This window comes from Stenotrophomonas sp. UBA7606, from assembly GCF_002477705.1.
Lineage (GTDB): Bacteria > Pseudomonadota > Gammaproteobacteria > Xanthomonadales > Xanthomonadaceae > Stenotrophomonas.
Genome location: NZ_DLJW01000048.1, coordinates 54,378 through 105,951, shown reverse-complemented (window position 1 = coordinate 105,951; position 51,574 = coordinate 54,378). Strand labels below are relative to the sequence as shown.

Annotated in this window: 54 protein-coding genes; 28 read left to right on the top strand and 26 right to left on the bottom strand. The window is 64.6% G+C overall.

All coding sequences use genetic code 11. The annotated features are described in order from the left end of the window. The 9 genes from B2527_RS07440 to B2527_RS07400 form a co-directional block, all read right to left on the bottom strand. A partial coding sequence (locus tag B2527_RS07440) for a relaxase/mobilization nuclease domain-containing protein (protein ID WP_293707489.1) occupies nt 1–1,586 on the bottom strand: 1,586 nt, incomplete at its 3' end. 449 nt (nt 1,587–2,035) lie between these two features. After that, nucleotides 2,036–2,635, bottom strand: a complete 600-nt coding sequence (locus B2527_RS07435) for a S26 family signal peptidase (protein ID WP_293707488.1) — start codon at nt 2,633–2,635, stop codon at nt 2,036–2,038. After that, on the bottom strand, nt 2,632–3,177 hold the full coding sequence (locus B2527_RS07430) for a DUF2840 domain-containing protein (RefSeq protein WP_293707486.1): 546 nt from the start codon (nt 3,175–3,177) through the stop codon (nt 2,632–2,634). The genes B2527_RS07435 and B2527_RS07430 overlap by 4 nt, the downstream gene beginning before the upstream one ends. Then, a complete protein-coding gene (locus B2527_RS07425; protein WP_293707485.1) occupies nt 3,174–3,437 on the bottom strand; it encodes a chromosome partitioning protein ParB in 264 nt (87 codons plus the stop codon). The genes B2527_RS07430 and B2527_RS07425 overlap by 4 nt, the downstream gene beginning before the upstream one ends. Then, nucleotides 3,434–4,072: a ParA family partition ATPase gene (parA, locus tag B2527_RS07420; protein ID WP_293707484.1), complete on the bottom strand. Its 639-nt coding sequence runs from the start codon at nt 4,070–4,072 to the stop codon at nt 3,434–3,436. The genes B2527_RS07425 and parA overlap by 4 nt, the downstream gene beginning before the upstream one ends. A gap of 241 nt (nt 4,073–4,313) precedes the next feature. Continuing rightward, a complete protein-coding gene (locus tag B2527_RS07415) occupies nt 4,314–5,171 on the bottom strand; it encodes a replication initiator protein A (RefSeq protein ID WP_293707481.1) in 858 nt (285 codons plus the stop codon). A gap of 26 nt (nt 5,172–5,197) precedes the next feature. Further along, entirely contained in the window at nt 5,198–5,482 is a 285-nt protein-coding gene (locus tag B2527_RS07410; protein ID WP_026069907.1) for a helix-turn-helix transcriptional regulator, read from the bottom strand. Nucleotides 5,483–5,557: 75 nt separating this feature from the next. Continuing rightward, the gene (locus tag B2527_RS07405; RefSeq protein ID WP_293707410.1) at nt 5,558–6,355 is read right to left on the bottom strand and encodes a DUF2285 domain-containing protein; all 798 of its coding nucleotides are present in this window, start codon (nt 6,353–6,355) and stop codon (nt 5,558–5,560) included. Nucleotides 6,356–6,692: 337 nt separating this feature from the next. Beyond that, nucleotides 6,693–7,043 (bottom strand): DUF2958 domain-containing protein, encoded by a 351-nt coding sequence (locus B2527_RS07400; protein ID WP_021018484.1) that lies wholly within the window; start codon nt 7,041–7,043, stop codon nt 6,693–6,695. Nucleotides 7,044–7,361: 318 nt separating this feature from the next. Here B2527_RS07400 and B2527_RS07395 point away from each other — a divergent pair, with 318 nt between their 5' ends. Beyond that, nucleotides 7,362–7,655, top strand: a complete 294-nt coding sequence (locus tag B2527_RS07395; protein WP_012467524.1) for a helix-turn-helix domain-containing protein — start codon at nt 7,362–7,364, stop codon at nt 7,653–7,655. 70 nt (nt 7,656–7,725) lie between these two features. Here the strand turns inward: B2527_RS07395 and B2527_RS07390 are convergent, their stop codons facing one another. From B2527_RS07390 to B2527_RS07355, 8 genes are all read right to left on the bottom strand, one after another. Next, a complete protein-coding gene (locus tag B2527_RS07390; protein ID WP_293707381.1) occupies nt 7,726–8,040 on the bottom strand; it encodes a DUF736 domain-containing protein in 315 nt (104 codons plus the stop codon). A gap of 759 nt (nt 8,041–8,799) precedes the next feature. Continuing rightward, on the bottom strand, nt 8,800–9,009 hold the full coding sequence (locus tag B2527_RS07385) for a hypothetical protein (RefSeq protein WP_293707379.1): 210 nt from the start codon (nt 9,007–9,009) through the stop codon (nt 8,800–8,802). A 62-nt stretch (nt 9,010–9,071) separates the two neighbouring features. Further along, nucleotides 9,072–11,120: a ParB/RepB/Spo0J family partition protein gene (locus B2527_RS07380; protein WP_293707378.1), complete on the bottom strand. Its 2,049-nt coding sequence runs from the start codon at nt 11,118–11,120 to the stop codon at nt 9,072–9,074. A 79-nt stretch (nt 11,121–11,199) separates the two neighbouring features. Then, nucleotides 11,200–12,027: a DUF932 domain-containing protein gene (locus tag B2527_RS07375; RefSeq protein ID WP_071228758.1), complete on the bottom strand. Its 828-nt coding sequence runs from the start codon at nt 12,025–12,027 to the stop codon at nt 11,200–11,202. 764 nt (nt 12,028–12,791) lie between these two features. Next, nucleotides 12,792–13,178 (bottom strand): hypothetical protein, encoded by a 387-nt coding sequence (locus B2527_RS07370; protein WP_053245393.1) that lies wholly within the window; start codon nt 13,176–13,178, stop codon nt 12,792–12,794. A 366-nt stretch (nt 13,179–13,544) separates the two neighbouring features. Beyond that, complete coding sequence (locus B2527_RS07365) at nt 13,545–14,615, bottom strand: competence protein ComEC (RefSeq protein WP_053245392.1); 1,071 nt, start codon at nt 14,613–14,615, stop codon at nt 13,545–13,547. 43 nt (nt 14,616–14,658) lie between these two features. After that, a complete protein-coding gene (locus B2527_RS07360; protein ID WP_293707369.1) occupies nt 14,659–16,914 on the bottom strand; it encodes a ThiF family adenylyltransferase in 2,256 nt (751 codons plus the stop codon). Beyond that, the gene (locus B2527_RS07355) at nt 16,911–18,104 is read right to left on the bottom strand and encodes a metallohydrolase (protein ID WP_293707368.1); all 1,194 of its coding nucleotides are present in this window, start codon (nt 18,102–18,104) and stop codon (nt 16,911–16,913) included. The genes B2527_RS07360 and B2527_RS07355 overlap by 4 nt, the downstream gene beginning before the upstream one ends. 90 nt (nt 18,105–18,194) lie before the next feature. On the opposite strand from B2527_RS07355, the gene B2527_RS07350 reads away from it, so the two are divergent. Beyond that, entirely contained in the window at nt 18,195–19,097 is a 903-nt protein-coding gene (locus B2527_RS07350; protein WP_053245390.1) for a helix-turn-helix transcriptional regulator, read from the top strand. A 6-nt stretch (nt 19,098–19,103) separates the two neighbouring features. Then, a complete protein-coding gene (locus B2527_RS07345) occupies nt 19,104–19,892 on the top strand; it encodes a hypothetical protein (RefSeq protein ID WP_082308384.1) in 789 nt (262 codons plus the stop codon). An 18-nt stretch (nt 19,893–19,910) separates the two neighbouring features. Here B2527_RS07345 and B2527_RS07340 read toward each other — a convergent pair whose 3' ends face one another. From B2527_RS07340 to parE, 6 genes are all read right to left on the bottom strand, one after another. Then, nucleotides 19,911–21,194 carry a hypothetical protein gene (locus tag B2527_RS07340; protein WP_293707361.1) on the bottom strand — a complete coding sequence of 428 codons (1,284 nt, stop codon included), beginning with the start codon at nt 21,192–21,194 and terminating at the stop codon, nt 19,911–19,913. A gap of 13 nt (nt 21,195–21,207) precedes the next feature. Next, nucleotides 21,208–22,026, bottom strand: a complete 819-nt coding sequence (locus B2527_RS07335) for a TIGR02391 family protein (protein WP_293707360.1) — start codon at nt 22,024–22,026, stop codon at nt 21,208–21,210. A gap of 22 nt (nt 22,027–22,048) precedes the next feature. After that, the gene (locus B2527_RS07330; protein ID WP_005304626.1) at nt 22,049–22,351 is read right to left on the bottom strand and encodes a helix-turn-helix domain-containing protein; all 303 of its coding nucleotides are present in this window, start codon (nt 22,349–22,351) and stop codon (nt 22,049–22,051) included. Continuing rightward, a complete protein-coding gene (locus B2527_RS07325) occupies nt 22,335–22,718 on the bottom strand; it encodes a type II toxin-antitoxin system RelE/ParE family toxin (protein WP_053245405.1) in 384 nt (127 codons plus the stop codon). The genes B2527_RS07330 and B2527_RS07325 overlap by 17 nt, the downstream gene beginning before the upstream one ends. A 310-nt stretch (nt 22,719–23,028) precedes the next feature. After that, a complete protein-coding gene (locus B2527_RS07320; RefSeq protein WP_053245400.1) occupies nt 23,029–24,228 on the bottom strand; it encodes a tyrosine-type recombinase/integrase in 1,200 nt (399 codons plus the stop codon). A gap of 226 nt (nt 24,229–24,454) precedes the next feature. Beyond that, nucleotides 24,455–26,344 carry a DNA topoisomerase IV subunit B gene (gene parE / locus B2527_RS07315; protein ID WP_293707303.1) on the bottom strand — a complete coding sequence of 630 codons (1,890 nt, stop codon included), beginning with the start codon at nt 26,342–26,344 and terminating at the stop codon, nt 24,455–24,457. 180 nt (nt 26,345–26,524) lie between these two features. Here parE and B2527_RS07310 point away from each other — a divergent pair, with 180 nt between their 5' ends. The 7 genes from B2527_RS07310 (at nt 26,525) to truD (ending at nt 32,920) form a co-directional block, all read left to right on the top strand. Further along, on the top strand, nt 26,525–26,779 hold the full coding sequence (locus B2527_RS07310) for a hypothetical protein (RefSeq protein WP_293707301.1): 255 nt from the start codon (nt 26,525–26,527) through the stop codon (nt 26,777–26,779). Nucleotides 26,780–26,908: 129 nt separating this feature from the next. Beyond that, nucleotides 26,909–28,573 (top strand): CTP synthase, encoded by a 1,665-nt coding sequence (locus tag B2527_RS07305; RefSeq protein ID WP_293707300.1) that lies wholly within the window; start codon nt 26,909–26,911, stop codon nt 28,571–28,573. 342 nt (nt 28,574–28,915) lie between these two features. Next, a complete protein-coding gene (eno, locus tag B2527_RS07300; RefSeq protein WP_293707299.1) occupies nt 28,916–30,208 on the top strand; it encodes a phosphopyruvate hydratase in 1,293 nt (430 codons plus the stop codon). A gap of 5 nt (nt 30,209–30,213) precedes the next feature. Further along, nucleotides 30,214–30,591 (top strand): cell division protein FtsB, encoded by a 378-nt coding sequence (gene ftsB, locus B2527_RS07295; protein WP_293707297.1) that lies wholly within the window; start codon nt 30,214–30,216, stop codon nt 30,589–30,591. Continuing rightward, nucleotides 30,588–31,286 carry a 2-C-methyl-D-erythritol 4-phosphate cytidylyltransferase gene (gene ispD, locus B2527_RS07290; RefSeq protein ID WP_293707294.1) on the top strand — a complete coding sequence of 233 codons (699 nt, stop codon included), beginning with the start codon at nt 30,588–30,590 and terminating at the stop codon, nt 31,284–31,286. The genes ftsB and ispD overlap by 4 nt, the downstream gene beginning before the upstream one ends. A gap of 45 nt (nt 31,287–31,331) precedes the next feature. Further along, entirely contained in the window at nt 31,332–31,832 is a 501-nt protein-coding gene (ispF, locus tag B2527_RS07285; protein ID WP_293707292.1) for a 2-C-methyl-D-erythritol 2,4-cyclodiphosphate synthase, read from the top strand. Continuing rightward, on the top strand, nt 31,829–32,920 hold the full coding sequence (gene truD / locus B2527_RS07280) for a tRNA pseudouridine(13) synthase TruD (protein WP_293707290.1): 1,092 nt from the start codon (nt 31,829–31,831) through the stop codon (nt 32,918–32,920). The genes ispF and truD overlap by 4 nt, the downstream gene beginning before the upstream one ends. 143 nt (nt 32,921–33,063) lie before the next feature. Here truD and B2527_RS07275 read toward each other — a convergent pair whose 3' ends face one another. Beyond that, the gene (locus tag B2527_RS07275; protein WP_293707287.1) at nt 33,064–33,603 is read right to left on the bottom strand and encodes a Smr/MutS family protein; all 540 of its coding nucleotides are present in this window, start codon (nt 33,601–33,603) and stop codon (nt 33,064–33,066) included. A gap of 177 nt (nt 33,604–33,780) precedes the next feature. Here B2527_RS07275 and surE point away from each other — a divergent pair, with 177 nt between their 5' ends. From surE to B2527_RS07250, 5 genes are all read left to right on the top strand, one after another. Then, nucleotides 33,781–34,560, top strand: coding sequence for a 5'/3'-nucleotidase SurE (gene surE / locus B2527_RS07270; RefSeq protein WP_293707284.1), 780 nt, complete (start codon nt 33,781–33,783; stop codon nt 34,558–34,560). Beyond that, on the top strand, nt 34,557–35,234 hold the full coding sequence (locus B2527_RS07265; RefSeq protein ID WP_293707281.1) for a protein-L-isoaspartate(D-aspartate) O-methyltransferase: 678 nt from the start codon (nt 34,557–34,559) through the stop codon (nt 35,232–35,234). The genes surE and B2527_RS07265 overlap by 4 nt, the downstream gene beginning before the upstream one ends. 18 nt (nt 35,235–35,252) lie before the next feature. Continuing rightward, the gene (locus tag B2527_RS07260; protein ID WP_293707278.1) at nt 35,253–35,867 is read left to right on the top strand and encodes a YqaA family protein; all 615 of its coding nucleotides are present in this window, start codon (nt 35,253–35,255) and stop codon (nt 35,865–35,867) included. Further along, nucleotides 35,864–36,646 (top strand): peptidoglycan DD-metalloendopeptidase family protein, encoded by a 783-nt coding sequence (locus tag B2527_RS07255; protein WP_293707275.1) that lies wholly within the window; start codon nt 35,864–35,866, stop codon nt 36,644–36,646. Before B2527_RS07260 ends, B2527_RS07255 begins: the two co-directional genes overlap by 4 nt. 150 nt (nt 36,647–36,796) lie before the next feature. Continuing rightward, nucleotides 36,797–37,030: a hypothetical protein gene (locus B2527_RS07250; RefSeq protein ID WP_293707272.1), complete on the top strand. Its 234-nt coding sequence runs from the start codon at nt 36,797–36,799 to the stop codon at nt 37,028–37,030. 60 nt (nt 37,031–37,090) lie between these two features. Here the strand turns inward: B2527_RS07250 and B2527_RS07245 are convergent, their stop codons facing one another. After that, nucleotides 37,091–37,471, bottom strand: coding sequence for an Mth938-like domain-containing protein (locus tag B2527_RS07245; RefSeq protein WP_293707269.1), 381 nt, complete (start codon nt 37,469–37,471; stop codon nt 37,091–37,093). A 17-nt stretch (nt 37,472–37,488) separates the two neighbouring features. Next, nucleotides 37,489–37,794 (bottom strand): ribosome assembly RNA-binding protein YhbY, encoded by a 306-nt coding sequence (gene yhbY, locus B2527_RS07240; protein ID WP_293707266.1) that lies wholly within the window; start codon nt 37,792–37,794, stop codon nt 37,489–37,491. A gap of 64 nt (nt 37,795–37,858) precedes the next feature. Here yhbY and rlmE point away from each other — a divergent pair, with 64 nt between their 5' ends. The 13 genes from rlmE to alaS all read left to right on the top strand — a co-directional run. After that, the gene (gene rlmE / locus B2527_RS07235) at nt 37,859–38,491 is read left to right on the top strand and encodes a 23S rRNA (uridine(2552)-2'-O)-methyltransferase RlmE (RefSeq protein ID WP_293707263.1); all 633 of its coding nucleotides are present in this window, start codon (nt 37,859–37,861) and stop codon (nt 38,489–38,491) included. A 53-nt stretch (nt 38,492–38,544) separates the two neighbouring features. Beyond that, nucleotides 38,545–40,473, top strand: coding sequence for an ATP-dependent zinc metalloprotease FtsH (ftsH, locus tag B2527_RS07230; protein ID WP_293707260.1), 1,929 nt, complete (start codon nt 38,545–38,547; stop codon nt 40,471–40,473). Nucleotides 40,474–40,588: 115 nt separating this feature from the next. Beyond that, nucleotides 40,589–40,765, top strand: coding sequence for a hypothetical protein (locus B2527_RS07225; protein WP_293707258.1), 177 nt, complete (start codon nt 40,589–40,591; stop codon nt 40,763–40,765). Between the two features lie 88 nt (nt 40,766–40,853). Continuing rightward, nucleotides 40,854–41,753, top strand: a complete 900-nt coding sequence (folP, locus tag B2527_RS07220; protein ID WP_293707255.1) for a dihydropteroate synthase — start codon at nt 40,854–40,856, stop codon at nt 41,751–41,753. Beyond that, nucleotides 41,753–42,706, top strand: a complete 954-nt coding sequence (gene miaA, locus B2527_RS07215; RefSeq protein WP_293707253.1) for a tRNA (adenosine(37)-N6)-dimethylallyltransferase MiaA — start codon at nt 41,753–41,755, stop codon at nt 42,704–42,706. The genes folP and miaA overlap by 1 nt, the downstream gene beginning before the upstream one ends. Nucleotides 42,707–42,794: 88 nt before the next feature. Next, nucleotides 42,795–43,076, top strand: coding sequence for an RNA chaperone Hfq (gene hfq / locus B2527_RS07210; protein WP_293707251.1), 282 nt, complete (start codon nt 42,795–42,797; stop codon nt 43,074–43,076). A 14-nt stretch (nt 43,077–43,090) separates the two neighbouring features. Then, nucleotides 43,091–44,401, top strand: coding sequence for a ribosome rescue GTPase HflX (hflX, locus tag B2527_RS07205; protein WP_293707249.1), 1,311 nt, complete (start codon nt 43,091–43,093; stop codon nt 44,399–44,401). A 283-nt stretch (nt 44,402–44,684) separates the two neighbouring features. Continuing rightward, the gene (locus B2527_RS07200) at nt 44,685–45,179 is read left to right on the top strand and encodes a CinA family protein (protein ID WP_293707247.1); all 495 of its coding nucleotides are present in this window, start codon (nt 44,685–44,687) and stop codon (nt 45,177–45,179) included. A gap of 36 nt (nt 45,180–45,215) precedes the next feature. Then, nucleotides 45,216–46,895 carry a 2-polyprenylphenol 6-hydroxylase gene (gene ubiB / locus B2527_RS07195; protein WP_293707245.1) on the top strand — a complete coding sequence of 560 codons (1,680 nt, stop codon included), beginning with the start codon at nt 45,216–45,218 and terminating at the stop codon, nt 46,893–46,895. A gap of 120 nt (nt 46,896–47,015) precedes the next feature. Further along, complete coding sequence (gene lexA / locus B2527_RS07190) at nt 47,016–47,666, top strand: transcriptional repressor LexA (RefSeq protein ID WP_293707243.1); 651 nt, start codon at nt 47,016–47,018, stop codon at nt 47,664–47,666. 194 nt (nt 47,667–47,860) lie between these two features. Further along, nucleotides 47,861–48,898 carry a recombinase RecA gene (gene recA / locus B2527_RS07185; protein ID WP_293707242.1) on the top strand — a complete coding sequence of 346 codons (1,038 nt, stop codon included), beginning with the start codon at nt 47,861–47,863 and terminating at the stop codon, nt 48,896–48,898. A gap of 112 nt (nt 48,899–49,010) precedes the next feature. Continuing rightward, entirely contained in the window at nt 49,011–49,502 is a 492-nt protein-coding gene (recX, locus tag B2527_RS07180) for a recombination regulator RecX (protein WP_293707240.1), read from the top strand. Between the two features lie 98 nt (nt 49,503–49,600). Continuing rightward, on the top strand, nt 49,601–51,574 hold a 1,974-nt coding region (gene alaS / locus B2527_RS07175; RefSeq protein WP_293707238.1), incomplete at its 3' end, for an alanine--tRNA ligase.

The following is a 51,574-nucleotide window of genomic DNA, read 5'->3' as shown; positions in this document are numbered from 1 at the left end:
AGGTCGCCCAAGCCCGAGCCGCCGTCGATCAACTGCTGGTCGAGCCAGGTGGCCCCGATCACGCGCGCCTGCCGCTCGATGGGCAGGTGCGATTTCAGCTCCACGGCCACGCCGCCCAGCCGTTGCGCGTCGTAGCGGCGGCCTTGCTCTGGCAGGTCGCCCGGCACCTTCCATAGCCCTTCGGCCACGCGCTCCACGATGCCAGCCCGGCGCAGGGCTTCCAGCCTGCGCACATGGGTGGCCACGACCTCCTGCGGGTCACGGCCCGGTGCGGCCTGCCCCTGCGCCACGGCCAGGTGATGATCGGTGCGGTACAGGCCATCGCTCGCCAGCGCGGCGATGTTCCTGTCGGCCGCGCGCACGTCGGTCGATCCCTTCACCTCCACCACGGCCCCGGTCGGGTAGTTCGCCAGCTCGTCGCGGGCGTTCAGGGCGACGTAGTGGGCCTTGCCGTCCACGCCGTCGATGACCAGATAGCCCCGGTCGCGCAGTTCGTCGGCCAGCCCCTTCGCGGCCACGCGCCCGAGGATGGTTCTGCCATTGTCTCCAGGCTCGAATACCGCCAGTTCGCGCGGCTTCCCACTCATTGCCCGCTGCATGGTGCGGATGATGTCGCCACGCTCGCCCAGGGCGCGCAGGGTCTTCTCCGCATCGGCATGGACGGCCCAGGCGCCCGGCTGCGTCTCGTCGGCCAAGCCCAGGCGCTGCAAGCGTTGCAGGCGGCCAATCAGCAGCAGGCGCTGGCGTTGCAAGTTCGGCTCGTTGAAGCGTTCGATCTGCACGCGGCCATCCTCGCCGGCCTCGCGCTTCAAGGTGCGATCCAGGCTCGTCCACCGCTCTTGCGCCACCTCGCGCTGCAAGGTCTGCTGGATCTCCAGCTCGGTGCGCGGCCCCAGCCACTCGGTCGCCAGTTCGGCGGCCCGGTGGCGGAAGCCGTCGGCGATGTAATCGCCCGCGATGATGAGGTCTTTGCCGGTGTCATCGCGCCCGCGCACGATCAGGTGGGTATGGGGGTTGTCGGTGTTCCAATGGTTTACGGCCACCCAGTCGAGGCCCGTGCCCAGGTCGGCCTCCATGCGGCCCATGAGGTGCCGCGTGTAGGTGCGCAGGTCTTCCAGTTCCGCGCCATCTTCGGGCGAGAGGATGAAGCGGAAATGGTGCCTGTCGTCGGCGCAGCGTTCCTTGAAGGCGTCGAGGTCGGCGGTATCGGTCTGCGGCCCGTAGGCTTGGCCCGGCTCGCCGTCGCGGCCCACGCCATCGCGCTCGATGTAGCGCAGGTGCTTGGCGAGCGACTGCGGGCTGGCCCGCTGGTGATTCACCAGCAAGGTCTTGATGGTCACGCGCCGGGACATGGGCGTCAGCCTCGCCCCGGCGAATCGAGCTGCCGTGTGGCCGCGCCCCAGGCGCGAGCCGGGACGCTGGCCGGTGCCATGAGCCGACGCCGGACGGCGCACCGTGGACTTGCCGCTGCTGGCCTTGCCCGCCTGCTTGAGCACCTTGGAGACGAAGCTCTGCCCCTGGCCCTTGCCCCGGTTCTTCGGGGCGCTGGGGCGCACGCGGAAATCGTCATCGCGGCGGTCGCTCATGGCTGTGCTCCCTGAAAGCTGGGGCGTGTCCTGTCGTGCGAAAGCACGCGGACATGCCTGCATTGGCGCGGGCCTCGCGCCCCACGCGGCACGGCGGCAAAGCCGCTCCGTGCCGCGCCACCCCCACGTGCAGACTGGTTTTCGACGCGGGCCAGTGCCGCGTCCTTTTGTCTTGCCTTCCGCCTTTGCCCTTCGCTGTCGCTCCGGGCGTCGGCGGCCCGGCGGCGCTGCGCTGCTTGCAGCCAGCCCGCCGGCGAACGCGCCAATGGCCGCAGGCCGGGCGCATTCGAGGCAAGACGCCTGCACGTGGGACGGCTGCGCCGGATGTTGCGCGAAGCGCGGTGCGAATGCGCCCGCGCTGAATGCGCGACGACACGGCGGCAGCAGCCGGAACGGCATGCCCGATGGCACGATGAGATGCACGGCAACGTGCAGCGAATCGGCGGCCATCATGGGCGCGTCTCCAGCCAGACCGGATGCGCAACGCCGATCACGGCGGATGCGCTGACCGGGCCGAAATAGCGGCTGTCGAACGATGCCGGATTGGTCACGCTCAAGAGGAACAGCTCGCCCTCGGCCAGCGGGCGGCAATCCTGCCAGGATGGCAGCGGCCGGCCAAGCCGATCGACAGGGAGCGCGGCGGCCGCAGGCACGCCGTCGATGCGAACCTGACGGGCGACGATGCAGACGTGTTGCGGCGCGACCGCGCCCACACGTTTGAGTAGTGGAACGTGTGCCGGCAGATAGCCGCGCTGCGCAGCGAGCGCGGCAGCGTCGGCGGGCAATCGCGTCAGGACGATGCTGCCCACTTCCAGCCGACGTGGCAGCGAGGCGGCCTGATGGTGAAGCGGCCGCACGCGATACCAGCCGACCGGAACGCTGTCGGACGGGTTGTAGATCAGGCGCGGCAGCGGCTGCACGAAAGCCGCCCAGGCCAGCGCAGCGAGGCCGACGGCGGCGAAGCCCGCCAGCACGATGCGAGCGCGCAGGCGCGAGCGAGGACGCGGCGCGATTTCGGGTGTGCGTGCGGTGGTGGAATCAGCGGTCATGGCAGCGCCCTCCCGGCCAGCCAGGCGGCGTGCCGCTCGGCGGTGTATTCGGGCAGCGCCAGGCGGGCCGCCAGACGGTTGCCCAGCGTGCGCCAGTACGCGGGCGACACGTCGATGGCGGCGATGCCCTGCGCCTCGATGCCGTCGATGCGTTCCAGCACGGCACGCACCGCGTTTTCGCCTTCGGCGTGCAGCAGCAGGCGTGCGCCGGGCCGCACGCCGGGGATGCGCTGCACGGCGTCCAGCGGCGTGCCGGCCTGCATCACCATGAGCTGCCAGCGCACAGTGCCGTAGTCGTTGGCCTGCCAGCGGATGCGGCAAAACATCGCGCCCGGCAGGAATACCGAGCAGCGCCGCCAGTGGTCGAGCCGCAGCGTGCGCGCAGGTTCGCCGAAGCGCAGATAGAGCTTGAAGCGCGGCTCGATGTAGGCGAGCGATACGCGGGTCAGTGGCACGTTGCCGGCTTGGCCGGCGAGTGCTGCGGGATGCAGCGACAGCGCAGCCGTGGCCGCGCCAGCGGCAGGCGAAGCGGATGCGGTCATGGTGTGTTCTCCATCCGGTGTTCTGGAAACTCTCGTTCCAGCAAACCGCGCAGCAGTTCCGCGACGGTCACGCCCTGCGTGAAGGCCGACACCTTGATGCGCGCCCGCATGGCGGGCGTGATGTCGAGGGTCAGGCGCGCGGTGTAGAGGTCGCTCTTGCTGAGCGCATCGGCCTCGCCCTGGCGAACCCACGCCTCGGCATGCGGATTCGCAGGCGGACGCGCGCCAATGGCGATGCGCTTGCCGTTGCGCTGGCTCATGTCGGCCACCGCAGCAGTTCATCGGTGAGAACGGCGATCTCGCGTGCGGCGGCGCTGTCCAGTGCCGTTTCACGTGCGAGCCGGCCAGCGGCCACGCTGTCGGCGAAGACGATGCGTTGGCGCACTTCGCTGTGCAGCGCCGGCAGCGGCTGTTCGGCCAGCGATTGCCGTGCTTCCCTGCCGATGATGGTGGTGCTGACGCGCCGGTTGATGACGAAGGCCGCGCGCAGCGCAGGCCGGAACACCTGCGCCTCACGGATCAGCGCCACCATCTCGGCGCTGGCCCACAGGTCATACGGGCTGGGCTGCACCGGAATCAGCACGCGCTCGGCCGCCAGCAGCGCGGAACGCGCGAGGGCGGCGATGCGCGGCGGGCCGTCGATGATGATGTGATCGGCGCGGCGGGCCAGCTCTGGCGCTTCCTGATGCAGCGTTTCGCGGGCGAGGCCCACGGCGCTGAACAACCGTGGCAAGCCCTGCTGACTTCTGCGTTGCGTCCAGTCCAGCGAGGAACCCTGCGGGTCGGCATCCAGCAGGATGACGTGCTGGCCGCGCATCGCCAGCTCGCCCGCGATGTGGGTGGCGAGCGTGGTCTTGCCGACGCCGCCTTTCTGATTGAGAAACGCGAAGATCATGGCGCGGCCCTCCCTGCTGGAAAGCCGGCGTGGTCGTGCCGTTTTGTGGTTGTCCACCGAAGCGGCGCGCTTCTACTAAAAGTTAGAGATTTATAGTTAGGTAAGTTAGAGGGGAGGCAAACCCGCGCCGTTACTGGCTTTCCGGCGTTTTCGTACTCCTGATAGCACGATAGGCGTACTCCCGATAGCACGATACCCGGTACTCCTGATAGCACGAGGCCGTCCACACCTTTTCCCGCAGTTATCCCCGTGCCGTGGACGGCACGGGTCGGAAGGTCAACAGCTCCAGCTTTTCGTCCGGCATCGGCTCGATGCCCAAGATGTAGCCGGGCAGCGACTGCCGTGCGACCAACACGCGCAGGTCGTAGGCGAAGTCCGAGAAGCGCGCCGCGCTGCCGGACTTGCGGTGCAGGTGCCGGAAGTCGAATTGCCAGCCGTATTCCTGCCGCCCGCCGTGCTTGCGCACCAGGCGGTACAGCCAGCGTTCGATGCCACCCTTCAGGCGGAAATACGCCGGGTCGATGGTCAGCACCAGGGCGGCATCGAGTACGCCGGCATAGAACCAGTCGGGCAGGATCAGTTCGATGCCCAGCGGCGTGCCGCTGGCGTCGGCCAGCTCGCGCCATTCGTTCACCCACGAAAAGCGGTGCAGGCGTCGCCCGGTGGTTTCTCGGATAGAGGTCGCCACGCTGGTCGATTGCAGCCGGTCGAGCGCGGCTTTCAGGCGCTGGTAGTCGTTGAGGGACGTGCCGCGCCCAATGAATCGCAGAATCTCGTAGGGCGTGGCGCGTATCCAGCGCGACGGGCGAATGCCAGCGTCGCGCGCCTCCACGATCTGCGAGGCCGCCCATATCAAAACGTCGGCGTCCCATATCGTGGCGATGCCGTGCTCGGCCGTGCCTTCCACGCGGATGGTGATGTTCCCGCTGCAAAAGTCGATCGGCGCCGTGCGCCGTGACTTCGCCAGCGAGAAGAACGGAAAGGCCATCAAGTCCTGGCTGTCGCGCGGCGCCATGCCGTCGCCCGGCAGCGCGCGGAACAGGTCGAGCTGTTCCCGCTGCTGCGATCGCTGCCCCGAAGGCAGCGATGGGCTGGACATGACGATGGCCACCGGCGAGCCGACGATCAGCGGCCATCACGGTAGTCGCCCGCGTGACGCTCGGCATATTCCGGGTCGGACGTGGCCTCGTAGCTGCGCTGGTCGGCCCAGGCATCGAGGTCGGCCACCGCGTACATGACGCGGCGGCCGAACTTGCGAAACTTTGGCCCGCCGCCGATCACGCGCTGTTTCTCCAGCGTGCGCGGCGACAGGCGCAGGTACTCGGCGGCTTCGTCGTTGGTCAGGTAGCGTTGGGGCTGCACGGGCGCAGCGACAGCAGCGGCGGCAGGCCGCAAGGGAGCGGGTCGCATGGGATGTACCTCCATCAAGCCCGGCCACACCACGCGGCCGGATAGAGGCACTTTCAAGAAAGCAAGGCTTCCTGCTCAGGGACGTTTTGCAGGGGATGCAGAACGTCCCTCCCTGAGCGGCGGAAGCTGTGCAAGGCGACGATAGCCGCCGCGCATCAGTGCATCGCCCCGCCGTACCAGCCGGCGAACGCGGGCGCGCAAGGCGCTGTCGGCGTACCAGTCGTCGGCGACGGCATCGACGCCGAACAGCCCTTCGGCCACGTCGCGCAGAGACGCGCCCGCGAGGGTGCCGTCGAGCGCCTGGAGCGTGTTCAACTCCAGCAACGCAGCGGGTGCCGGCCGCGACCGCGCCGTTCCCGCTGGCGCTGCATCGCCAGCGGCGGCCAGCTTATCCAGTTCGGCCGCCAGCGCCTGATAGCGTCCGCAGGATGCGGCGCAGGCGCGGATGGCATAGGCGTAGGCCATGCCATCCTCCAGGCCGGGAGCGATCACCAGCCGCAGGCAGCAGCCCGGCCAGCGTGTCAGCAGCACCAGGCGCCTGCCATCGTGGATCAGGTGCTTTTGGCCGGGAAGGCGCCAGAACGCGAAGGCCACCGCGTCGGGCGGCGGGTCGGCATCCGGGTAGAGCTGCACCACCGCATCGTGATCGGGGAACCAGGCCGGATGCGCGTCGCGCGCATCCAGGGCGGGATCTTCCAGCAGGCGCAATCCCCAGCGCGCGGCGGCCTGTGGCCGGCGGCGCCGGCGCAGCCAGTCGCGGCGGTAGTCGGGGTGACGGCGCAGGTATTCCCACGCCAGCGCGGGGCCGTCGAGGTGCAGCGTGTAGAGATACGCGGCGGTCGGATACCAGTGTTCGGCGCTCGGGTCAGCCATGACGCGGCCTCCTGTCATTCAGCAGGAACGTCGCCATGGATTCCGCCGTGCGAGAGCTATCGAGTCGCCATTAAGTCGTCATCAAAATCGGGGTAGGCTGTAACTGCTGGTGTCAAGACTGATTCGCTCCAAGGCATTGCGGAAATCGTCTCAATGCGACGGCTGCGCCGCCACAAGAATGGTGCGCAGCATGGAGCACCGTGCAGCAGCCCGCGCCGAAGATCATGACTGTTTGCAACAGAAGCGCACCGCTTCGGTGCAAGAGTGCGGATTCAGACCGCGCAGGTCTTGGGTAAGACTGAAATAGTCAGAATGCGCCGTCGTTGGCTGGGACTGCTCAGTCGGTGATCGAGCCGTTTTCCTCGGCCAGTCGCAGGTACTCCGACAGCAGCCGCACGGGCTGGAAGTAGCGATCGCGCATCACCGGCTGCTTGCGCGGCCCGACGATGGACGCCAGATCGGACAGCTTCACATGGCCCAGGCCGGGCATGCCTATTCCCAGGTCGATCAGCCCCCATGCCGTATCGCCATCGGCCGGGTCGAGCGCGGCCAGCAGCCAGGTGGCGTGCGCGTCAGGGGTGAACAGTCGCACCGCCGGCATCGGGTCGATGCTTCGGCCAGCGGCGCGTGCCGCGCCGACGGCAAGCAGTTGCGCCTGCTGTTCAGCGGTGACGAGCGGCTGGGTCATGGCCCGAATCCCCACGCATCCGAGGATGCACGGATACGATTTTCCACCGAAGCGCGGAACCGCCGAAGCGGGTGCGTGCTTTGGCGGGAAAGCACGAAGGCGCAAGCCATCGAATCCGTACATGCACGGAAACGCAGAAGCGGATTTACGCAGGCCAGGCAAGACACGGATGCGGTTCCCCGATTCTGTCGGAATCCGCCCATGCGGATTTCCGTAAAAGCACGAAAGCGGTTCGGCCAACAGGAATGAACACTTTAGATTGTAGCCTTATTGGGTGCAATTGGCTGTCATCTTGGTTTTTACGGGGAAACCAAGTTGGTGACAGCGAAACACTCATTGGCGACGGCAATACGGACGGTCAGGAAAGCGCGCGGCTTGAGCCAGGAAGCGTTCTCCGACGTGTCCAGCCGCACCTACATGAGTTCGCTGGAGCGCGACCTGAAAAGCCCGACCATGCACAAGCTGACCGAGCTGTGCGAGGTCATGGACGTGCATCCGCTCACGTTGCTGACGCTGGCCTATGCCGGCGACAGCACGCGCAAGGCCGATCAGCTTCTGGCGCAGGTGCGCCAGGAGCTTGAGGCGGTGTTGAAGGAACGCGACACGCCGTAGGCGCGTGCGTGACGTGCTGCGCCAGCAGCACGGCGCCCCGCCGCAATGGGCGGGGCGCGGTGGGCGGCCGTCAGGCCGCCTTGGGCTTGCTGCGCGACCAGATCAGGTCGTGCGTGCCGTCCTCGTTCTCGATCAGGCGGGCATAGACCGTCGCCGGGAACGAAGGATCGTCGAGGGATACGGACACGTAGGGCCGCCCGGCTTCGCTGGTCTTCTTCCACGCCGCGCCGATGTCGTGGCCGGCCGCCTGAAGGCGGAAGTCGGGGGCGTTGTCGGTGTCGCCCTTGTCGTTGGGAATCAGCTTGACCTTGACGTTCAGGGTCAGGGTGCGGAGCTGGCCGGTGAAGCCGTCTTTCTCTGCGGTGAAGGTGCCGATGTTAGCCATGATGTTTCTCCTTTCGGGTTGAACAAGGTCGCGCCAGTGCGTCCTTGTTGTGATCCGGCCGGCGGGGGATGGGCTGGCCGCACCGCGCAGCGGTCGTAACACCGTGGAGAGCCTGGAAGCGAAAAGAATTTGTCCCGCGAGGAATGCGCGCAGCGCAGGGGAAATTGTTTTCGCTGGAAGGTTGCGGCCATGAAGCCCAAGGCGCAGCCGTTCCCTCGCCAGGATTCACGACAAGCCAAGGACGCACCGGCCGCCCGCTCCCGAATGGAGACGTGGCCGACTCGGCATCCCCGCATGACGGCTGCACCGGCCTGCGCCCTGACGCGGGCAAGGCCAATACCCCAACGACGAGCGAGAACGCTCCTTGCCGCAGATTGCGACGACGTGGTTGAGGCGTGGCGTGGATGCTCCATAGCGAAGCCGGGTGGCGTGTCGGTGAACCGTCCTTCGTGACGTACAGGCGCGAACCGCCAGCGTCGAGGACGGCACGCTTTGGCACAACCTGCCGCAGCAAGCCGGGGCGTAGCCCCACAAGCCCCGCCCATTGCGGCGGGGCGCCATCAAAACCTTGCCCGCGCCAGCGGGCGCCGATGGCTGTACCGCGTGCAAGGCACTTGCACGTCCGCCACGTCGCCGCCTGGTCGAAGGCGGCGACGTGGCGATTTTGCTCTGGACGCTGGAACCGGGCGCGGCGACCGCCGCGCCCGGATCTTCGACCACCGGCCCCAAGGCGGAACGGCTTGGGGCCGGTGCTGCTCGTTATTCCTTGGTTTCGATGATCCACCACACGGCACGCGGCAAGGCGCGGCCCCTGATGGGATGCAAGTCGGTCAGGTCGGCGCAGGCTGTCCAGCCAGGGGGCGGACGGTAGCCGCGCACGTCGCCTTCGCCGTGCCAGCGGCGAGCGCGTACCGTGCCGGGCGCATAGGTCGCCGCCATGCGCGGGCGGCTGGTGGTGGTGCGGGTCATGGGGGCTTCTCCTTCAAGCGAAGCGCCCCGGTCGAGGCCGGGGCGCTTGCCTTCGGCGCGGGTCAAGCGGCCAGTGCCTCGGCGGGTTCATCCGCCATTGCCTCGGCATCCTCCGGGGCGTCCTGCGCCTGCGTTTCCTCCGGCGCAGCTTCCGGGCCTTCGGTCTTGAAGATGGCGGGCATCCAGCCCGTACCATCGGCCAGCCGTTCCGCCTCGCTGGCAATGTCGGCCTTCTTCAGCTTCGCCAGTCGGGCAGCGTGCGACGGTGCGAACTTGCCCACGGCTTCCAGAATCGCGGCCTTCGGCACATGCTGGAAATACCCGTCTGCGGTGGGCTGCCACCATGCGGCCATGTCCAGCCCCACGGCCTGCGCCAGTTCCGCGCCCGGCTGGTGCGCCGTGGCGCGAGGCGTCACCACGTCCACGGTCGCCGCCACGCATACCGCCAGCAGCCGCACCAGTTCGCCTTGCTCCATCGCCAGCAGCGCGGCGAACAGTTCGGCGCTGTCCTGCGGCAGCGCTTCGCCCGCGACCCGCTGCAACTCGCGCAGAGCCACGGCGGCGCGGGATTCGGGCCAGTCGGGGGCCATGCCTTCCAGCCGGTCTTGCACTTTCAGGCTGACGCCCAGCGGCAAGTCGTGGCCGTAGTGGCTGTCCTGCAAGACGGTTTGCACCATGCCATGCACCAGCGCGGCCAGCGCGACTTGCGGATGCCGGGCCACTTCGATTTGCAGCGCGGCAGTGCGATGCGCGCTCAAACGCTGCGCCAGCCGGTCGGACAGGCTCGCGGCCTTGGGCTGCTCGGCGTCCTCGCCTTCGTCGTCGTTCCCGGCTTCGCCTTCCGCGCTGCCGAAACCCTGCCGCAAGCGTTCCAGCGTGCGCAGCGCCTTGGCTTCGGCTTCGCGCAGCAGCCCGCGATGAATCACGGCTTCGCCGCTGCGGTCGAGGGTGACGATGGCACCGGCCACGGCGCGCACGTCCGGGGCGTAGCCCTGCAAGGCTTCCTCCACGGCTTGCAGTTCCCCGGCGAGCTGTTCGCGGCGCGGTTCCAGCGCTTCGGTCTTGTCCTCGTCCTCGGCGTCGTAGGCTTCTTCCAGTTCGGCGTCGATCTTGTCGAGGCGGGTTTGCAGCGATGCGATGCGGCGTGCTTCGCGGGCGCTCGGTTCGCGGCGCTGGCGCGGTGCGTTCTGGAACGCCTGCCGCTCTGCATAGCTCATGTGCGGCACGGCTTCGACCCACGCCCAACCCTCGGCGCGCACGTCCCCGGCCAGCGCATCCAGCTTGCCGCGCACCAGCGTTTCCAGCAGCGTGGCATCGGTCAGGTAGGTTCCGGCATCGCCTTCCGCGAACAGGTCGCGGCGGATGCCACCGCCCGCCGCCGTGTAAGCGTCCAGCCCGGCGAAGCGCACCAGCGGATGCGTGGCGTCGATTTCGCGCTCGGTCAGGCGTTCGCGCAGCGCGGACGCGCCACGCTGCCATTCGGGCGCACCGTAGAACGCGGCTTCCTGCGCGGCGTGGTCATCGGTGATGGTCAAGGCCATCAACTGTTCCAGCGTGACGGCTGCGGCCCGGTAGTCGGCCAGCAGGCGCGGCGAGACGTTGGCCAGCTTCAAGCGGCGCTGCACCACCAGCGGGGACACGCCGAAGTCGGCGGCAATGTCCTCGATGGGCCGGCCTTCCTTGACCAGTGCGGCGAACGCCTCGAACTGGTCGGCCGGGTGCATCTGCTCGCGCAGCAGGTTTTCCGCGAGGCTGACGGTACGGGCCGAAGCGTCCGGCACCAGCAGGCAAGGCACCTCAAAGTCGGCGGCGATGCGCTTCTTCTTCGCCAGCAGCTTCAATGCGGTCAGTCGGCGGTCGCCGGCCACCACTTCGTATTGCTCGCCATCGGCGGACAGGATGACGACGAGGTTTTGCAGCAGACCGATGCGGGCGATGCTCGCGGCCAGTTCGGGAATGGACAGGCGCGGGGTCTTGCGTGCGTTGCGCTTGGAGCGGCGCGGCAGCAACTGCGAGAGCGGAACCAAAATCAGGTTCTTGGTCGGGTCGGCCACTTCCAGCGGCGCGGCGGCTTCGATGGCGTGGGTTTCGATTTGGGTAACGGCGTTCATGGTGATAACTCCTTGCGGTTAGGGATGCAGCAGCGAGAGAAGCGGCAAGGGCTGCTGCCTGCCCCTGCCGCGTGGGGATTCAGGCTTTCAACTGGCGCATGCCATCGGCCAGCAGCCAAAGCGCACGGTTGAGGCGGATGTTCTGGTCGATGCCCTGCACCGGGCGGGTTTGCTGGCGGCGTCCGTTGGCGCTGCGCCCGCGCAGGCCGCCTTGGGTCAGGTTCTCTTGCGTGCGGTTGAACACGCTCCACAAGTCCGGGCGGCGGTCGTCGTGGCGGCGCGGCATCAGGATTTGTGATTCCGTGATGGGCGCGGGCTTGTCGGGGTCGTCGTACTTGAGGGCCAGCGCGGCGCGGGCGAACACTTCGGATTCGCCATCGTTCAAGGTGATGGCGCGCATGGAATCGCGGGATTCCTGCACGCGGTCGAAACCGCTCAAGACTTCGTAAGCGCCTTCGATGACCAGTCCGGCCACGTCGCCTTTGTGGGGCACGCGCACGTCTGCCACGGTGTCGCCGCAGACAAGACCGTTGCTGCACACGAACCGAAACATGCCCGCGAGCATTTGGTAAGAACTCGTGCCGTCGTGGGAATTGAGCAGCACGATTTCATTGGCTTCCGCGCCGTTGATCTGGCTTGCATGGCGCAGGCGCAGCATGTGTTTGGTGTGTTCGCGCTTGCCTTCGTCGCGCACGCGGGTCTGGCACGCCATGAAGGGCTGAAACCCTTCTTTGCGAAGCTCCGCCAGCACGGCGGCGGTCGGGATATAGGCGTACCGCTCGGAACGGCTTTCGTGCGGCGCGTCCGCGAAGATGGACGGCGCGACCCTGCGGATTTGATCGTCGGACAGCGGGTAATCGCTGCGCAGCGACGGGGAACGGGAAGCGAATCGGGATGCGAGTTGCATGGCATTTCTCCTGACGAAAAGGGTTTGCTGTTCAAACCGCACACCGGATTCCTAGATTCGGAGCCCAGCCTTTCGGCTGTTTGGTGCGGTCGGCACGAGGAACCCGGTTGGCCCTGTTGCCACCGTCTTTCCTGAGTTCATCGCCCGCGACGGTCAGGAGCGCGCGGACGGGGGCCGTCAAGGAAACAAGCGCAGGGTTGGTGCGGCCCGCAGGCGCAGCCGAGGACACGGCCCTGCGCGCCTTGACGGCACATGGGCGCGGGCTACAGTCGCGGACAAGGTGATGAAGTCAGGGGAGACGGCTGGACAAGGCAACGGCCATCCCTATGTGCTGACCGCACGGCAAGCGAAGCGCGCAGGCCCGAAGCTGGAAGCCGGGCCGGAGGCGTCAGCCGAGCGGAGCGAGGGAATGATGGAAGCCCGTCAGGGGCGAGACGCCGCAGGCGGCTCGATGCGAAGCACGACAGCGCGACCGGCCATGTTTCTTGGCCGGGGACGCCCATGCAGTCGTGGAGATGCAGCGTGGATCTTCTGCGGTGGACAAGCAGCCTTTGCGGCATCGGTATTGCCGCGCCGGCGCAGCCGGGGCGGCGGTGTTGCAGGGGCGCCAAGCGAAGCGCGGCGGGGATGTGCCGCAGGCACTTCCCCTGGAGTGCAAGCGCCAGCGCGCAGCGCCGCAGGCGCGAAGTCATTGGCACCAGGGCGCAGCAGAAAAAAAGGTGCGCTGCCCCGAAGGGCAGCGCACCGGATGGCACCAGGCGCGATCAGTTCGCCGTCATCGTCTGCAACTGCTCGATCACGCCGGGTTCGACGAAGACGCACGGCTGATCGGCCGCGATCGGCACGTTGAACACCTGCGCGAAGGCTTCGCGCTTGAGGTGCGCCAGACGGCCCGTCCGGTATGCCTGCTCGGGCTTCACGCGGCCACCGCCAGCCGGCGAGCCGCTGCGCTGCGGGTCGCACTCGACCAGCGCGACAAAGCCGTCGTCCGACAGCTTCTGATGCTCGGGGCACAAGCCCCAGCCGGTTGCCGTGTGGCGCTCCATGCTTGCGCGCAGGCGGCGATCCAGCAGGATGGCGCCAGTGTCGAAGCGAGTACCGCAGACAAGGCAAACGTGTTGTTCAAGCGAGACGTGCGATTTGTCGTTCATGACGATCTCCGGTTGCACGGGCGGAATTGCCCGGAACCGTCGCCAGCACGGCGCAGCACAGCAGTCAGGGGTCGCAGACGGCCGCCAGGCCGCAAGCGCCAACGGGCGCGCAGCCCTTGACGGCGAGAACACCGTGATACGGTGAAGGGAACAGCAAGACCGCCTACACCCGCCCATTGCACACACTCGCCTTTGTGCAAGCGGAGCGCGCAGGCCCGCCAGGGCCGAAGGCGTCAGGGGTCAAAGCCGGATGGCCGCGATTCGGCACGAAGCGCGGGGCGCAGCCCGCGAACCCGGCGGCGGCACGCCGGGACGCAAACAATGTAGCCAGCAGAGAATAAAAATGGTGCTGAGGTTCTGTCGAAGTCAATTCTCTTGATCTTCGGGATACGGCGCCTGAGGAATCGGCACCCAGCCATCACGGGTGATGCCCGCGCCGATGCGGATGTTCTTGCTTTCAGTTGCCGCCCAGTGCCCGCCCCGGTGCAATACAGCGCGAATCACCGACTTCCGCGGGTGATCCTCGTCCGCTTTGGCGGAGCTGCATATAGCATTCCAGTGGTGATTGTCAGGCATCGCGTCCAAGCGTGGGCCAAGCAATTGATCCAGAATTTCCGTAGAGACGTTGTGTCGACCTCCGTGGTGAGGCACTTGGAAGTATCGAATTCCGGGCAACGTAAGTCCCGCAAAGGGGGCATAGTCGATCACTTCCTGCAACGCTTCTCGTCCTGCATCACCAGTAAGCATAATGCGATGGCCGTTCAGCACAGCCGACTGCACCACACTCATTTCATTCTCCCGACTGGTGGGGCCAGGTGGAAAATACTCCTCGCCCCACAGGGACTTGATATAGGCCGTCGCGGCCTTTACTGCCCGGAATAGGCTGCTCAGCGCACTATCCATAACGCTTTCATCAACAGCTTCCGGTGTCTTCGCTGAATCTACGATCAGGTCAAGATAGCGGCCCAAAGTTGGTGCCATTACCATGAATGGGCCAATGCTTTGCCCCTGAAGAGGAGCATGGATAGAAATTCCCTTCTCCAGCGCAATATCCTCAAGCGCTGCCGAGGCATCATAGATGGACCGCAACTTCCTTCTCAGGGCTTCAACTGACTCATAGTTCTCGAAGCGATCAATCAGTTGATCTGCGTATATCCATGGTCTGTTGATCCAGAGGTTCTTGACTGTGCATTGCTCCAAGACCTTCCGCAGCCCATTGGCGTGGTCGCGGTCAGGGTGTGTGAGGATCACATGGTCGATGACAGTTGTTCCGTAATAGGTTTTCAGATGCTCGACGATCTGATCTCCCGTATCCAGGTATCCACCGTCAACGACGTGTACGCCCTCAGTGCCATTCACCGAATAGCGTAGCGTGATCGCATCCCCGCTTTTCGCTGTTTCGACGCCTAAAAAATCAATCTCGAAGTAGTCAGCCATAAATCCCCCTCATTCTCTGAAAAAAGTGTCGGTGACTTTGTTCTTACCAGCGGTCAACCGCGCACGTGAGTCCTGTTGGAGTCCATACTAACGACACGGCGGGGAGACCACCTGCATCCTCAGCGATGCTGCGCAATGTATTTCGGTCTATCCCTGAATGCGCGCCGCCTTTCGGGTGGCTGTGCCAGGTGCCAATGAAAGCGAGATACCCCAAAGAGGCCTCGTTTGCAGCACGCAAACTTTGGACAAGCCCACTGGTTCCAAGGACGAAGCGGGTTGCCTTGCGAACGCTGTCAGAGGGCGCCTCGACAAGGCCCGCAATGGTGATGGTTCGATTTTCAAACGAGATACGGCCAACCAAGGCGCCTCCTGTTTCCACCGCACCCCAGTGCAGCGCATCAGCATTGATCGCGTGCGCCACAGGGTCGAGAATCCGAACGCTCCAGCCACCATCGTCCGCTACATCGAGCACAGTGGTTGGGCCAAGGCTCGCGCGACTCCAGGCCATGCCAAGGCCTTCGGCGTCCGCGATGCCAGCACAAAGCGTCGCTTCCTTCGGCAGCCCATCAACGAGCCAGCGTTCCAGTTGCACTCCAGCCAGTGATGCAGACCGCGAAACAACGGCATCTGACATTGGCATGGTCAGTGAGCGGCAATTGTCCCCTACAAAAATGCGCGTCGGCTCCGACGTATCACCGGCAATCGACGCACGAAGTTCTGGCACAAACCGGCAGCACTCGAATAAGAATGCCGTGAGGTCGTCAACCCGACCGGCGCGACTTGGCCCTTCAAGCAAAACCGCGACACAGCGCCCCTGGCCATACATCACGACCCGTGCCAGTCGAGTTGGGGATTGGTCCAATGCTTTTGATTGCGTTTCTGCGGCCAGTACCTGAAGTGAAGCCGTCGTATCCACGATAAGGGCAGCATCCTGAGGAACGCTGGTGGCGAACTGTTCCGGATCGACTAGGAGGGTCACAGCGTCAGCGTCGAACGCGCGCGATTGAAGATGCGACAGTTCTTCAAAGGCCGTCTTCATCAGCGCCGACTTCCGAGGCGGGATCAGCACCGATGCTCGCTCAATGAGTGCATGCCGCGCTATGTTGTGAGGTGATATGGATTCGTTGTCAACGAAAGTCATTGAGCCGAAACCAGCCCGCCCGAGGTGCATCGCGATTTTTGATCCCACACTACCGCAGCCAAGGATGACCAGTGGCTGCGATGTGGCTGCTGACGGGATACCAGATGTCCGTGCCAGCAGCTCGGGAGACAACGCATGCGCATGAAAGGCGGGGTGAACCGTGGCATTTCGCTCTAGGAGCGATTGAGCGTTGAGTTCATAGCGCACCACATAGGGCAATACCTCGACATTCCGGCCTGGTGATCCAACAAGCGGCGCTGGTCTTTGTACAGTCAGAATCACAATCGCGTACAAACCGTGCACCCAACCACGCGAGTCTTGTTGCATATCCAGAATCGAGCGCCCGTAATAACCCTCCAAGCTTTGGGCTAAAGCGTCACGATCGATACCAAGTTCCGCTGCTCGATCTAGCAGTGTCGTGAGATCGACAACCGTCTCCGGTTGATAGCGTTCGACTACATACGGGTGGCCATCGGTGATTGGTCCCCGCGCAATGAAGGTCGCGGTATGGCCATTCCCCCAATTTCCCAACTTGTCGTTGTGAACGCCTTGGGAAAACACAGGATCAACTTGTGCGCTCAGCTCGTCATCGATGATGGCGTATAGCCCGCCATCAATCGTCACGTAGCCCGCGGAAACCACCAAAACCGCGCCGTCAACGGGGGCGGCGGCCGCGACCTTTTCGGCACTGAAGACAACGGTCGAAGGACAACTATCTCGCCGCGTCGGTTCCCACCCTTGCTCCAGGTCCAACAACGTTCCGGCGGCAGCCTTGTGCAGCCAATCAACCAACTGATCGACAATGGCGTCGAGACCAAACCGATGCAGCAGTTCGTTCAAAGATCCTTCGAACAGGCATGGCGAAACCAACTCGCCTTCGCGATGGGGGTTTATGTGTGGCAAGTTGAGCGGGAAGTCCGCACGCAAGAAGGGCTTGGGCGCGGATAGGGGCCAGTCACTGCCGAATACCAGCACGCATGTCTCGACGGCACGCACCCCGGTTTCGGAGACGCCGCTACGCCGAGACCTGCTTGGCAGTTGCACGGCAACATCGACTGCTATCTGCGTCAATGCATCGATTACCGTTGGTTCGCCAACGCGGGTCAAGCCCCGATGTCGCTGAAGTTGATGCAGTGCGTCTGCGATAGCGTCCGTCATGATGCCCCGTGCGGCATGGGAGTTCGCGCGGAGGTAATCACGGCGGCGGCCTTCGATCCAGCTTCCTTCTTCGAGGGGGGCTGCACACCTTGGGAAGTGACAGTGAAAACGAGGGGCTCCACGGATTTCTCGCTCGGGTATTCACCCGTGCAGTAGAACTCACCCTTTGCTTCCTCCACGATTTCAACGTATTCACGCTTTGCACGGATGCAGGGCGGATCGCTGTCGTCATCCTTGATCGGCTTGCAACTTGCGACGATGACGGCGCCGTCGCGGGTCTGTGACAATGCATCTCGGGCATCGGCATCAAGTTTTGCTTTTTCTCCGCACTTCGACCAACTGTCGTAAGACAAAGAGTGCCAAGAGCAATGATGAGGCGTCTGCATGATGTCGTACTCCAGAACCTCGGCATCGGCCTTATGGCGCTGCCACTGACGGTTCCAGATAAATACTTCAGCATCTCCACCAGTTAGAAACTTCGCGCCATCTGGTGTCGCCGCATCGGCAGCTAACGTGAAGTTCAAAATCACACTGGACTGATTTTTGACCAGGCACTCTTCCTCTTCCTCATCGTCCTTTGCGTCCAATGGCGCAAGAAGAAACGCGGAGAAGAATGCTGAACTCTTACCGTTGATTGTCGAGAAGCGCGTATCGACCTTCCGCACGATGGAGGTGAGGTCATCGGTCTTTCCATTGATGTCCTCCCCCATGATCTGGATGCGATCACCGGCCCCAACGGCGAAGTTCTTGTCTCGGTTCAACTGAACACGTCGGCGCGCCTCGGTAGCCCACGCCTTCGCGTCATCACACAAGGTAAGGGCCTTGCTCGCACGCCGAAACACAATGGGAGACGACCACATCTCGCGAATGACGATCTTCTTGTCCTTGTCGTCCTTCTTGTCATCCGGGTATTTGTCCAATTCGCCCAAGTAGAAGTGCCGAGTCAGCCCCCGACAGTGGTCGTCGTCGGGGTGGCTCAGCAGGAAGGCATCAACATATGGCCTGCCGTTCTCATCCTTCTTCAGTCGATCGCGCAGGTCCTTGGCAACATCACGCGCTTCCCCATCAGGATCGTCGGCATCTTGCCGGATGTTTACGTCGATCAGTAGCGTGGTGGCATCAAGATCACCGAACTTGATGAGGGTCATGTCCCCGTTGTCAACGGGGAAAAAGGTGATGGTGGTGGGCACTTGGGGTCTCCGGGTAGACGACCGAGGAGTGATCGCGTATAGTTAATGTACGACTATTTTTTCGATCAGTCTACTTTTTAGGCGCTACTGATGCAAGAGCCTCCCGTTGCTACTGCCGAACCTGTTGAGCCCAAGGGGCTGAGCTGGGGGTTGGAGAGCAGACTTCAATTCATCGATTTTCGGTTGCGCTGGGAGCGGCGCATCAATCGAATGGATCTCACTGAGCACTTCGGCATATCAGTGCCTCAAGCGTCACTTGATATTGCCAAGTACACCGAACTGGCCCCGAATAACCTGACATACGACCGCAGCTCCAAGACCTACACGGCAACGCAGAGTTTTCGTCCGCTTTACCAGCGAAGCTCTGCACAACGTTATCTGGCAGAACTGTTGGCAACCAAGATGGGGGTGGTTGAGTCAGCGGCCAGCTTTATCGGCTCCGCGCCGGAGATAGATTGGGCGCCTTCCCCCTGGCGCACCATCGACGAGCAGACTGTCGAATTGGTGGTCCGTGCAATACGGCAGCAGGAAGCCATTCGAGTCAGTTACCAGTCCATGACGTCCTTGAACGAATCAATTCGCCTGCTGTCACCACACGCTCTTGGCTACGATGGCTTTCGTTGGCACGTGCGCGCGTTTTGCCACAAGCGCCAGCGCTTCAGCGATTTCGTCCTCGCTCGAATCCTCCGCATCGATGGTATAGAGCCGAGCCAAGTGGACTTCAGTCAGGATACGCATTGGCATACTGTGCTGACTCTGATCCTTGCGCCACACCCCGACTTACCGGCGGCCAAGAAACGAGTGTTGGAGTTGGACTACGGCATGGAAGACGGGCAGGTCAAGCTTCCATGCCGTCAAGCATTCCTTTACTACACACTAAGACGTCTGGGCTTGCACACCAAGGAAGCACCAGATCCGCTCGCACAACAGATCGCGCTGAAAAATCGCGACGAAATTCAACCCTACATCGATGCCCTTACGGCACAGGCTTGACTCCATATGACAACAATTTTTGAACTGGTCAAGGATCCTTATGAGCGCAAGGCGCGGGTTGTTCCTGGGCTTCTTGTGGCCTTGCCGGTACTGGTTCCGTTGTTGTGCGTCTACGGAGCCAAGCATCCTGTGCTTACGAGTGTGATTGGCCTGCTTGGTGGCTGTGGGGCCATTTATGCGCTTGCGAGCGTTGCCCGTGGCCGCGGTAAGAAACTCGAAGAAACCTTAGTTGCCAAGTGGGGGGGCATGCCCACCACCATTGCACTGCGCCACCGCGACAGGTTTCTCGATGGTGTCAGCAAGCAGCGCTACCACACGGCGATCACTGCCAAACTTGGCATCGCGATGCCAACAGCGGAAGAAGAGTTAGCAAACCCTGAGCAGGCAGACGATACATACATAGGTGCAACCAAACGACTTCGCGAACTCACGCGCTCGAACAAGCAGCTCTTGCTGAAAGAGAACATCGCCTATGGATTCCATCGCAACATGCTGGCGATGAAACCGGTCGGTATCGCATCGTGTCTCGTGGGCGTTCTCTACGGGCTGTTGATCGCAAAGGTTCTACAGGTGAAACCTCCCCACTTCAACCCAATGCATTTTGCTGATCCAGGGCTCGCAGCAGGCTTAACACTACTCATTTCTCTGGCGCTTCTAGCCGCTTGGCTGCTGTATTTCGATCAGGATTCTGTCAGGCGGATGGGCTTCGTCTATGCAGAACGCCTATTCGAGTGCTTGCCATCTTTGTCTTCTTCGGCCCCTCGGAAAAGAGCGCAAAAAACAGCTATAGATTGAAATTCAGTATGGGAATGGTCACGCCTCTTGGCTGGTTGCCGCGTGATTGCGATGCAGGTCCGAAACCACCGCGATCAACCTGTTGATCGGTTCAGACAGTCGCTTTGGCAATACGCGGTGCTGGGTATGAGTTTTCAGGTCGGCGATCCAGCGATGCGCAACCCATACATCTTCTTCGGGGTGGTTGTTGTCCACACCGTTGCAATACTTGTAGCCAACCAGCGCATCGGCGTGCGACAGCAGAACGCGCGCCATCGTCATGTGGAAGCGATGAGCCTGGAGATCAGCCGGACCTTTTGGCCGCGGAAGAGTCAGACGCAGGCATCGCTGGTCGTTGAATTCAGCCCAGTCGGGGCCAACCACTTGTCCGGCGCGTTCCAGCATCTTGCGCGACTGTTCGTTCTTGCCATTGACCAGGGCAACGGCGACCGTACCCTTCGGATACTCCAGCTTTTCGGCCAGCGCGTTCATCCAGCGCACCAGCTTGTTTAGAGTGTTGTCGTCCGCAAACACCAGAAACTGGTGGCGCTGTTCATCGTCGAGAAATGCCGGTAGCTGCGCGTAGAGGGGGTACAGGAGATCATGCAGGTAGATGTAGGTCTGCCGGCGCCCTTGCTCATGACTCCGCGTGGTTGCAGTCAGCACCTTCTGCGCCCATTCTGGTGTGAGTTCTGCCAGCGTCATCTCAGTGATGTCGATGGAGATGAGGGGGAATCCGAGCGATTTTCCGATTAACGCCTTGCGCCCATCAAAGGCATGCCCGAGTTCGATTTCGACGCCCCCAAGCACCATCGGCTCGGTCTGGACAGGCGGCCCGAGCACGGCAACGTCGAGTCGGAATTTGCTGCCGAATGGTGTTTCCAGCGGGTGCTCGATCGCCACCCGATCGGCGCCAAGCAGCAAGTTGCCTTCCAGCGGATAGTCAGACGCATCCGCGTCCTTGAACGCCCAGGGCATTGCAAGTCCGGTGTTCAAGCGTCGGGCTAGTTCAGCCGCGACAAGCTCCTTCGCGCGTCGGTGTTCGGCGCTTTCCTGCACGGCGCGCCACCGACTGGCTTCTTCATCATCGAAGTGCGCTTTGGGGCTATAGGTGTGCTGGGCAGGAAGCATCCGGAAATGGGATCGCCGACGCAGCTTCCCGCTTTCAAAGGATGGGCTGACCCATGTCACCATCTGCCGTGATGCGCCGGGAGATGCCAGGGGCCACAGCTTGCGCGCATGTTCCCGGCTGCGAACGTCGCGCGCGGCGATCGTGGTCTGAAAAATCCCTTTCCGAGAGAAGACAACGATCGCCTCGTCCATTCTTCTCTTTCCGTTATGGCGATACGGCGGCGACTTTCGTGGCGCCATCCAGCTTGCGATGAATCAGCGACACCAGCGTCAGGATGTCCAGTGCGTCCTGCTCGGACATAGGCCAATTCGTCTTGGGTGCATGGGCCAGCGGATTGCGCACGGCGCCAAACAGGCCGATCAACAGGTTAGCAAAGCCTTTCTGCTCGCTCTTTTCGGACTCGGTGGTGAGCGGTCCCAAGGTGAGAACGGGTTGCTGGCCTGCGAATGCCTTGCTCACCAGGTCAGCGCCATCGCCGTTCATGCCCGACAGCAAGCGAATCCGCTCCGCAACGCCTTTCGTTGCCTCGAACACGGCATGGAAGTAGTTTTCGTCCAGCAGCTCGGCACGGCAATAGTTCAGCACTTCCGCGTGGACGACGCGGCTTTCGAGCGCGGCCTTGAGTCGTCCAGCTCGGGCGCGCGCGGCATCAAGCGTCGTGGCCTTGTCGGCGTGCCCAACCTTACCGTCTTCGCGCACGTAGAAGCCGGAGAAGGCCAGGACGACATTGAGTTCGTCGCGCCGCCAGGTGAACGTCGCGGGGTCGCGGGCGTAGTTCACCGGGTTCATCGCGCGATTGATGAACATGATGAGATGGTTCCCGATCTGGTGCCGGTTCTGCGCGCCAGCCAGCGCATTGAACAACCGCTTCCATTTGGTGATGCCGGGCGACGTGTCGGCAACCTCTATTTCTTGCAGCAGGCGCTCGATCTGCGTTCCGCTCAGGCCCCGCTCGGTATCTGCAAGCACACGGCAAGCGGCTTCAAGATGCTGTGAGCTGAAAGGGTCAATTCGCGTCGCCAATGCCTGTCTCCCTAGTCAGGCATCAGATGATGGCCTGCAAGCCCTTGTCTGCAATGACGTTGAGCAGCTTGAGGGCCGGACCGGCCGGGCGAGTCTCGCCTTGCTCCCATTTGCGCACCGTCGAGGCTGTGGTGTGAAGGTGGAGCGCGAACACCGGCTGGCTAAATTTCAAGGCTTCGCGCAGGCGTTTGATGTCTGCAGCACCGAACTCCCGCACCGGTGGCGGGCAGATCGCGTCGAACTTGCGCATCGTCACCTTGCTGATCGCGCCCACTTCGTGGAGCGCAGCCAGGTCGCCACGCAGCGATTCAATGATCTTGCTCACAATGCACCTCCACTAAAACACCCGACTGCAACGCCTTCGACAAGGCTTCAGCAGACAGTTCCAAGAACACCTTGCCGGCGAATTGCAGCGCCTTCTTCTCGTCCTGCGTGATGTTCGCCTTGTCGTTCTTCGGGAAACCATGCAGAAACACGTAGCGGCTGCCGATCCTGGCCGATACCAGCGTGCGGTAGCCACCGCTCTTGCCACCGCCGGGGCGGGCCACCCGCTTCTTGTAGAGGGAGCCGCCCAAGTCCGCGTCGATCAGACCGCTTTCCATCTCCTGAACCGCCTTGCACAACGCGGCATCGGACAGCTTCTCGCCCGACTGCCAGCGTGCAAAGTCCTTGCGCTTGAGGATGTCCGTCATTTCGACCTCCAAACTATACCCGAAACGGGCATAGTTTTCCAGTCTCCGGTGTAGCACCTAGATAGAAGGGATGACCCACCCGATTGTCGTGACGCCGGCACGACAATCGAAGCCGACAGGACGGGATGCCGGCCACCGGTCACGCGGGCATCCTTGACCGAAATCAGCAGCGTATAGGCCGACCACGGCAGCGTGAAGACCTTGGCCAGCTCGGCGAGGCCGAATTTCCCAGACACTGTCTCGGAAATTGCGGAACGGGGATAGTCGGCCGGCAAGGCAGCGGGGGGCGCCACCGAAGGCGTCCTCTTGCTCATGCCGTGGCCTCCGCAGGGCGCCGCGCGCCCGTGATGGCCTGCCGCCGACTCGCCACCAGTTCGGCCGCATCCCGCACCGGCTTGTCCTCGGTGTGGACATAGTGCATGAACATCGCCACGGTCTTGTGCCCCGTCAGCTTCATGCCTACCTTGGTCGGCACGCCCGAATTGGCAATGTCGGTGGTCGAGCGATGGCGGATGCCGTGCGTGCCGACGTGCGGGACGCCGGCGGCCTTGAGCACGCGCTTCCAACCGCCATAGTGCTCGCCAAACGTCAGGTGCTTGGTCGGGTCGTTGGGCGACGGCAGGACATAGCGGCAACCTTCACGGCGCGGCGCCGTCGAAAACAGCCGGTAGGCTTCCGCGCTCATGGGCTTTGAAAGGCCGCCGGTCTTGCTATCGGGCCAGACCACGCGCCGGTTCTCCAGATCGACCCAATCCCATTCGAGTGTGCAGATTTCGGAGCGGCGACCGGCGAACTCGAATTGCAGGCGAATCGCCAGCGGGATGACGTAGTTCTCCAGTCCTTCCGCCTCCAGCTTCTCCAATTGGCGGAAGATCAGCGCCAGCTCGTCGTCCACGATGAGCCGGGTTTCCTCGCCGGGCGGGTACATCGGGACGTGGCGGCACGGGTTCGTGCCGTCCGGGCGGTAGCCCCACACTTCGGCCAAGTTGAACATCTTGCGCAGCACGCCGAAGGCGTTGTTCGCCTCGGCCGGCTTGTAGGCCAGCTTCTCCATCAGCCCGGCAATGTCGGGCCGCTTCACGTCCTGCACCTTCTTGCGGCCGATCAGCGGGACGATGCAGCGGTCGATGACCGCCTGATAGCCGCGCTGCGTGCTGGGCTTGTTGCGCTTCTTGGAGTAGTCCTCCATGAACTTCTTGCACAACGCTTCGACCGTGGGCGCCTTGCGTGCCTCGGCCTTGGCGCCGCCGGGGTCGCCGCCCCGGCGAACTTCGGCCAGCCAGTCCTGCGCCATGACGCGGGCCTGCTCCACGGTCAGTTCCCCGAACAGGCCCAGCGAGGGCTTGCGGGGCTGCCCGGAGTTCGTGCGGTACTGGAGCATGAACACCCGGCGGCCCTTCGGGGTAATCTTGCAGAGGAAACCCGGCACCACGGTATCCCGTAGTTCGATGTCCTTGGCTTGGGGTTGCGCCGACTCTACGGCGGTCTTGGTGAGCTTGATCTTCGCCACGATGACTCCTTGGAACGACCCGAATTCCAAGAGCCAGATAGGAGCGGCGCGAGGGAAAATCGGGTCAAGTTTCAGAAAGCACCGGCATATGATGGACGCGCGTAAGTTCTTGATAAACCTGCTGTATCGAGCTACGGCGCAGTCCAGCGAAGTACCGGGCTGGAGTCATCGTCAAACAAAAAACCCGCCGTCACCGGCGGGTTTCTGCAGGTAGTGAAGGCCCGGATCAGACCTCCAGTGAGGCCAGGTCGCCCTTGCTCTCCAGCCAGCCCTTGCGGTCGGCCGCGCGCTTTTTGGCCAACAGCATGTCCATCAAGGAACGGGTCTGCTCGTCGTCGTCCACGGTCAGCTGCACCAGGCGGCGGGTATCCGGGTGGATGGTGGATTCACGCAGCTGCGAGGGGTTCATCTCGCCAAGGCCCTTGAAGCGGGTGACGCTGACCTGACCCTTGATCTTCTCGCGCTCGATCTTGTCCAGCATGGAGCGCTTCTCTTCCTCGTCCAAGGCATAGAACACCTGTTTGCCCACGTCGACGCGGAAAAGCGGCGGCATCGCCACGAACACGTGGCCGGCATCGACCAGGGACGGGAAGTGGCGCACGAACAGCGCGGCCAGCAGGGTGGCGATGTGCAGGCCGTCGGAGTCGGCGTCGGCCAGGATCACCACCTTGCCGTAGCGCAGGCCGCTGAGGTCGTCCTTGCCCGGGTCGCAGCCGATGGCGATGGCCAAGTTGTGTACTTCCTCGGAGGCCAGCACGCTGCCGGACGACACTTCCCATGTGTTCAGGATCTTGCCGCGCAGCGGCAGGATGGCCTGGAAATCCTTGTCACGGGCCTGCTTGGCACTGCCGCCTGCCGAGTCACCTTCCACCAGGAACAGTTCGGTGCGCGACAGGTCCTGGCTGATGCAGTCGGCCAGCTTGCCGGGCAGGGCGGGGCCCTGGGTGACTTTCTTGCGGGTGACCAGCTTCTCGGTCTTCAGGCGCGCGCTGGCGCGCTCGATCGCGATCTGCGCGATCTTCTCGCCCAGTTCCACGTTCTGGTTCAGCAGCAGGCTGAAGGCGTCGTGCACGGCGCTTTCAACAAAACCGGCGGCCTGGCGCGAGGACAGGCGTTCCTTGGTCTGGCCGCTGAACTGCGGGTCGGTCATCTTCAACGACAGCACGAAGGAGACACGGTCCCAGACATCTTCCGGGGCCAGTTTGACGCCACGCGGCAGCAGGTTGCGGAAGTCGCAGAACTCGCGCAGCGCCTCGGTCAGGCCGGTGCGCAGGCCGTTGGCGTGGGTGCCGTGCTGGGCGGTAGGGATCAGGTTGACGTAGCTTTCCTGGACCAGCTCGCCTTCCGGCAGCCAGGCCACGGCCCAGTCCACGATCTCGGTTTCTTTCTTCAGCGAGCCGGCGAACAGGTCGGCCGGCAGCATTTCACGCTCGCCCAGCTCGGCCTTCAGGTAGTCACGCAGGCCGTCCTCGTAATACCAGGTATCGACTTCGCCAGTGGCTTCGTCGGTCAGCTTGACGGTCAGGCCCGGGCACAGCACGGCCTTGGCGCGCAGCAGGTGGCGCAGCGCACGGACGTTGAATTTGTTGGTGTCGAAGTACTTCGGGTCCGGCCAGAAGCGCAGGCGGGTACCGGTGTTCTTCTTGCCGACGCTGCCCACCACTTCCAGCGGGCTGGCGCGGTCGCCGTCGCGGAAGGTGATGCGGTGCTCGCTGCCTTCGCGGCGGATGTGGATCTCCACCAGCGTGGACAGGGCGTTGACCACCGACACGCCGACGCCGTGCAGGCCGCCGGAGAAGGTGTAGTTGCGGTTGCTGAACTTGCCGCCGGCATGCAGGCGGGTCAGGATCAGTTCCACGCCTGGGATCTTCTCTTCCGGGTGGATGTCCACCGGCATGCCGCGGCCGTCATCGCTGACCTCGCAGCTGCCATCCTTGAACAGGGTGACTTCCACCGTACGGGCATGGCCGGCCAGGGCTTCGTCCACCGAGTTGTCAATGACTTCCTGCGCCAGATGGTTCGGGCGCGCGGTGTCGGTGTACATGCCAGGGCGGCGTTTGACCGGGTCCAGGCCAGAAAGGACTTCGATGTCAGCGGCGTTGTAACGGGCGTTCATGTATCTCGGTAGGGCGCAAATCGACGTGGGAGTGTGCGGTCTGGCGGCGGATTTTGCACGCGGGTCGTCGCGGCGGTGGCCGGTTCCTTCATTCAGGGGCGGGGCAGCCAGGGCTGGTTACCCTATAATTGGTTCAACGTGAGCCCTGGCCGCTGGCCGGGCCTATCGAGGAGGAGCAGCATGAAAACGTCGAAGTTGATTGCCTTGGCCGCTGTTGCCGCCGCCGTGGTGGCAGTGCCGTTTGTGATGGCGCAGAGCGCCGACAAGCCGCAGGCCGGCCAGGCCGCGCAGAACGCGCCGGTCGACAAGGCGCAGAGCGAGGCCGAGCAGAAGGCCAAGCGCCGGGCGGCCGCTGCTGCGCAGGAGAAGGCGCAGGCTGGCCAGCAGGCCGAACCGCGTGAAGAAGAGGAAGAGGAAGCGCGTCGCCGCCGCTGACGTGGTTTTCCCGTGTTTCAAGGACGCCCCGGCGCAGGCCGGGGCGTCTTTTTTTTAATCCGCCGCATCCAGTGCTTGGGTGTTTTGGCGACAACCTTTAAACTAGGGCTTTCCGGGAGGCAGTGAGCCGTGACCCCCCTTATTTTTGTTACCGGTGGTGTGGTGTCCTCGCTTGGCAAGGGCATTGCAGCCGCGTCCCTGGCCTCGATCCTCGAGGCGCGTGGCCTGAAGGTCACCATGATGAAGCTGGATCCGTACATCAACGTCGATCCAGGCACGATGAGCCCCTTCCAGCATGGCGAGGTCTATGTCACCGACGACGGTGCCGAGACCGACCTGGACCTGGGCCACTACGAGCGTTTCGTGCATACCCGGTTGAGCCGCAAGAACTCGATCACCACCGGACGCATCTACGAGAACGTGATCCGCAAGGAGCGCCGCGGGGATTACCTGGGCGCCACCGTGCAGGTCATTCCGCATATCACCGACGAGATCCGTCGCTGCATCGACGAGGCCACTGAAGGCTTCGACGTGGCGCTGGTGGAAATCGGCGGCACCGTCGGCGACATCGAGTCGCTGCCGTTCCTGGAGGCGATCCGCCAGGTGCGCACCGAGCGTGGCCCGGAGAAGGCGCTGTTCATGCACCTGACTCTGGTGCCGTTCATCGGCGCCGCCGGCGAGCTGAAGACCAAGCCGACCCAGCATTCGGTCAAGGAACTGCGCTCGATCGGCATCCAGCCGGACGTGCTGCTGTGCCGTTCCGAGCAGGCGATCCCGGATTCGGAACGCCGCAAGATTTCGCTGTTCACCAATGTGTCCGAGCGTGCGGTGATCAGCGTGCCGGACGTGGAAGTGCTGTACCGCGTGCCGATGGGCCTGCATGCGCAGGGCCTGGACGAGATCGTGGTCAACCAGCTCAAGCTGGGCGACAAGGCCGGCCCGGCCGACCTGTCGGAGTGGGAGTCGGTGCTGGATGCGGCCCTGCATCCGCTGGACGAAGTCACCATCGCCGTGGTCGGCAAGTACGTCGACCATCAGGATGCGTACAAGTCGGTGGGCGAGGCGCTCAAGCACGGCGGCCTGCGCCAGCGCACCAAGGTCAACCTGAAGTGGCTGGAAGCGCAGGAGCTGGAAGAGTCCGGCCTGTCCGCGCTGGACAGCGTTGACGGCATCCTGGTGCCGGGCGGCTTCGGTGACCGTGGTTTCGAAGGCAAGGTGCTGACCTCGCAATACGCTCGTGAGCAGAAGGTGCCGTACTTCGGTATCTGCTATGGCATGCAGGCGGCCGTGGTGGACTACGCCCGCCATGTGGCCGGCCTGGAAGGCGCCAACAGCACCGAGAACGACCGCCAGTCGCCGAACCCGGTGATCGGTCTGATCACCGAATGGCGTACCGCCACGGGTGAAGTCGAGAAGCGTGACGAGAAGTCCGACCTGGGTGGCACCATGCGCCTGGGCCTGCAGGAGCAGCGCCTGAAGCCGGGCACCCTGGCCCGTGAGCTGTACGGCAAGGACGTGGTGGCGGAGCGTCACCGCCACCGTTACGAGTTCAACAACCGTTACCGCACCCAGCTGGAAGACGCCGGTCTGGTGATCGCTGGCAAGTCGATGGATGACACCCTGGTGGAAGTGGTTGAGCTGCCGCGTGACCAGCATCCCTGGTTCCTGGCCTGCCAGGCCCACCCGGAGTTCCTGTCCACCCCGCGTGGTGGCCACCCGCTGTTCATCGGCTTCATCCGTGCCGCACGCGAGCACAAGGCCGGCGGCAAGCTGCTGCAGGAAGCCCGCGCCTGAAAGGGTAGTGCCGAGCCATGCTCGGCAGGGGCTTCCCCAGCAAAAAGCCAACCCCTCCCAGCCCTCCCCTTCGCTGCGCGAAAGGGAGGGAGCAACAGCGGTAGTGCCGAGCCATGCTCGGCAAGGGGCTTTACCGGTAATGCCACTTGCCGAGCATGGCTCGGCACTACAGGAGGCATCAAACAAGGCCCGCCCCGCGCGGGCCTTGTCCGTTTCAGCGTCCCGGCCGCTTTCAGGCGAAAGCAACGCGCCGCGTCGGCCCGCGCTTCGGCTAAACTGCGGCACGGTTTTTGTGTTCCCCGTCGACAACCCGACGCACCTAGACGAGCCTGACCCCCAGACATGACCAATATCGCCAAGATCCACGCCCGTGAAATCCTCGACAGCCGTGGCAACCCCACGCTGGAAGCCGAAGTCACCCTGGCCGACGGCTCGTTCGGCCGCGCCGCCGTTCCGTCCGGTGCTTCGACCGGTACCAAGGAGGCCGTGGAACTGCGCGATGGCGACAAGACCCGCTATCTGGGCAAGGGCGTGCGCAACGCCGTTGCCAACATCAATGGCGCGATCGCCTCGGCCCTGGTCGGCTTTGATGCCGAAGATCAGCAGGGTCTGGACCGCCGCCTGATCGATCTGGACGGCACCGAGAACAAGGGCCGCCTGGGTGCCAACGCGCTGCTCGGTGTTTCGATGGCGGCCGCGCATGCCGCTGCGGCGTCGAAGAAGCAGGCGCTGTGGCAGTACCTGGGCGCCAAGACCGGCGTTGCACCGTCGCTGCCGGTGCCGATGATGAACATCATCAACGGCGGCGCGCATGCCGACAACAACGTGGACTTCCAGGAGTTCATGGTGCTGCCGGTCGGCTTCAGCTCGTTCAGCGAATCGCTGCGTGCCGGCACCGAGATCTTCCACGCGCTCAAGTCGGTGCTCAAGGGCCACGGCCTGAGCACGGCGGTGGGTGACGAAGGCGGCTTCGCCCCGGACTTCCGCAGCAACGTCGAAGCGCTGGACACCATCCTGGAAGCGATCGGCAAGGCCGGTTACAACGCCGGTGAAGACATCCTGCTGGGCCTGGACGTGGCCTCCAGCGAGTTCTACGAGAACGGCAAGTACAACCTGGTCGGGGAGAACAAGCGGCTGACCTCCGAGCAGTTCGTCGATTTCCTGGCCGACTGGACCGCGCAGTACCCGATCATCACCATCGAAGACGGCCTGGCCGAGAACGACTGGGCCGGTTGGAAGCTGCTGACCCAGCGCATCGGCAACAAGGTGCAGCTGGTGGGTGACGACCTGTTCGTGACCAATCCGAAGATCTTTGCCGAAGGCATCGAATCGGGCACTGCCAATGCCATCCTGATCAAGGTCAACCAGATCGGCACCCTGACCGAGACCCTGGAAGCGATCGCCATGGCCGACAAGGCCGGTTATGCCGCCATCGTCTCGCACCGCTCGGGCGAAACCGAAGACACCACCATCGCTGACATCGCCGTGGCCACCACCGCCACCCAGATCAAGACCGGCTCGCTGTGCCGCAGTGATCGCGTGGCCAAGTACAACCAGCTGCTGCGTATCGAGGAAGCCCTCGGCAGCGGCGCGCGCTACGCGGGCCGTGACGCGTTTGTCTCGCTCAAGCGCTGATCGTCATGCGTAATTGGCGCTGGCTGCTGCTGGTGCTGGCGGTACTGCTGGCATTGCTGCAGTACCGCTTCTGGTTTGGCCAGGGCAACTCGGGCGAAGTGATGATGCTCGAGGCGCAGGTGGCCAACCAGAAACGTGACAACGATGGTCTGCAGCAGCGCAACGATTCGCTGGCCGCCGAAGTCCAGGACCTGAAGGACGGCGAGGCGGCCATCGAAGAGCGTGCGCGCAGCGAGCTGGGCATGATCAAACCCGGTGAGAAGTTCTACCGGGTGGTCGAGGATGCGCCGGTGGCGGCCCCGGTTGCGCCTGCCGCCACGCCTGCCAATGCAGCGGCAGCCGGGCAGGGCGACCCGCAGTCACCGCCGGAGAACATCCCATGATCGTGCAGACCTGGGCCGTGGTGCCGGCCGCCGGGCGCGGTACCCGCTTTGGCGGGCCGATGCCCAAGCAATACCTGTTGGCCGAGGGTGAGCCCCTGCTGGCGCACACCCTGCAGGCCTTGCTGTCGCATCCCGGCGTGGCCGGGGTGATGGTGGCCATTGCCGAGAACGACGCCGACTGGCCGGGCTGGAGCTCGTTCGCCGACAAGCCTGTGCTGACCTGCGTGGGAGGAGAGACCCGCGCAGCGTCGGTGTTGGCTGGCCTCCAGGCGTTGCCGGACAGCGTACGTACCGACGACTTCGTGCTCGTGCATGACGCGGCACGGCCGAATCTGGCGGCCGCTGATCTGAGCCGCCTGCTGGAAGTGGGCCGTGCCGATCCGGTCGGCGGCATCCTGGCGGCGCCTGTGCGCGACACCCTCAAGCGTGCCGGCGACGACGGCGGCATTGATTGCACCGAGCCGCGCGAGCGTCTGTGGCGCGCGCTCACTCCGCAGCTGTTCCGTCGTCATCAACTGACCCGGGCTTTGCTCGATGCGGCTGCAGCCGGCGTCGACGTCACCGACGAGGCCATGGCGATGGAGCGTCAGGGCGTGCGGCCCTTGCTGGTGGAAGGTGCGGAAAGCAATTTCAAGGTCACCACTCCGGCTGACCTGGCCCGTTTCGAATTCGAGCTGTCGCGGCGCGGCAGCTGATCCCTTGCCGGCGCAGTGCGTCGGCTCTGCCAAGAAGTACCTGCCATGAATTCTCCTGTTTCCTTCCCTCCCATCCGTATCGGCCAAGGCTATGACGTGCATGCCTTTGGCGAGGGTGATCACATCATGCTGGCCGGCGTGCGCGTGCCGCACAGCCGTGGCGTGTTGGCGCACAGCGATGGCGACGTCGCCTTGCACGCGCTGTGCGATGCCATGCTCGGCGCGCTGGCGCTGGGGGATATCGGCGTGCATTTCCCGCCCTCTGACGAGCGCTGGAAGGGGGCGGACAGCAGCCGCTTTGTCAGCCATTGCAATGAGCTGCTGCGCGAGCGCGGCTGGGTGGTTGGCAATGTCGACATCACCGTGATCTGTGAGCGTCCCAAGGTTGGCCCGCATGCGCAGGCCATGCGCGAGCAGGTCGCACAGTTGCTCGCGATCGACCTGGACCGGGTCAGCATCAAGGCCACCACCAGCGAGAAGCTGGGCTTCACCGGCCGCGAGGAGGGCATTGCCGCGCAAGCCGTGGCCTTGCTGGTGGCGGCATGACCGCGCTGCCCTTGGCGTTTGGCGCGCCGGTGCTGAGCGCTGCTATCCGCAGCGTGCCGGAAGACTTCCAGGTCGACGAAATCCCCGCCTTCGAGGCAACCGGCGAAGGCGAGCACCTGCTGCTGGACATCCGCAAGCGCGGCGCCAATACCGTGGCCATCGCCCGGCAGCTGGCGCAGTGGGCGGGCGTGCCGGAAATGGGCGTGAGCTATGCCGGGCAGAAGGATCGCCATGCGGTGACCACGCAGCGTTTCAGCGTGCACCTGCCCAAGCGGGTGGCGCCGGATCTGGCCCTGCTGGAATCGGACGAATTGCACGTGCTGGCCTCGACCTGGCACAACCGCAAGCTGCAGCGCGGTGCGTTGGCGGGCAACCGCTTCAAGCTGGTGCTGCGCGGCGTGCAGGGCGACAAGGCAGCCATTGAGCAGCGCCTGCAGGTCGTCGCCGCGCGCGGCCTGCCGAACTGGTTTGGCGAGCAGCGCTTTGGCCGCGATGGCGGCAATGTGCCGGCAGCACTGCAGATGTTTGCTGGCCGCCGTGTGCGCAAGGACCAGCGTTCGATGCTGTTGTCGGCCGCGCGCTCGGCCTTGTTCAACCGCGTGCTGGCCGCACGGGTGGAGCAGGGCAACTGGGACGCCGCGCTGGAAGGCGAAGTGTGGATGCTGGATGGCAGCCGCTCGGTGTTCGGTCCGGAGCCGATGACGGATGTGTTGGCCGAGCGTCTGGCACGTTTCGACATCCATCCCAGTGCGCCCTTGTGGGGTGTGGGCGAGCTGCGTTCGAGCGATGCCGCGCGGGCGCTGGAAGAGCAGGCGTTGTCCGATGCGCAGGCCCTGGCCTTGCGCGCCGGGCTGGAGCAGGCCGGGCTCAAGCAGGAGCGGCGCTCGCTGCGGCTCAAGCCTTTGTTGATGCAGCACCAATGGCTGGCCGAGGACGTACTGGAAGTGTCGTTTGCGCTGCCGTCCGGCTGTTACGCCACCGCGGTGCTGCATGAACTGGGCACAGTGACCGATGCCAGCCGCAATGAAATTGCCGGTAGCCCTGCCGTTGAGGGAGAAGCATCCAACGAAGAAAGCGCCGCCGACTGAAGAGCTGGCGAGCGTGTAGCCCGGGTAAGCGCAGCGCACCCGGGGTTGTTCACATGAAGCTTTGAAGCACCATTGGGCACTGCCCCCGGGTGCGCTGCGCTTGCCCGGACTACGGCGCGGCTCCCGTCGCCTGCCTGGTTGTTTCAGCGGTTGGCCAGCAGCACCAGTACCGCGCCGGTGCCGCCCTGGGTGGGGGGCGCCGAATGGAAGGCCAGCACATCATTGCGCTGGCGCAGCATGCGGTCGACCACGTTCTTCAACACCGGCGCACCGCCATCGGATTGCAGGCCTTTGCCGTGGATGATGCGAACGCAGCCATGTTCATGCGCGCGTGCTTCCAGCAGGAATTCGCGTAGCAGCGATTCTGCCTGTGCGGCGCTGGCGCCGTGCAGGTCCAGTTCGTCCTGCACCGAATACTGGCCACGCTTGAGCCGCTGGAACATGCGCGCGGGCAGGTTGTCGCGGCGGTAGCTGGCGACATCGCCCGCCTCCAGTGGCGCGCTGGAACGCAGCAGTCGTGCAAACTCGCCCAGGGCCTCGGATTCATCCTGTTCAGCCATGCGTGCACGTGGCTTGGGGCGCGGTTTGCGGGTGGCCGGTGTTTCCACTGGCCGCATCGGGGTCACTTCGCCGATGGCTGAACGGAACAGCGCGGCGTCATCTTCATCTTCGGGGTACGACATGCGCACAGCGTAACGTGCGCCAGATCGCAGGCAAGCCCCGTGAGGGGGAAGTGTAGCGGCGCATTCCGGTATCATGGCCGCTCAGGTCGGTTCCCGTCAGCGGTGCTGAACGGGGATTGGCGATTGCGGCGACGGAAACGGGGACGCCGCGGATTGATCCAGTAACCCAGGCCTTTAATGCGCGTACTTGTATCAAACGACGATGGTGTGGATGCCCCCGGCATCAAGATGCTGGCCGAAGAGCTCCGCAATGCCGGGCACGAAGTCACCGTGGTGGCGCCGGACCGTGATCGCTCTGGTGCCTCCAACTCGCTCACGCTGGACCAGCCGGTACGGCTGCGCCGCATCGACCACTACACCTGCTCGGTGGCAGGCACGCCGACAGACTGCGTGCACCTGGCGCTCACCGGCATGCTGGAATACGAACCGGACATCGTGGTGTCGGGCATCAACAATGCCGCCAACCTCGGTGATGACGTGATCTATTCGGGCACCGTGTCGGCGGCGATGGAAGGCCGCTTCCTGGGCCTGCCATCGGTGGCGGTGTCGCTGGTGACGCACAGGCACGAGGCCAGGAACTTCCGCACCGCGGCCATGGCCGCGGTGCAGATCGTGGCGCGGCTCAAGGCCGACCCGCTGCCTGCGGACACCATCCTCAACGTCAACGTGCCGGACCTGCCGTGGGAAGACATCCGTGGCTTCGAGGTGACCCGCCTGGGCAACCGGCACCGTGCCGAGGCCTGCATACCGGCGACCGACCCGCGCGGCAACACCGTGTACTGGATCGGCCCGGCCGGCAGCGAGCAGGATGCCGGCCCGGGTACTGATTTCCATGCGGTGCGTACCGGACATATCTCCATCACCCCGATCCAGGTGGACCTGACCCGCTATTCGGCGCTGGAGAAGGTTGCCGGCTGGGTAGGTGGGCTGACCGAGTCGTTGGGGAAGGGGCAATGACCCCGCGCCTGCGCCTGCAACCGGAAGCCGTGGGCATCGGCATGACCTCGCAGCGTGTGCGTGACCGCCTGGTCGAGCGCCTGCGCGAGGCCGGCATTGCCGACGAATCCACGCTCAATGCCGTGCGTGTGGTGCCGCGCCATCTGTTCATCGATGAGGCGCTGGCCTCGCGCGCATATGAAGACACCGCATTGCCGATCGGCCATGGCCAGACCATCTCGCAACCGTGGGTGGTGGCGCGGATGACCGAGGCGGTGCTCGCCGTAGCACCGAAAAAAGTACTGGAAGTAGGCACCGGGTCTGGCTACCAGGCGGCGATTCTGGGCGCGCTGGGGCTGGAGGTGTTCACCGTCGAACGTATCGGCGACCTGCTGCGGCAGGCGCGCAAGCGTTTCCGCCAGCTGGGCATGAACATCCGCACCAAGCATGATGACGGTCGCATCGGCTGGCCCGAGCATGGTCCCTACGATGCCATCGTGGTGACCGCCGCCGCGCCTGCGCTGGTGGATGCGCTGATCGACCAGCTCGCTGTTGGTGGGCGGTTGGTGGCACCCGTGGGCGGCGCGGGCGGACAGGTGCTGTTGCAACTTACCCGCCAGCCCGATGGCACCATTGTCCAGCAAGAGCTGGCGCCGGTGAGTTTCGTGCCGCTGCTGTCGGGCATGCTGGATTAAAAAGGACACTGCCGCGCAATGAAGATTTTCGGGCCGTTGTACGACCGCGCGATGGTCTGGGCCAGCCATGAGCGGGCGCCCACCTACCTGACGGTACTGAGTTTCATCGAAGCCATCATCTTCCCGGTGATGCCCGAGGTGATGCTGATGCCGATGTGTGTGGCGCAGCCACGCAAGGGTTGGTGGTTTGCCACGCTCAGCCTGATCGGTTCCATGGCGGGTGCGCTGGTGGGTTACGCACTGGGCCATTACGCCTTTGAAGTACTCAAGCCGGTGTTCGAGTGGATGGGCATGCTGCCGGCGATCGAAGCCGGCATCGCCACGCTGCAGGCAAAGATGGCCGAGTCGCCGTGGGCGGTGGTGACCTTCCTGGTGCTGGGGGGGTTCATGCCCATCCCGATGAAGGTCTTCACATGGGCCTCGGGTATCGTTGGCGTGCCGTTGCCGCAGTACATGCTGAGCATGCTGGTGGGTCGTGGCAAACGGGTATACGTGCTGGCGGCGGTGATCCGCTTTGGTGGCGCGCGCGCGGCGCAGGCGCTGCGGCGTTGGATAGAACCGCTGGGTTGGATCGCCACTGTGTTGGTGGCCGGCCTGGTGGCTTGGTTGGTCTGGAGAGCGAAATTCGCATGAATGCAAATGTGCTGGTCAAAGGGTTGGGCAGAACTGCCTGCGTGTTGTTGGTAGGTGTATTGGCGGCCTGTGGCACGGCCACGGTGGTCAAGCCCTCCGGTGGCGGTTCCGCCACGTCGGGCACCTCCACCACGCCGCGCACCTCCGTGCCCAAACCGGGCCAGACAGCGGTGGTGCGCCGTGGCGACACCCTGTACGCCCTGGCCCGCATCCACAACATCACCCCGGGTGATCTGGCGGCATGGAATGGCCTGTCCCAGCCCTACACGATCTACCCCGGGCAGGCGCTGCGCTTGTATCCGGGTGGCGCAGGCTCCACCGCTGCCACCCGCCCGACATCAGGCGGCAGCACCACGACCACGCCGAGTACCGCGGCACCGGTTGCCACGGCGACGCCGGTGAACAGCGGCATTGGTTGGCGTTGGCCAGCAGAGGGGGCCCTGGTTGGGCGCTTTGTCGCTGGCGAGACCACCAAGCAGGGCATTGATATCGCTGGCAGCAGTGGCCAGGCGGTGCGCGCCGCAGGCCCGGGCGTGGTGGTCTATTCCGGTGCCGGCCTGGTCGGCTACGGTGAGCTCATCATCATCAAGCACAACGACCAGTGGCTGTCGGCCTACGGTCACAACCGCAAGCGCCTGGTCAACGAAGGCCAGAGCGTCAGGGCCGGGGACCAGATCGCGGAAATGGGCCGCACCGGCACTTCGCGCGACATGCTGCACTTCGAGATCCGCTACAACGGCAAGCCGGTGGATCCGCTGCTGTACCTGCCAAGGAAGTAATGCGGTGGGTTTGGCGCTGTCTGCAAAAGGGCCCGGAAGGGCCTTTTTGCTGCCCCGGCGCAGCCGGTTGGGCAGAGGGATCACTGATCCAGCCATTGTTGCTTACACTGCGGTCATCCGCACGATGGCGGCGACAGCCGGGAAAGGGTGATGCAGAAGCGCAGATACTGGTTCGAGGCCAAGGCCGATGGGTTTGGCTGGGGCTGGCCGTTGGCCTGGCAAGGATGGGCGGTGTACGCGGTGGTAGCGTTGCTGCTGGTGCTTGGGTTCTTCCTGTTTCCGCCTGCGGCTTCGGCCTTGGCGTTTGCTGCATTCAATGGCGGGGTGATATTGGCGCTGCTGCTGGTGTGCTGGTTCAAGGGCCAACCGCTGGGTATGCGTTGACTACCCTATGCATGAATGAAAAACCCGGCGATGCCGGGTTTTTCAAGCCGGGAGCCAGGCTCAGCCGGCGCCGTCCAGGATGAAGGCCATCACCACGCGGCGGTTCTCGCCGGCCAGCACGTTGTAGGTACGGGCCGCGGAGGCGTTGTTCATCACCTCGATGCCGATGCCACGGGTCAGGCAGCTGGCCATGACCGCTGCCGCCGGGAACACCTGCTTCTCGCCGGTGGCCAGGATGATCAGCTCCGGGTCCTGGTCCAGGGCCACGTCCAGGTCGTCGGCGCGCATCGTGGTTGCCGAAGCTACCGGCCAGTTTTCCACCAGGTGGTTCGGGGCCAGCACAAAGCTACGGGTGAGGACCTGGTCGTTCACCCGCGCCTGGTGGCCATCGGCCGAACGCAGGGAGTAGGTGTAATCGGGCAGTTCTCGGCTCAACAGCATGATGGGTTCCTCGGCGGTCAGCCGCGGGGCAGCACGATCTGGCGCTTTTCCTTGGCCGGGCGATACAGCACGGCGACGTGGCCGATGCGCTGCACCAGCGCGCCGCCGCTGGCCTGTACCAGCTCGGCAATCATGGCGTCGCGGGCCTCTCGGTCTTCGGCGGCAATCTTCACCTTGATCAGCTCGTGGCGTTCCAGCACCTCGTCCAGCTCGGCCAGGAAGGCCGGGGTAACCCCCTTGCCACCGATCTGCAGCAGTGCTTTCAGATCGTGCGCGACGCCGCGCAGAAATCGGTTTTGGGCCGGGGTAAGGACGATGGACATGCAGGAATACAGGTAATCAAGGGGGTTCAGGGTATCATGACCACCCCTGTAAGCCCCATTGCCGATGCCTTCCCGTAGCAAAAGCAGCCAACGCTGGCTGAAAGAACACTTTTCCGATCCTTTTGTGAAAAAGGCCCAGAAGGAAGGCATGCGCTCGCGCGCGGCTTACAAGCTGGAAGAACTGCTGGAACGTGACCGTCTGCTGAAGCCGCACATGGTGGTAGTGGACCTGGGTGCCGCGCCCGGCGGGTGGTCTCAGCAGGTGCGGAGACAGATGGGCGACACCGGCCGTGTGCTGGCCCTGGACATCCTGGAGATGCCACCGCTGGCCGGGGTGGAGTTCCTTCACGGCGACTTCAGGGAAGAAACCGTCCTATCGCAGTTCGAAGCCATGCTCGGCGATCAGCCGGTGGACCTTGTACTGTCGGATATGGCCCCCAATAAGAGTGGCATGGATGCGGTGGACCAGCCGCGGATGATGCACCTGGCGGAGTTGGCCATGGATTTTGCCGACAACCACCTCAAGCCGGGCGGGGCGTTCCTGATCAAGTTGTTCCAGGGCGTCGGCTTTGACGACTACGTGCGTGAACTGCGCCGTCGGTACGACAAGGTCGCCATTCGCAAGCCGGACGCTTCACGCAAGCGTTCACCTGAGGTTTATGCCCTCGGGCAGGGCAAGCGCAGCCAGATCAAGTAAGCTCAACCATACGAACTGCGTCAGAAATTAGAGGGACATCGGAGCCGATGAGGATGAACGACCTGACCAAGAACCTCCTGCTATGGGTGGTTGTCGCCGTCGTGCTGATGGTGGTGTTCCAGAGCTTTGCTCCGCGCGGTGGCGCGGTGGCTGCTGGCGACGCACGCAACTACACCCAGTTCCTGCAGGAAGTGGACTCCGGCCGGATCAAGTCGGTGGAGTACACCGACAAGACCACGCTGACCACCAACCACCTGCGCTTCAAGCGCTCGGACGGTTCGGAAGGCCAGCTGTTCGCGCCGGCCGACCCCAAGCTGCTGGACCAGCTGTATTCCAAGAACGTTGAAGTGGCGCGTCAGGAGCCGGCCACCGGCCCAGGGTTCTGGGGCCTGGTGCTGCAGTTCCTGCCGGTGCTGCTGCTGATCGGTTTCTGGATTTTCATGATGCGCCAGATGCAGGGCGGTGGCGGCGGTGCCAAGGGCGCGATGTCCTTCGGCAAGTCGCGCGCCAAGCTGCAGGGCGAGGACCAGATAAAGGTCACCTTTGCCGACGTCGCCGGTTGCGACGAGGCCAAGGAAGAAGTGGGCGAGCTGGTGGAATTCCTGCGCGACCCGACCAAGTTCACCAAGCTGGGCGGCAAGATCCCGCGTGGCGTGCTGATGGTGGGCCCGCCGGGTACCGGCAAGACGCTGCTGGCCAAGGCCATTGCCGGCGAGGCCAAGGTGCCGTTCTTCGCCATCTCCGGTTCGGACTTCGTCGAGATGTTCGTCGGCGTCGGTGCCAGCCGTGTGCGCGACATGTTCGAGCAGGCCAAGAAGCATGCGCCGTGCATCATCTTCATCGACGAAATCGATGCCGTGGGCCGTCACCGCGGCTCGGGCATGGGCGGTGGCCACGATGAGCGCGAGCAGACCCTGAACCAGATGCTGGTCGAGATGGACGGCTTCGAGGGCGGTGAGGGCGTGATCGTGATCGCCGCCACCAACCGTCCGGACGTGCTGGACAAGGCGCTGCTGCGTCCGGGTCGCTTCGACCGCCAGGTCATGGTCGGCCTGCCCGACATCAAGGGTCGCGAGCAGATCCTGCGTGTGCACCTGCGCAAGGTGCCGGCGGCCGATGACGTGCGTCCGGAAGTGCTGGCGCGCGGTACCCCGGGCTTTTCCGGTGCCGACCTGGCCAACCTGATCAATGAAGGCGCCCTGTTTGCGGCTCGTCGCAACAAGCAGGAAGTCGACATGAAGGACTTCGAGGACGCCAAGGACAAGATCTACATGGGTCCGGAACGTCGCAGCATGGTCATGCGCGAGGATGAGCGTCGCAACACCGCTTACCACGAGTCCGGCCACGCCGTTGTCGCCATGTCGCTGCCCAAGGCCGACCCGGTGCACAAGGTCACCATCATGCCGCGCGGCTGGGCGCTGGGCGTGACCTGGCAGCTGCCGGAGCACGACCACATCAGCAAGTACAAGGACCGCATGCTGGAAGAGCTGGCGATCCTGTTCGGTGGCCGCATCGCCGAGGAGATCTTCGTCGGCGAGATGTCGACCGGTGCCTCCAACGACTTCGAGCGCGCCACCAAGCTGGCCCGTGGCATGGTCACCAAATACGGCATGTCCGACGTGATGGGTACCATGGTCTACGCCGATGAAGAGGCGGGCTATGGCATGCACAGCAAGACCATTTCCGAGGCCACCCAGCAGAAGGTGGACGCGGAGATCCGTCGCATCCTGGACGAGCAGTACGCCGTGGCCTACAAGATCCTGGAAGAGAAGCGCGACGTGGTTGAAGCCATGACCGCTGCCCTGCTGGAGTGGGAAACCATCGACGCCGAGCAGGTCAAGGCGCTGATGGAGGGCCGCGAGCCGTCGCCGCCGGCAGGCTGGGTTGCCAAGACCCCGCCGAGCAGCGGCAGCAATGATGGCAAGGGCGGCGATGACCAGCGCCCGGTCGCGCCGATCACCGATCCGGCCGGCCAGCACTGAGTCGGCTGCCTGCGCCACCAAGCATGAAACGGGCCGGCCATCCGGCCCGTTTTCTTTTTTGCGCCCGCCACTGGCTGGGCGACAACCATGAGTTCCAGTAACCCTCGGTGATGATATGAACGAACCCAAGCCGCCGCCGTTGAACGTCCCCGAGATGGTCATCGCTACCGTTGCCGGTGTGTCGTTCGGGCTGAAGACCGACAATTTCCTGGCGGGTATCTTCATTGGCGTGATGCTGGGAATCGTGCTGAGCCTGATCGGTAACCGGATCCGCACACGCAAGGGGCGCTGATTGACCTGTTCTGCTGCTCAGGGCAGTAATTCTTGAACACTACGGTAGCGGCTTAAACTACCCGCCATCATTGGTACCGGAAGACCCCATGTTCGATATTGCTCCCGCGCTGGACTGTGCAGGTCGCTTGCTGCGGCTGGATCGGGTACAGGTGATGGGCATCGTCAATGTCACGCCTGATTCGTTCTCCGATGGCGGTAAGCACGCCAGCACTGGGGCGGCCATCGCCCACGCGCTGGGGTTGGTCGAACAGGGCGCCGACCTGCTCGACATCGGCGGTGAATCCACCCGCCCCGGGGCCGCACCGGTCTCGGTGCAGGAGGAGATCGACCGGGTGGTGCCGGTGATCGAAGCCCTGGCTGCGCGTGTGGCGGTGCCGCTGAGCGTGGATACCTTCAAGCCGGAGGTGATGCAGGCGGCTTTGGCCGCCGGTGCCGGCATGGTCAACGACGTGCAGGCGTTGCGCCAACCCGGTGCGTTGGAAGTAGTGGCGGCGTCCTCGGCAGCGGTGGTGCTGATGCATGCGGTTGGCGGCCCCTATGACGCCGGTGTGGCTCATGCCTATGACGATATCGCCGGCGAGGTGCAGCGCTTTCTCACTGAGCGATTGTTCGCGGCTGAGATGGCCGGTATCGCGCGCAAGCGGCTGGTGGTGGATCCGGGCTACGGTTTCAACAAGGACACCCCGCAGAATTTCGCCCTGTTGGCGGCGCAGGAGCGCCTGCTGAGCCTGGGCGTACCGCTGTTGGCAGGTTTTTCACGCAAACGCTGCATTGGTGAGGTCACCGGCCGTGCCGACGCCGGCGAGCGTGTGGCGGGCTCGGTGGCCGCACATCTGTTGGCGGTGCAGCGTGGTGCGGGGATTGTGCGGGTGCATGACGTGGCAGCCACCGTGGATGCGTTGAAGGTGCAGGCTGCGCTCGCAGCGGTGCCGGCGCCGCGCGCCAGCACGGCAGCCCCCAAGCTGCGCTGGCCGGACGAGGACTGATGGGCAGCGACCAGCGGCCGCTGGCCATCGCCCTGATGGGCCCCACCGCGTCGGGCAAGACCGCCGCGGCAATCGCCTTGGCCAAGGCCCATGGCGGCGAGATCGTCAGCGTCGATTCGGCGCTGGTGTACCGCGGGCTCGACATCGGTGCTGCCAAGCCCGATGCGGTTGAACAGGACGGCGTGCCGCACCATCTGCTGGACCTGCGCGACCCCTGGCAGACCTACTCGGCTGCGGAGTTTGCTGCCGATGCGACGGCTGCGGTGCAGGGTATCGTCGCCCGCGGCGGGCTGCCGATCCTGGCAGGGGGCACCGGGCTGTACTTCCGCGCGTTGCTGCAGGGTTTGTCCGCAATGCCCGAAGCCGACCCGTCGCTGCGTGCGCAGATCAGCGCTGAAGCAGCCTCCTTGGGCTGGGCAGCGCTGCATGCGCAACTGGCCGACGTTGACCCGCTGGCGGCGTCGCGCATCCACGCCACCGATCCGCAGCGTATCCAACGGGCGCTGGAGGTCTATCGGCTCACCGGCAAGCCGATCAGCTACTGGCAGGCGCAACCGGGCACCGCACGGTTGCCGCTGCGGGTGCTGAAGGTGATCCTTGCGCCGGCCGAGCGCGCGGTGCTGCACCAGCGCATCGAGCGCCGTTTCGATCTGATGCTGGAGAACGGTTTCCTGGACGAAGTGCGCGGGTTGCGTGCCCTCCCCGAGATGGCGGGGGTGGCCTCGCCGCTGGATCTGCCGGCGATACGTGCGGTGGGTTACCGCCAGGCCTGGCAGTTCCTGGACGGGCAGGGCAGCCAGGCCGAGTTCCGCGACAAGGGCGTGTTCGCCACGCGCCAGCTGGCCAAGCGCCAGTTGACCTGGCTGCGCGGTGAACTGGATGCCCGCTGGTTCGACCCTGCCAGCGAAATGGGACGCCTGCAGGACGCGGTATCGCTGTTTCTGCAAAGGTAGGAAGCCCCGTGGCGGTGTACCATCGGGGTTCCGGGCTGGCGGGGGATGCCAGTACCGGCCCATAAGAACAAGAACAGAGGAGTAGATGATGTCCAAGGGGCAGTCTTTGCAGGATCCGTTTCTGAACGCGCTGCGTCGCGAGCGCGTGCCCGTCTCGGTCTACCTGGTCAATGGAATCAAGCTGCAGGGCACGATCGAGTCGTTTGACCAGTTCGTGGTGCTGCTGCGCAATACCGTCAGCCAGATGGTCTACAAGCACGCCATTTCCACCGTGGTGCCGGCGCGCAACGTGCGTGTGGGGCCGGGTGGCGGTTACGTGCAATCGGGTGACGGAAGCCAGGCAGGCGATGACGAAAACGACAGCGAATAAGCAGGTAGCGGCGCATGTTTGACCGCTCGAAAAAGGGCGAGCATGCGCTGTTGATCCAGCCGCATGCAGGGCGGCTGGAAGAGGATGTGCTGGAAGAGTTCTCCGACCTGGCGCGCTCGGCTGGCGCCAGCATCGCGGCGACCATCACCGCGCGCATGGACCGGCCCAATCCGTCCACCCTGATCGGCAGCGGCAAGCTGGAAGAAGTGAAGGCGGCTGCCGATGCCACGGGTGCCGACCTGGTACTGGTCAACCATGCGCTGAGCCCGGTGCAGGAGCGCAACCTTGAGCGCTACCTGGAACGGCGGGTGATCGACCGTACCGGCCTGATCCTGGACATCTTCGCGCAACGCGCGCATAGCCACGAAGGCAAGCTGCAGGTCGAGCTGGCCCAGTTGCGCCATCTGGCCACCCGCCTGGTGCGCGGTTGGACCCACCTTGAGCGTCAGCGCGGCGGTTCCATCGGCCTGCGCGGGCCGGGTGAAACCCAGCTGGAAACCGACCGCCGGTTGCTGCAGAAGCGCGTGGAGCAGCTGCAGAAGCGGCTGGAGAAGGTGGAGGTGCAGCGCACCCAGATGCGCCGCGCGCGCGTGCGCAGCGAAATGCCGCGCATTGCCCTGGTGGGCTACACCAATGCCGGCAAATCGACGCTTTTCAACGCCTTGACCGGTGCCGGTGCCTACGCAGCGGACCAGTTGTTTGCAACGCTGGACCCCACCGTGCGGCGTATCACCCTGCCAGGTGGCAACGCCATGCTGGCCGACACCGTCGGTTTCGTGCGCGACCTGCCGCACGAACTGGTGGCGGCGTTCCGCTCGACCTTGTCCGAAGCGCGGGAGGCCGACTTCCTGCTGCATCTGGTGGATGCCGCCGACCCGTTGCGCGAAGAGCGCATCGCACAGGTGGACGAGGTGTTGCAGGCCGTGGGTGCGGGCGATCTGCCGCAGTTGTTGGTGTTCAACAAGATCGATCGCATCGACGGTGCGGAAGTGCGCCACGACGCGCAGGACGGTGTGCCGGACGAGGCGCGCCGCGAGCGCGTCTGGATCTCCGCCCGTGATGGGCGCGGCCTGGAGTTGCTGCAAACGGTGCTGGGCAAACGGCTGGGCCTGCAGCACGTCACTGGCAGTGTGCGCCTGCCGCCCAGTGCCGGCCGCCTGCGTTCACGCCTGCACCAGTTGGACGTGATCCGCAGCGAACAGGCCGATGAGGACGGCTGGCTGATCGAGGTGGATATTCCCATCGCCGAGGCCGAAAAGCTCGCCGCCAGTGCGGATGGCGCGGTGATCCGGCCATTGCTGCCGGAGAAGCCGCCCGAGTGGTGATCCGGGCGGTTCGCCGCCTCCTTGCAGGGTGAAAAGCAGCCGGCCTTGTGTCGGCTGTTGGTACGTTGGGTGGTGTTCTTGGCGCTTGTTTTCCGGAGTGGTGCAGACCGCGAGGCAGGCGCCGGCCAGCCCGCGGCGGCCGTGCCAACCGAGGATGGGGATCTGCGCTGCGGTTTGCGCTCCTACGGTCAATGCTGCGCTTTCGCCGGCTACCGTGCCCTGACACGCAGGCCCTGTATGCGGTAAAACATCAAGGGTTATCCACCCAGCCAACCGTGCCGCAATGTCCAATCCCTCCGATACCGATCTCAATGCGCTGGCCACCGCGCTCGGCGAACGCCTGCGGCAAGCCTCGCTGCAACTGGTAACCGCGGAGAGCTGCAGCGGCGGCTGGATTGCCAAGTGCATGACCGATATCGCCGGCTCATCGGCGTTCTTCGACTGCGGCATGGTGGTCTACAGCTATGAAGCAAAGCAGCGCCTGCTCGGCGTGCACGCGCAGACCTTGGAGCAGTACGGCGCAGTAAGCCGCGAAACCGTGCTGGAAATGGTGGCCGGGGCGCTGGTCAATTCCGGTGCCGGCATTGCCGTGGCGGTGACCGGCATCGCCGGCCCGGGTGGTGGCAGCCCCGACAAACCGGTGGGCAGCGTCTGGATAGGCTGGAAGCGACGCGGTGGCTATGCGCGGGCCGAGCTGTTCCAGTTCGATGGCGATCGGGATGCGATCCGGCGGCAGACCGTGGCTGCGGCCCTGCAGGGCATCAACGATCAACTGTGACATGCTGGGCCGGGTACCAACCGGGGTAGGTCTGCAATGTGGGAAACGCTGGGCACTGTCCGTGATCTGGGTCGACTGCAGGAAATTGCCGCAGTCCTGATCCGTTATGGGTTTGGCGACGCGGTGCGGCGCACCGGCCTGGCCAATGTACTGGAGCGCGCCGGCCGCCTGCTGCGCTGGAACGACAGCCAGCAGATGTTGCGCATGACCGCGCCGGTGCGGGTGCGCAGCGCCATGCAGGAGCTGGGGCCGACCTTCGTCAAGTTCGGGCAGGTGCTGGCTACGCGCGTGGACCTGCTGCCGTCGGAGTGGATCGCCGAACTGTCAGAGCTGCAGAACGCCGTGCCGGCCTTGCCCTATGCAGCCATCCGCGCGCAGCTGGAGGCCGACCTGGGCGCATCGCCGGGCGAGGTCTTTGCCTTCCTGGACGAGACGCCGATGGCAGCGGCGTCGTTGGCGCAGGCGCACCGGGCGCGGCTGCACGATGGCCGTGAGGTGGTACTGAAGATTCGCAGGCCGGGTATCCGCGACGTGGTGGAGGCCGATCTGCGCCTGCTGGCGCGTTTGGCCGAGATCGTCGAGGCCCGCCTGCCGGACCTGCGCCGTTACCGCCCCGCCGAGGTGGTGCAGCAGTTCACCGTGTCGCTGCGCAGCGAGATGGACTTTGCCGCCGAATGCCGCAATGCCGAGCGCATCGCGCGCAATTTCGAGGGGCGTGACGACATTCTGATTCCAGCCGTGCATTGGCAATGGACCTGCGAAAGCCTCAACGTGCAGGACTTCGTGGACGGCATCCCCGGGCGCAAGCTGGAGGCGGTGGATGCCGCCGGCCTGGACCGCGCGGCGCTGGCCAGGCGCGGGGCGGACATCGTGCTGAAGATGGTGCTGGAAGACGGTTGTTTCCACGCCGATCCGCACCCGGGCAATATTTTCTACATGCGCGATGGCCGCATTGGCGTGATCGATTTCGGCATGGTGGGGGCGCTGTCCGAACCGCGCCGCTTCCAGGTCGCACAGCTGCTGCATGGGCTGGTGGAACAGGAACCACAGGCCGTGGCGGACGTGCTGCTGGACTGGGCCGGCGCGGTGGAGGTGGACGAGGCGCGGTTGCAGCAGGACATCAGCCAGTTTGTCGATCAGTACCGGGGCGTCCCGCTCAAGGACCTGCGCATTGGCCTGATGCTGGGTGACATCACCCAGTTGCTGCGCAGCTACAGCCTGACCCTGCCGGCTGATCTGGCGCTGATGATCAAGGCCTTCCTGACCCTGGAAGGCATGGGCCGGCAACTGGATCCGGATTTCGACATGGCCAGTGCCGCGCGCCCCTTCCTGGAGCGGGTGGTGTTGCAGCGTTATGCCCCGCGCGCGCTGCTCAAGCGCGGCCGGCGCAGCTTGCTGGGCCTGCTGGATTTTGCCGCCGAGCTGCCCCGGGACCTGCGCGGGTTGGTCAAGGCCGCCCGTCGCGGGCAGTTGAAGCTGAAAGTCGAAACCGCGGCGTTGCAGGGCTTTGGCGACCAGGTCAACCGCGCGGCCAATCGGCTGGGGGTGGGGGTGATCACCGCAGCGCTGATCATCGGTTCATCGATCGTGATGCACAGCGTTGGCGGCCTCTCCAGCCGCTGGCTGCTGGCCTTGGGGCTGGCCGGCTTCCTGGGCGCGGGGCTGTGCGGCATCTGGATACTGTTCTCGATCTGGCGCAGCGGTCGCCATCACTGACGGTCGCGGGCCGTCCCCGCGGATGGACGGGCAGGCCTGCCAGGGTGGGATCTGGAGGGGCGGATCGGCGCTGAAGGGCAGGGCTTGCGCTGAGGGGTGTTAGTAGTAATACTACTAATCATGGACCTGACCGATACCCAGCAAGCCATCCTTGACCTGATCGCCGAGCGCATCGAGGCCGAGGGCATGCCGCCGTCACAGACGGAGATCGCCCGCGCGTTCGGCTTCAAAGGCGTGCGTTCGGCGCAGTACCACCTGGACGCACTGGAGGCCGCCGGCGCCATCGAGCGTGTCCCGGGCCGGGCCCGTGGCATCCGTCTGGTAAGGCCGGAGGGCGAGGGTGCTGCAGGCCCGGCCGCCGAGCAGGGCGCTGCAGCCAACGACGACGTGCTGCGTCTGCCGATCCTGGGGCGGGTGGCAGCGGGGCTGCCGATCGGCGCGGATATCGGTTCGGACGACTATGTGGTGCTGGACAAGGTGTTCTTCTCGCCGGCCCCGGATTACCTGCTCAAGGTGCAGGGCGATTCGATGATCGACGAGGGCATCTTCAATGGCGACCTGATCGGGGTGCACCGCACCCGCGAGGCCCGTTCCGGGCAGATCGTGGTGGCGCGGATCGATGACGAGATCACCGTCAAGCTGCTGAAGATCGCCAAGGACCGCATCCGCCTGCTGCCGCGCAATCCTGACTATGCCCCCATCGAAGTGCTGCCGGATCAGGACTTTTCGATCGAGGGGCTGTACTGCGGCCTGCTCAGGCCCAACCGCTGATGGTTAAGTATCGCAGCGGCAACCGCCTGTTTTCCTTACGTTAGGCGGTTGCATGTGCTGCTGCCGGTATCCTTGCCGGCCCAATAATTTTGTCGTCTCGCCTGCAGTCTCAGCCTTTGCGATACGACACCCCTACAGTGGACCCCATGACGAAATCTACGAAATCTACGAAATCAACGACGAGGACGAACCCGATGGACGAGAACAAGAAGCGCGCGCTGTCCGCTGCACTGAGCCAGATCGAGAAGCAGTTCGGCAAGGGTTCGGTGATGCGCATGGGCGACCGTGTGGTCGAGCCTGTCGAGGCGATCCCCACCGGTTCGTTGATGCTGGATATCGCCCTGGGCATTGGTGGCCTGCCGAAGGGCCGCGTCGTTGAAATCTACGGCCCGGAATCCTCGGGCAAGACCACGCTGACCCTGCAGGCCATTGCCGAGTGTCAGAAAATGGGGGGCACCGCCGCCTTCATCGATGCCGAGCACGCGCTGGATCCGATCTATGCGGCCAAGCTGGGCGTCAACGTGGATGACCTGTTGCTGTCGCAGCCGGATACCGGCGAACAGGCGCTGGAAATCGCCGACATGCTGGTGCGTTCGGGCTCGGTGGACATCCTGGTGGTCGACTCGGTCGCCGCGCTGACCCCCAAGGCCGAAATCGAAGGCGAAATGGGCGATCAGCTGCCGGGCCTGCAGGCACGCCTGATGAGCCAGGCCCTGCGCAAGCTCACCGGCAACATCAAGCGTTCCAATACGCTGGTGATCTTCATCAACCAGTTGCGCATGAAGATCGGCGTGATGATGCCGGGACAGAGTCCGGAAACCACCACCGGCGGCAATGCGCTGAAGTTCTACGCCTCGGTGCGCCTGGATATCCGCCGTATCGGCGCGATCAAGAAGGGCGACGAGATCATTGGTAACCAGACCAAGATCAAGGTGGTGAAGAACAAGCTGGCGCCGCCGTTCAAGCAGGTGATCACCGAGATCTTGTACGGCGAAGGCATCAGCCGTGAGGGTGAACTGATCGACATGGGCGTTGAGGCCAAGCTGGTCGAGAAGGCTGGCGCCTGGTACAGCTACGGTGACGAGCGTATCGGCCAGGGCAAGGACAACGCCCGTGGCTACCTGCGTGACAACCCGCAGCTGGCGGCAAAGCTCGAAGCCGAGCTGCGCGAGAAGTTCCAGCCCAGCGAGGCGGCGCGTGAGGAAGGCGACGACGACGGCGACGAGGAATGAGTTTCCCGTGGGGGCGGGCGGCGCATCGTCAGTGACGTTGCCCGTCCCCGCGGCATTTTATCCAGGAGGTTGATCGCCATGGACGGCGCTGCTTCGGCTGGCCATTGATGCCATGAATGATTTTGAAGATACGCCGCCCAAGACGGGCAAGCGCCGTCGGGAACAGACGCCATTGCAGCGGGCGCTGGGGCTGCTGGTCAGGCGCGAGCACTCGCGCAAGGAGTTGGGCCGCAAGCTGAAAAGCCGTGGCCTGGACCCGGACGAGGTGGATACGGCCATATCCCGGCTGGCGCAGGATGGCTGGCAGGACGACGAACGTTTCGCCGAAACCCTGGTGCGCAATCGTGCCAATACCGGCTATGGGCCGCTGCACATCCGCGCGGAGCTGGGCACGCATGGGCTGGACAGCAGCCAGATCGAGGCGGCCATGGCGACCTTCGAGGGTGACTGGCTGGACAACGCCCGGGACTTGGTGTGCCGTCGTTTTGGCGAGAACGGCCCGCAGGAGCTGGCACAGCGGCGCAAGGCCGCGGATCTGCTGGCCCGCCGTGGCTTTGATGGCAGCTGCATCCGCCAGGCCACCCGTTACGATCCAGAGGACTGAGCGGGCCGGGCCTGATACCCTTTCAGGGTTTCGGTAGTCCCGAATTCCCGCGCCCGCTGGGCGATCGGGACCCGCTCGCCAGCTTATTGCCAGTCCCCATGAATACACCTGTCAAATTCACAACTTCCCAGATCCGCAGCGACTTCCTTGAATTCTTCAAGGGCAAGGGCCACACCATCGTGCCGTCGGCGCCGCTGGTGCCGGGCAACGACCCGACCCTGTTGTTCACCAATTCCGGCATGGTCCAGTTCAAGGATGTGTTCCTGGGTGCGGAAAAGCGCAGCTACGTGCGCGCTGCCGACGTCCAGCGCTGCCTGCGTGCAGGCGGCAAGCACAACGACCTGGACTCGGTGGGCTATACCGCCCGTCACCACACGTTCTTTGAAATGCTGGGCAACTGGTCCTTTGGCGATTACTTCAAGAAGGACGCCATTGCCTGGGCCTGGGAACTGCTGACCCAGGTCTGGAAGCTGCCGGCCGAGCGCCTGCTGGTCACCGTGTACCACACCGACGACGAGGCCTTCGCGCTGTGGCGCGACATGGTCGGCATCCCGGAAGAGCGCATCGTGCGCATCGGTGACAACAAGGGCGCGCCCTATGCCTCGGACAACTTCTGGCAGATGGCCGATACCGGCCCCTGCGGTCCCTGCACCGAGATCTTCTTCGACCATGGTGACCATATCGCCGGTGGCCCCCCGGGCTCGCCGGATGAGGACGGTGACCGTTTCATCGAAATCTGGAACCTGGTGTTCATGCAGTTCGACCGCCAGCCCGATGGCTCGCTGCAGCCGCTGCCGGCGCCGTGCGTGGATACCGGCATGGGCCTGGAGCGCCTGGCGGCGATCCTGCAGCACGTGCACACCAACTATGAGATCGACCTGTTCCAGGCGCTGATCCGCAAGGCCAGCGAGCTGACCGGCATGGCCGATCTGGAGAACAAGTCGCTGCGGGTGATCGCCGATCACATCCGCGCCTGCTCGTTCCTGATCGTCGACGGCGTGTTGCCGTCCAACGAAGGCCGCGGCTATGTCCTGCGCCGCATCATTCGCCGCGCCCTGCGCCACGGCTGGATGCTGGGTGTTCGCCAGCCGTTCTTCAGCAAGCTGGTACCGACCCTGATCGAGCAGATGGGCCATGCCTACCCGGAACTGCCGGCCCAGGCCGACACCGTGGTGCGCGCCCTGCAGGCGGAGGAAGAGCGTTTTGCCGAGACGCTGGACGCCGGCATGAAGATTTTCGACGACGTCGCGGCCAAGGTCAGCGATGGTGTCATCCCGGGCGTGGACGCGTTCCGCCTGTACGACACCTATGGTTTCCCGGTTGACCTGACCGCCGACATCGCCCGCGAGCGTGGCATGCGCGTGGACATGGACGGCTTCGAGGCCTCGATGGAGCACCAGCGCGAGACCGCGCGTGCCGCCGGCAAGTTCGGTGGCGGCGTGACCCTGCCGGCCGAGCTGGTGGCGACCTTGTCGCCGACGGTTTTCCTGGGCTATGACGCCCTGCAGGCCGAAGGCCAGAAGGTCGTGGCGCTGATCAAGGATGGCCGCCCGGTGGACGCCGTGCAGGCCGGTGACGAGGTGATCGTGTTCACCGCGCAGACCCCGTTCTACGCCGAATCCGGCGGCCAGGTCGGCGATACCGGCGTGCTGTCGGCCGCTGGCGTGAAGCTGGCGGTGACCGATACGCAGAAGTTCGCAGGCCAGTTCCATGGCCACGTCGGCACGCTGGAGCAGGGCGCCATCAAGCTGGGTGACGTGCTGGCCGGTACCGTGGACGGTGCGCGCCGTGGCGCCACCATCCTCAACCACTCGGCAACCCACCTGCTGCACGCCGCCCTGCGCGAAGTGCTGGGCACCCATGTGCAGCAGAAGGGTTCGCTGGTGGCGCCGGACCGCCTGCGCTTCGACTTCTCGCACTTCCAGCCGATCACTGCCGAAGAGCTGGCGATCATCGAGCGCAAGGTCAACGAGCAGGTGCGTGCCAACAATGCGGCCGAAGTGCACAACATGGGCATGCAGGAAGCGCTGGATTTCGGTGCGATGGCGCTGTTCGGCGAGAAGTACGGCGAG

Coding starts and splice junctions, on each gene's coding strand:
- B2527_RS07340 (WP_293707361.1), bottom strand. CDS start 21,194: ATGGACGAGGCGATCGTTGTCTTCTCTCGGAAAGGGATTTTTCAGACC.
- B2527_RS07360 (WP_293707369.1), bottom strand. CDS start 16,914: ATGACGGACGCTATCGCAGACGCACTGCATCAACTTCAGCGACATCGG.
- B2527_RS07390 (WP_293707381.1), bottom strand. CDS start 8,040: ATGGCTAACATCGGCACCTTCACCGCAGAGAAAGACGGCTTCACCGGC.
- B2527_RS07400 (WP_021018484.1), bottom strand. CDS start 7,043: ATGACCCAGCCGCTCGTCACCGCTGAACAGCAGGCGCAACTGCTTGCC.
- parE (WP_293707303.1), bottom strand. CDS start 26,344: ATGAACGCCCGTTACAACGCCGCTGACATCGAAGTCCTTTCTGGCCTG.
- surE (WP_293707284.1), top strand. CDS start 33,781: ATGCGCGTACTTGTATCAAACGACGATGGTGTGGATGCCCCCGGCATC.
- B2527_RS07365 (WP_053245392.1), bottom strand. CDS start 14,615: ATGGCTGACTACTTCGAGATTGATTTTTTAGGCGTCGAAACAGCGAAA.
- B2527_RS07410 (WP_026069907.1), bottom strand. CDS start 5,482: ATGCGACCCGCTCCCTTGCGGCCTGCCGCCGCTGCTGTCGCTGCGCCC.
- rlmE (WP_293707263.1), top strand. CDS start 37,859: ATGCCTTCCCGTAGCAAAAGCAGCCAACGCTGGCTGAAAGAACACTTT.
- hflX (WP_293707249.1), top strand. CDS start 43,091: ATGTTTGACCGCTCGAAAAAGGGCGAGCATGCGCTGTTGATCCAGCCG.
- B2527_RS07265 (WP_293707281.1), top strand. CDS start 34,557: ATGACCCCGCGCCTGCGCCTGCAACCGGAAGCCGTGGGCATCGGCATG.
- B2527_RS07260 (WP_293707278.1), top strand. CDS start 35,253: ATGAAGATTTTCGGGCCGTTGTACGACCGCGCGATGGTCTGGGCCAGC.
- B2527_RS07430 (WP_293707486.1), bottom strand. CDS start 3,177: ATGACCGCATCCGCTTCGCCTGCCGCTGGCGCGGCCACGGCTGCGCTG.
- B2527_RS07345 (WP_082308384.1), top strand. CDS start 19,104: ATGACAACAATTTTTGAACTGGTCAAGGATCCTTATGAGCGCAAGGCG.
- B2527_RS07425 (WP_293707485.1), bottom strand. CDS start 3,437: ATGAGCCAGCGCAACGGCAAGCGCATCGCCATTGGCGCGCGTCCGCCT.
- B2527_RS07275 (WP_293707287.1), bottom strand. CDS start 33,603: ATGTCGTACCCCGAAGATGAAGATGACGCCGCGCTGTTCCGTTCAGCC.
- ispF (WP_293707292.1), top strand. CDS start 31,332: ATGAATTCTCCTGTTTCCTTCCCTCCCATCCGTATCGGCCAAGGCTAT.
- folP (WP_293707255.1), top strand. CDS start 40,854: ATGTTCGATATTGCTCCCGCGCTGGACTGTGCAGGTCGCTTGCTGCGG.
- hfq (WP_293707251.1), top strand. CDS start 42,795: ATGTCCAAGGGGCAGTCTTTGCAGGATCCGTTTCTGAACGCGCTGCGT.
- truD (WP_293707290.1), top strand. CDS start 31,829: ATGACCGCGCTGCCCTTGGCGTTTGGCGCGCCGGTGCTGAGCGCTGCT.
- lexA (WP_293707243.1), top strand. CDS start 47,016: ATGGACCTGACCGATACCCAGCAAGCCATCCTTGACCTGATCGCCGAG.
- parA (WP_293707484.1), bottom strand. CDS start 4,072: ATGATCTTCGCGTTTCTCAATCAGAAAGGCGGCGTCGGCAAGACCACG.
- ftsB (WP_293707297.1), top strand. CDS start 30,214: ATGCGTAATTGGCGCTGGCTGCTGCTGGTGCTGGCGGTACTGCTGGCA.
- miaA (WP_293707253.1), top strand. CDS start 41,753: ATGGGCAGCGACCAGCGGCCGCTGGCCATCGCCCTGATGGGCCCCACC.
- B2527_RS07385 (WP_293707379.1), bottom strand. CDS start 9,009: ATGACCCGCACCACCACCAGCCGCCCGCGCATGGCGGCGACCTATGCG.
- ubiB (WP_293707245.1), top strand. CDS start 45,216: ATGTGGGAAACGCTGGGCACTGTCCGTGATCTGGGTCGACTGCAGGAA.
- ftsH (WP_293707260.1), top strand. CDS start 38,545: ATGAACGACCTGACCAAGAACCTCCTGCTATGGGTGGTTGTCGCCGTC.
- recX (WP_293707240.1), top strand. CDS start 49,011: ATGAATGATTTTGAAGATACGCCGCCCAAGACGGGCAAGCGCCGTCGG.
- B2527_RS07370 (WP_053245393.1), bottom strand. CDS start 13,178: ATGAACGACAAATCGCACGTCTCGCTTGAACAACACGTTTGCCTTGTC.
- eno (WP_293707299.1), top strand. CDS start 28,916: ATGACCAATATCGCCAAGATCCACGCCCGTGAAATCCTCGACAGCCGT.
- B2527_RS07325 (WP_053245405.1), bottom strand. CDS start 22,718: ATGACGGACATCCTCAAGCGCAAGGACTTTGCACGCTGGCAGTCGGGC.
- B2527_RS07310 (WP_293707301.1), top strand. CDS start 26,525: ATGAAAACGTCGAAGTTGATTGCCTTGGCCGCTGTTGCCGCCGCCGTG.
- B2527_RS07375 (WP_071228758.1), bottom strand. CDS start 12,027: ATGCAACTCGCATCCCGATTCGCTTCCCGTTCCCCGTCGCTGCGCAGC.
- B2527_RS07245 (WP_293707269.1), bottom strand. CDS start 37,471: ATGCTGTTGAGCCGAGAACTGCCCGATTACACCTACTCCCTGCGTTCG.
- B2527_RS07250 (WP_293707272.1), top strand. CDS start 36,797: ATGCAGAAGCGCAGATACTGGTTCGAGGCCAAGGCCGATGGGTTTGGC.
- B2527_RS07415 (WP_293707481.1), bottom strand. CDS start 5,171: ATGTCCAGCCCATCGCTGCCTTCGGGGCAGCGATCGCAGCAGCGGGAA.
- B2527_RS07225 (WP_293707258.1), top strand. CDS start 40,589: ATGAACGAACCCAAGCCGCCGCCGTTGAACGTCCCCGAGATGGTCATC.
- yhbY (WP_293707266.1), bottom strand. CDS start 37,794: ATGTCCATCGTCCTTACCCCGGCCCAAAACCGATTTCTGCGCGGCGTC.
- B2527_RS07255 (WP_293707275.1), top strand. CDS start 35,864: ATGAATGCAAATGTGCTGGTCAAAGGGTTGGGCAGAACTGCCTGCGTG.
- ispD (WP_293707294.1), top strand. CDS start 30,588: ATGATCGTGCAGACCTGGGCCGTGGTGCCGGCCGCCGGGCGCGGTACC.
- B2527_RS07380 (WP_293707378.1), bottom strand. CDS start 11,120: ATGAACGCCGTTACCCAAATCGAAACCCACGCCATCGAAGCCGCCGCG.
- B2527_RS07435 (WP_293707488.1), bottom strand. CDS start 2,635: ATGACCGCTGATTCCACCACCGCACGCACACCCGAAATCGCGCCGCGT.
- recA (WP_293707242.1), top strand. CDS start 47,861: ATGGACGAGAACAAGAAGCGCGCGCTGTCCGCTGCACTGAGCCAGATC.
- B2527_RS07200 (WP_293707247.1), top strand. CDS start 44,685: ATGTCCAATCCCTCCGATACCGATCTCAATGCGCTGGCCACCGCGCTC.
- B2527_RS07405 (WP_293707410.1), bottom strand. CDS start 6,355: ATGGCTGACCCGAGCGCCGAACACTGGTATCCGACCGCCGCGTATCTC.
- B2527_RS07350 (WP_053245390.1), top strand. CDS start 18,195: ATGCAAGAGCCTCCCGTTGCTACTGCCGAACCTGTTGAGCCCAAGGGG.